Below are 57671 nucleotides of genomic sequence, written 5' to 3' on the forward strand. Positions count from 1 at the left end.
CGAGTTCGCGCCGGTAGCCGATCGCGCCGGCCGCGGTACCGGGTGACAGGCCGACTGTGTTGCTGACGTTCGCCACCACCGGCGGGATGCCGACAGCAAGCAACGCGGGGAAGGTCAGCAAAGTGCCGGAACCCACCACCGCGTTGATTGTGCCTGCGCCCATGCCCGCCACGAAGACGAGCAGCGCCTCGAACCATGTCATCGCTGCCAGACTCTACGCACCTGACAGACGTACCTGCTCGTCAGTCCGACCAATGAACGGGAAAGTGCAGTGGACGTCACACGGCCTGGCGCACACCCTGAGGTGTGAGCCAGGCCGCGATCAGTACGTCGTACCGGGGCTGGTCAGCGCTCGACCGGCGGTTCCGCCGACGGCGGGGTGTCCTGCACGGCCGGCTCCGGGCTGGCCGTCACCGCCGGGGTCACGCTCTGCTGCTGGCTGCGCGAGCTGACGGCCGCGTTCTGTGCGGCGGCGATCGCTTCCTGGACCGCGTGGTCGGCCTCGGCCACGGCGGCATCCGGAGCCGCCGCCGAGCCCATCCCGCTCTCGACCTGGATCGCGTGCGAGTCGCCCAGGTCGGGCTCCGGGAACGGGCCTTCGGCCTTCTGGGTGATGCCGGCGATCTGGCCGACGGCACTGCCGAGACCCTCCATCGCCTTGCCGATCTCGCTGGGGATGATCCACAGCTTGTTCGAGTCGCCTTGAGCGATCGACGGCAGCATCTGCAGGTACTGGTAGGCGAGCAGACCCTGGTCCGGCTTGCCGGCGTGGATCGCGTTGAAGACGGTGGTGATGGCCTGCGCCTCACCCTGGGCCTTCAGGATCCGGGCCTCCCGCTCGGCCTGCGCCCGCAGGATGCGGGACTCCCGGTCACCTTGCGCGGTGAGGATCGCGGACTGCTTCTGACCCTCGGCCGACAGCACGGCCGACTGCCGCATACCTTCGGCGGTGAGGATCGCGGCGCGCTTGTCGCGGTCGGCGCGCATCTGCTTCTCCATCGAGTCCTGGATCGACGGCGGCGGGTCGATCGAGCGGAGCTCCACCCGGTTCACCCGGATGCCCCACTTGCCGGTCGCCTCGTCCAGGACGTAGCGCAGCTTCTCGTTGATCTCCTCGCGGCTGGTCAGCGTCTGCTCGAGATCCATGCCACCGATGATGTTTCGCAGCGTCGTCATGGTGAGCTGCTCGATCGCCTGGATGTAGTTGGAGATCTCGTACGTCGCCCGCACCGGGTCGTTCACCTGGAAGTAGATGACGGAGTCGATCGACACCATCAGGTTGTCCTCGGTGATGACACCCTGGGGCGGGAACGCGACCACCTGCTCGCGCATGTCGATCGTGTAGCGCACCTTGTCGACGAACGGGGTCAGCAGGTTCAGGCCCGGCTGCAGGCCGACCTTGAACTTCCCGAACCGTTCCACGATGCCGACGGTCTGCTGCTGCACGACCCGGACGGACTTGACAAGTGTGACGACCACCAATAAGGCGACCAATGCCAGCACTATGAGGAACGCGGTCACGTGACCCTCCAACTCGAAGAACCCTAAGGACGGACAGTCTTTCCTATCGACGGGCCACTCCAGGCAACGGTTCCCTCACGATCCGGATGCCTGATCGAGCAGGTTCTCGGACGCCGTACCGTCGCCGGAAGTGGCGCCGATAGCAACGACGTCCTCACTTCGAACAGTACTTCGCTCGCACCGCCGCTCAAGCAGGGGCGGCGGCGCGGCGCACGATGTCATCAGACAGTAAGGTCCGCTACTTCGGCGGTTCGGAATCCTTGCCGGTTTCCGGCGACCCACTGCCCTGGCCGAGCTCCGGCTGGTGATGGCTGAACGGGTCGCCGATCGGGTACACGACGGCGGTGGCTCCGTCGATCGACATCACCTCGACCCGGGTGCCCGGCGGAATGGTGGAGACCTCGTCGTACGGGCGGGCGGTCCAGAGCTCACCGTTGAGCTTCACCGAGCCGCCCCCGTCGGGGTGGATCTCCTTGATCACGACACCGGTGCGGCCGATCACGTGCGCCGAGCCGGTCTTCAGCTCGCCGCCATGGTGGAGCTTGCGGACCAGCAGCGGGCGGATGGCGGCGAGCATCGCACCCGCGGTCAGCAGGCCGACGACTATCTGCAGCCACAGCAGTCCGGGGAACACCGCACTGACGGCGCCGGCGGTGACTGCTCCCGCGGCCAGCATCAGCAGAGTGAAGTCGAGCGAAGCAAGCTCCGCCAGACCGAGCACGGCGGCCAGCGTGAGCCAAGCCGCCCAGACGTTGTCCCGCAGCCAATCCATCATCTGCCAACTCTATCCGCGATCAGGACCTCCGGCAGGCCCACCAACCGTCCGACGCACCCGGACGGTTCAAGGATTCCCTCTTCACCTACCAGCCAACACCCCGCCCACAAACCCCACCCGCCGGCGACGGGTCAGAGGGCTCGGGCGGTGTAGCGGCCGTCGATGTGGTCGAGGGCCAGGGGGATGTCGAAGGTTTCGCTCAGAGTCTGGGCGGTCAGGGCCTCGGTCATGGGGCCGGCGCTGACGATACGACCCTGCTTCAGGAGCAGGGCGTGGGTGAAGCCCGGCGGGATCTCCTCGACGTGGTGAGTGACGAGGACCATCGCGGGAGAGCCCTCGGCGGTCGCGATCTGGCTGAGGGAGCGGACCAACTGTTCGCGACCCGTAAGGTCCAGGCCGGCGGCCGGCTCGTCGAGGAGCATCAGCTCGGGGTCCGTCATCAGGGCCCGGGCGATCTGGACGCGCTTGCGCTCCCCTTCGGACAAGGTGCCGAAGGTGCGGTCGCTGAGGTGGCCGATGCCCAGTTCGGTGAGCAGTTCCTTGGCCCGCTGGTGGTCGAGCTCGTCGTACTCCTCGCGCCAGCGGCCCAGTACGGCGTACGAGGCGGAGACGACCACGTCGGCGACCCGTTCGGAGCGCGGGAGGCGGTCCGCGAGGGCGGCGCTGGTCAGCCCGATCCGCGGCCGGAGCTCGAACACGTCGACCGCGCCGAGGACCTCGCCGAGCAGCCCGACGACACCGGTGGTCGGGTGCATCTGCGCGGCCAGGATCTGCAGCATCGTCGTCTTGCCCGCGCCGTTGGGCCCGATCACCACCCACCGGTCGGCCTCGTCGACGGACCAGTCGATGTCGTCGAGCAGACGAGAATCACCGCGGACGATCGAGACACCGGCGAGCTCCACCACTGCAGTCATGGACCAAAACCTACGGGGTCGGCCGCGGCGAGGTGCGCCGACCCTGGTGGTGTCGGGCCGGCCGCCGCCGGATGGGACAATGTCAGGTGTGCTGACCACTGCCGCCTCGGTGCGTTTCACCGTCTGGACCAACGCGATGCTGACCGGCGCCTGCGACCCGGACACGGCGGCGCACAAGATCCTCGGCGACGACGTCGGCCACCACGTGTCCGGCCTCGCCGGCCACCCGGCGCCCGCGACGTTGCCGGTGGCACTCAACCTGCTCCGCGCGGCCGGCGCCACCCAGGCCCATCTCGCGCTGCCGATCCCCGGCGACCCGATCGGGCTGGCGGGACCACCTCCGTTCAACGAGGCCGCGCTCGAGACGGGCGAGGCCGTAGTACTGACCGGGACAGAACTCGGGCTGGTGCCGGCGTACGTCGGCCCGGCGGTGCAGTGGATGGTTTTGCCGGCGACCAGTCCCCCACCGGCCGACCTCGGGGAAGCCGACCGAGGGCTACGGGCCGCGTTGATCGAGGCGGCCGAGTCGCTCGCCGCCCTGGACGTGGCCAGGTGGAAGCCCGAGGTCGCCGACGCGCTGATCGACATCCGCAGGATCGGCTCCGGCAAGGGCGACGATCTCGCTCCCGGCTACGAGGCCCGCGCTGTGAAGACCGCCGCGACCGCACGGCGCCTGCTCGCGATCGCGGACGCGGCGCTCGAGGACGACGGGGCGGCTGTCACCGGCGCCGAAGCCGATGCCAGGCGTCGCACGCTGCTGGATCTGGCCGCGGCCGCGCGCCGTGCACTCGTCGCCGCCTGTGGACCGCCCACTCCCCGTTAACCATTCTTGGGTAGCGTCATCCTCGTCATGACTGGACAGGCTGAGTACGAAGCGCATCCCATCGATCGCCCGACCCTGCTGGTCACGCTGACCGGCACGGACCGCCCGGGCCTCACTTCCGCCGTGTTGTCGACGCTGGCCGGCCGCGGCCTGGACGTGATCGACGCCGAACAGGTCGTACTCCGGGGCCGGCTCGTGCTCGGGGTGCTGCTGACCGCACCGCGGGACCACAAAGAGCTGAAGAAGGACCTCAAGGCGCTCGCCGAGAACCTCGAGGTTGAGATCGACATCTCCAAGGGTGTCGGCGACAACGAACCGCGCCGCAAGGGCCGCAGCCAGGTGACCGTGATCGGGAATCCCCTCTCGGCCGCGGGGCTCGCCGCGATCGCCGGCCGGATCGCCGACATCGGCGCGAACATCGACCGGATCAGCCGGATGGCGCGCTACCCGGTCACCGCGATGGAGATCGCCGTGTCCGGTGCCGACCCGGACGCCCTGCGCGCGGTGCTCGCGCTCGAAGGTGTCGCCCAGCGCCTGGACGTCGCAGTACAGGCGGGTGGTCTGTATCGGCGGGCCAAGCGGCTGATCGTGATGGACGTCGACTCGACGCTGATCCAGGGCGAGGTGATCGAGATGCTCGCCGAGCACGCCGGCCGGCTGGCCGAGGTCGCCGCGGTCACCGAGCAGGCGATGCGTGGCGAGCTCGACTTCGCCGAATCGCTGCGGCACCGGGTGGCGACCCTCGAAGGGCTGCCCACTTCCGCGCTCGACGAGGTGTACGACGCGATCGAGCTGGCGCCCGGGGCGCGCACGCTGGTGCGGACGCTGAAGCGGCTCGGGTACCAGTTCGCGATCGTCAGCGGCGGGTTCAGCCAGATCACCGACAAGCTCGCGGCCGAGCTCGGCATCGACTTCGCGGCGGCGAACGTGCTGGAGATCGTCGACGGCAGGCTGACCGGCAAGGTGGTCGGCGAGATCGTCGACCGGGCCGGCAAGGCGACTGCGCTGCGGCGGTTCGCGGCGGCCTCGGACACCCCGCTGTCCCAGACGGTCGCCATCGGCGACGGCGCGAACGACCTCGACATGCTGGCCGCGGCCGGCCTCGGCATCGCCTTCAACGCCAAGCCGGTCGTCCGCGAAGCCGCCGACACTCACTTGAGCGTCCCCTACCTCGACACGATCCTCTACCTGCTCGGCATCTCCCGCGAAGAAGTAGAAGCCGCCGACGCCGACGGCGCCCTCAACTGAGGTCGAGCTCGCCCGCCGCGAGCGCAGTACTGGTGGACTGCAACAACGTGCAATCCTGGACTTACTTGCCAACAGCAACCGGGCGGATCAGGATCTTGGGCATGTCAGTTCTTCCCAGGATTCCGGCCGGGTTCAGCGGCCGGGCGGCGAGCACTGCCGATGTCGAGGCGATCCATCGGCTGGTGGTAGCGGTCGAGAAGGAGCAGCTCGGGTACGCCGAAACGTCGGCGGACGGGATCATGGCGTCCATCACGCGGCCCGGGCTCGAGCTCGCCGACGACACGCTGGTCATCCACGACGAGGGCGGTCGGCTCGCGGGATGGGCGTGGCTGAACCGCGGGCGGCGAGCGCAGATCGATGTCGATCCCGCCTTCAGGGGCCGGGGCGTGGGGTCCGCTCTGCTCGACTGGGCCGAGGCCCGAGCTACCGAGCTGGGCAGCGACTGGATGGCCCAGACGGTCGACGACGCCGATGAAGCCGGGACCGAGCTGCTGCGCTCGCGCGGGTACGAAGTACTGGCGACGAACTGGCAGCTCGAGATGCCGATGCCGGTCGAGCCCGTCGTACCGGCACTGCCTGCGGGGATCACCGTGCGGCCGTTCGAGGATCGCGACGCGACGGCGGCTCACCAGGTGGTGGAGGACGCCTTCGACGAGTGGCAGCCGCGGCGGAAGTCGTACGAGGAGTGGGCTCGGCTGACCATCGAGCGCGAGACCTTCGCGCCGGCGCTCTCGCCGCTCGCGTTCGCGGGTGACGAGCTGGTCGGGGTGGTGTTGAGCCTCGAGCTGCCCGACTCCGACGAGGGGTACGTCGAGCAGCTCGCCGTACGGCGTGATCACCGCGGCCGGGGAATCGCTCGAGGGTTGCTGGCGGTCGCGAGGCACGGGTTCTACCAGCAGGGTCGGCGGAACCTGATCCTCTGGACGCATTCGGGGACCGGCGCTCTGGCGATGTACGAGCGCCTCGGGATGAGCGTGCGGCGCAGTACAACGGTCTACCGCGGCAGCCTTCCCGGCGGGAATTCCGCGACCGGGAACGTTCCCTCGCGGTCTTGACGCGATCCAGCGTGACGAGCCGTTGACACACGGCGATGAGAGCGCTCCCATAGGGCGTACTTCGTACCTTTCGGCGCCGCGCTGGTGATGGCGCCGGTCCAGACCGTGGAGGTCGCCATGCGTTCCCGCCCGAACCATCCATCCACACGTCGCCGAACCATCCTCAGCGCTCTGCTCGCCCCCGTCCTGGTCGCCGTCCCGCTGACCATCGCGGCCCAGGCGAGCGTGCCCCCACCCGCCGTCGGCTGGACGACGGTCTGGAGCGACGACTTCGACGGTGCCGGAGGCTCGCTGCCCTCCAGCGCCAACTGGATCATCGACACCGGCCACGGCTACCCCGGCGGCCCCGGCAACTGGGGCACCGGCGAGATCCAGAACTACACGAACAGCACCAGCAACCTCGCTCTGGACGGCGCCGGGAACCTCCGGATCACGCCACGCCGGGACGGCGCCGGCAACTGGACGTCGGCCCGGATCGAGACCCAGCGGAGCAACTTCAAGCCACCCTCCGGCGGCGTTCTCGCGATCGAGGGCAGGATCCAGATGCCGAACGTGACGGGCAACGCGGCACTCGGGTACTGGCCCGCGTTCTGGGCGCTCGGCCAGCCGTACCGGGGGAACTACTGGAACTGGCCGGGCATCGGCGAGTTCGACATCATGGAGAACGTCAACGGGATCAACTCCGTCTGGGGCGTGCTGCACTGCGGCGTGAACCCCGGCGGCCCGTGCAACGAGACCAGCGGGATCGCCAGCAACAGGGCCTGTCCCGGCTCGTCGTGCCAGTCCGCGTTCCACACCTACCGGTTCGAGTGGGACCAGAGCAACTCGCCGAACCAGTTCCGCTGGTACGTCGACGGCCAGCAGTTCCACTCGGTCAGCCAAGGGCAGTTGCCCGCGGACACCTGGGCCAACATGACGAACCACGCGGGGTACTTCATCCTGCTGAACCTCGCGATCGGCGGCGCCTTCCCCGACGCGCTGAACGGCCCCACACCGCGGGCCGAGACCGTGCCGGATCGCCCGATGATCGTGGACTACGTCGCGGTGTCGACGAAGGGCGGCGGCACCCCGCCCACCACGCCACCCACTACCCCGCCGACCACTCCCCCGCCAGGTGGCGGAGGCAGTGCCTACAGCACCATCCAGGCCGAGTCCTACACGCAGCAAGGCGGTACCGGCGTGGAGACCACCACTGACTCAGGCGGCGGGCAGAACCTCATGCAGCTGGGCAACGGCGACTGGGCCATGTACCGCGGCGTCGACTTCAGCAGTTCGGCGGCACATCAGTTCAGCGGCCGGGTGGCATCAGGTGCCTCGGGTGGTGTCAGCGGCCTCGTCGAGGTGCGCCTGGACAACAGGTCGAACGCACCGATCGGCAGCTTCGCCATCGCCAACACCGGCGGCTGGCAGAGCTGGCGAACAGTCCCAGCCAACATCAGCGCCGTCACCGGCGTCCACGACGTCTACCTAACCTTCACCAGCGGCCAACCAGCCGACTTCGTAAACCTCAACTGGTTCACCTTCGGCCACTGACGTGGTGCCGGGTTGTCCCGGCCCGGCGCCACGTACGGTCGGGAGCATGCTGGCTCTTACGAAGGCAGGGTCGTCGGTTGCGCTGACGCCCGTGCCCGACCCCATGCCTCTACCGCATGAGGCGCTTGTCAAGGTGAATGCCTTCTCCTTGAATCGGGGTGAGGTTGAAGATCTCCAGAAGCTGCCCGAGGGGGCCGCGGTCGGGTGGGATTTCGCGGGGACGCTCGAAGCGGGGCCGGCCGACGTCAGCAAGCTTCAGGACGGCATGGCCGTCGGTGGGCGAGTGGTCGGCCTGGCGCGGAGCCGGGGTGCATGGGCGGAGTACGTCGCCGTCCCCGCCAACTGGTTGACCATGCTGCCTGGCAACGTGGCTGACGCGCAGGCCTGTGCGCTGCCGACTGCTGGGCTCACTGCGTTGCGCTCGCTTGAGGTCGGCGGGTTCCTGCTCCGTAAGCGAGTGTTGGTGACCGGAGCCAGGGGTGGGGTCGGCCGGTTCGCTACTCAACTGGCGAAGGCGGCTGGGGCGCACGTGACAGCCTTGGTCCGTACGGCGGTAGAGGTGCCCGGGGCTGACCTCGTCACGACGGAGGTCCGGGGTAGCTACGACCTCATCGTGGATTGTGTTGGTGGGGAGGTCTTCGGGCGTGCGATCGAGTGCCTGCGGCCGCGTGGGGTGCTGGTCAATCTTGCGACGCCTGATCCGGATGAGCGGATCAGCTTCCGGGCCGGTGGGTTCGATCGGTCGGCGGGGGCGCGGATCTACACCTTGAACAACTTCGACGAGTTGACGGCGCATGACAGCGTCCAGGACGACCTGACCCGGCTGCTCGAACTGGTGGCTGGGTTCAAGCTCGATGTCGGTGTCGAGGTCGAGGCGCCCTGGGAGGAAACACCGGCGGTGATCGAGGCGTTCCTTTCTCGCCGGATCACCGGGAAGGCGGTCTTGCGGGTCCACTGAGGGCTGTTCGGGGCTGGAGCACTTATTGTTCGGCTATGTCTGAACAGCAGGGTGGGGTGACGACGGGCGGGCCGGGGGCTCTGTTCGCCATTGGTGGGGCCGAGGACAAGCTGAAGAAGCGGATGGTCCTGCAGGAGTTCGTCGAGGCGGCGGGTGGCTCGAAGGCCCGGATCGTGGTGGTTCCGACCGCCTCCGCGCTGGGGCCGGACGTGGTCGACGTGTACTCGGCGTTGTTCGCCGCGCTCGGGGCCGCCAGCGTGGTCGGCGTACGGCCGGAGAACCGTGAGGACGCCGACGACCCTGCCTTCATCGAGCCGCTGTACGAGGCGACCGGTATTTTCATGACCGGCGGCAACCAGCTCAAGCTGAGCGGCGTGGTCACCGGTACCGCGTTCGGCCGGGCCGTGACCGCGGCTCATGCCCGGGGCGCAGCCGTCGGCGGTACGTCGGCCGGCGCGAGCATCCTGGCCGAGCACATGATCGCGTTCGGGCGCTCCGGGGCGACCCCGCGGCAGCGGATGAGCCAGCTGGCCGGTGGGCTCGGCCTGGTCCAGGGTGCGATCGTGGACCAGCACTTCGCCCAGCGCAACCGGTACGGCCGCCTGCTGTCCCTGGTGGCGCAGTCCCCCGGGCTGCTCGGGATCGGCGTCGACGAGGACACCGCGGCCGTCGTACGGGGGACTCATCTGGAGGTCGTCGGGCGCGGTGCGGTGACGATCTTCGACGGCAGCCGGATCACCTCGAACGCGCACTACGCGAGCCGTTCCGAGGCGATCCTCGCGTCCGGCGTCGTCCTCCACGTGCTCCCCGCGACCGCGACCTTCGACCTCAAGGCGCGTGTGCTGCTCTCGTACGGCGCGCAGCCGCCGGCCGAGGAGGTCGCCTCGATCGAGGCCGCCGAGGCGGATCTGCGCAACCTCGCCAAGGAGATCGCCGCCGAGGGCGTCTCCCCGGCGTACTACGCCGAGCGCAAGCGCCGAGCCGGCCGCCGTACGGCGAAGGCGGCGGCGCCGGCCAAGAAGGCGGCCACGGCGAAGAAGTCCAGATCGTCGGCCGCCGGGCAATCCAGACCGGAGGCGACCGAGCCTCTGAGCGCGGGCGCCGAACTCAGCCGACCAGACACCGAGCCAGGGCCGACTCCAGGGCCGCAACCAGACAGTGGGACCGCATGACCGATACCGCCGCCGACCAGACCCAGGGCACCCCCAGCCCGGACCTGAAGATCATCGAGACCCGGGTCTACCGGGGCCCGAACGTGTGGAGCTACGACCCCGCCATCCATCTGGTGGTCGACCTGGGGTCGCTGGAACACTTCCCCTCCAACACGATCGACGGCTTCACCGAGCGGCTGCTCGAGCACCTCCCCCGGCTGGACCAGCACCACTGCTCGCGCGGCCGGCGCGGTGGCTTCATCGAGCGGCTGCAGGAGGGCACCTGGCTCGGCCACATCGCCGAGCACGTCTCACTGCAACTGCAGCAGGAGGCCGGCCACGACATGCGGCGCGGCAAGACCCGCCAGGTCAAGGGCGTGCCCGGCCGGTACAACATCGTCTACGCGTACGCCGACGAGGCGGTCGGCCTGGCCGCGGGTGAACTCGCCGTCCGGTTCGTGAACCACCTGGTGCAGCCGGACCCCGGGTTCGACTACACCACCGAGCTCGAGCGGTTCATCAAGCAGGCCGAGCGGACCGCGTTCGGGCCGTCCACCCAGGCGATCGTCGACGAGGCGGTGTCCCGCGACATCCCGTGGATCCGGCTGAACAAGTTCAGTCTGGTCCAGCTCGGGCAGGGCGTGCACGCGAAGCGGATCCGGGCCACGATGACCTCGGAGACCGGCTCGATCGCGGTGGACGTCGCCAGCGACAAGGACCTGACCACCCGGTTGCTCGCCTCGGCGGGACTGCCGGTGCCGCGGTCGGGTTCGGTCCGCGACGTCGAGGACGCGGTACAGCTGGCGAACAAGATCGGTTATCCGGTCGTGTGCAAGCCGCTGGACGGCAACCACGGTCGCGGTGTCTGCCTGAACCTGAAGGACGCGAACGAGTTGCGCGAGGCCTTCCCGATCGCCGCGGAGCAGTCGCGCCGCGGCTCGGTGATCGTGGAGAACTTCGTCACCGGCAAGGACTACCGCTGCCTGATCATCAACGGCCGGATGGAGGCCATCGCCGAGCGGGTGCCCGCGCACGTCGTCGGCGACGGCGTGCATACGGTGGCCGAGTTGGTCGACATCACCAACGCCGACCCGCGCCGGGGCGTCGGCCACGAGAAGATCCTGACCCGGATCACGGTGAACGCGGCCGCGCGCGAACTGGTCCGCAGCCAGGGCTTCGAGCTGGACGACGTGCCGCCCGAGGACACGATGGTGAAGCTCACGCTCACGGGGAACATGTCGACCGGCGGGATCTCGATCGACCGTACCTTCGAGGCGCACCCGGAGAACGTCGAGATCGCGGAGGAGGCGGCCCGGATGATCGGGCTGGACATCGCCGGTATCGACTTCATCTGCCCGGACATCACCCAGCCGGTCCGCGAGACCGGCGGCGCGATCTGCGAGGTGAACGCGGCTCCCGGGTTCCGGATGCACACGAACCCGACGATCGGCGACCCGCAGTACATCGCCAAGCCGGTGGTGGACATGCTGTTCCCGCCGGGCGCGACCAGCCGGATCCCGATCGTCGCGGTGACCGGCACGAACGGCAAGACGACCACCTCCCGGATGATCAGCCACGTCTTCAAGGGGATGGGCCGCAAGGTCGGGATGACCTCGACCGACGGCATCGTGATCGACGAGCGGCTGGTGATCCGGTCCGATGCGTCCGGGCCGAAGTCCGCCCGGATGGTGCTGCAGAACCCGCGCGTCGACTTCGCGGTCTTCGAGGTGGCTCGCGGTGGGATCCTGCGCGAGGGCCTCGGCTACCAGCGCAACGACGTCGCCGTGGTGCTGAACATCCAGCCGGACCACCTGGGCATGCGCGGGGTGGACACCCTCGAGCAACTGGCCGACGTGAAGGCCGTGCTGGTGGAGGCGGTGCCGCGCAACGGGTTCGCGGTACTGAACGCCGACGATCCGCTGGTGCGCAAGATGCGGCGGAAGTGCTCGGGTGAGGTGGTGTGGTTCAGCGTCGCCGAGACTGGCAGCGAGGTGCGCGACTACATCGAGGGCCACTGCCGGCGCGGTGGTCGCGCGGTCGTGCTGGACCGCTCCGACCTGGGCGACATGATCATCATGAAGCACGGCCGGCGGTCGATGCAGCTGGCCTGGACCCACTTGCTGCCGGCAACGTTCGGCGGGCGGGCGATGATGAACGTGCAGAACGCGATGGCTGCCGCCGCGGCAGCCTTCGCGGCCGGGGCTCCGCTGCACGACATCCGCCAGGGGCTGCGGACGTTCAACACGTCGTACTATCTCTCCCCCGGCCGCTTGAACGAGATCGACGTCGACGGCCGGACCGTCATCGTCGACTACTGCCACAACGCGCCGGCGATGCGGATGCTCGGCGACTTCGTCGACAAGCTCGGCGAGAGCCTGAACGCGTCGTCCGAGCTCGGCCGGCCGTCGCGGATCGGCGTGATCGCGACCGCGGGCGACCGCCGGGACGACGACATGCGCGAACTGGGCGATGTCGCGGCGCAGCACTTCGACGTCGTGATCGTCCGCGAGGACGCGCGGTTGCGCGGCCGCAAGCGGGGCGAGTCGGCAGAGCTGATCAGCGAAGGCGTCCGTACGGCGATGGAGAACGGCGCACGCTGTCGCCAGGTCGAGACCGTGATCGACGAGTTGACCGCGATCCGGCATGCGCTGAGCAGGTCCAACCCTGGCGATCTCGTGGTGCTCTGCGTCGACCAGCACCAGACCGTACTGGCGGAGCTCGAGTCGGTGTCCCACCTCGCCCAGGCCGGTGCCCGGTCCGGCGACGAGGGTGGCGACCCGGACTTCGTCCGAGCTGACGAGGAAGCTTCCCCGTCAGAGGAGTAGACGGACCGTGAGCGGGCACACACTGTGTGTTCCCGCTCAGGGGAACTCGGGTAGCGGAAGCCTCGTTGGCCTGTCCGTGAAGACCAAGTTGCTGACGGCCTGTCTGGCCGTCGCCCTCCCTCTGTTGCTGTCCTCCTGCGGATCGTCGGACAACAAGGCCGCGGCTCCGCCCACCCAGGCCGCCGCCACCACGCCGGGTGTTCTGGTCGAGGATGCGTGGGTCCGTGCGACCGTCGGCGCCAAGGACACCACGATGACCGCCGCCTTCATGTCCCTGACCAACCCGGGCAGCACGGACATCAAGTTGACCTCGGCAACCTCTCCGGCAGCCGGCGTGGTGCAGTTGCACGAGATGGCGATGGAGGACGGCAAGATGGTGATGCAGGAGAAGGCCGGCGGCATCAACGTCCCGGCCGAGTCCCACGCGCATCTCGCGCCGAGCGGCGACCACGTGATGCTGATGGGTCTGAAGCAGGCTCACAAGCCCGGCGACGAAGTACCGCTGACGCTCAAGTTCTCCGATGGTTCCTCGCACGATCTGACCGTGCCGGTGAAGGCATTCACCGAAGAGGAAGAGCACTACCACCCGTCCGCCACACCCACCAGCACGCCTTGACCGCGCGGCCGTCCCGTCGTCAGCTCTTCGGGTACGCCGGCGCTGCCGCGGCTGGTGCCGCCGTCTCCGGCGGAGCTGTTGTCCTCGGCAAAGACGAGCCCACCGGTACTGCGGCCGCCGTACCGGCCCGGGACATCCAGCCTTACGGCGACCACCAGCCGGCCATTGCCGCGGCGTCACCCAAGCACGCCGAACTGGTCGCGCTCAACCTGCTGACCGGGACCGATCGGGCCGCCCTTGGCCGGTTGATGCGGCTCTGGACGGAGGACATCGTTGCCCTGAGCGCCGGCCGCCCGGCCCCGGGTGACACCGCCCCGGAGCTCGCCGTCGCCGGTGCCGCGTTGACGGCAACAGTCGGCTTGGGGCCGCGGGTGTTTACCTTGGCAGGCCTTGCTGCGTTGAAGCCTGGCGGTTTCGACGACCTGCCGGTGATGTCGCACGATCGCCTGCAGCCGGCATGGTCCGGTGGGGATCTCCTCCTGCTCGTCGGCGCGGACGACCCGGTCTCGGTCGTCCACGCAGTACGGCGTCTGGTGGCTGACGCGGCTCCATTCGCGCGGCCGGTGTGGCGGCAGACGGGATTCTGGAACGGCACCGGCGCCGACGGGAGACCTGTCACCGGGCGGAACCTCTTCGGCCAGGTAGACGGCACCGGCAACCCCACGCCCGGTACTCCGGAGTTCGACAGCACGGTGTGGTCGACGGACGGGCCGGAGTGGTTCCGCGGTGGAACGACGCTAGTGGTCCGGCGGATCAGGATGAACCTGGACACGTGGGACGAACTCACCCGCTCAGAGCAGGAACGCGCGATCGGCCGAAAGCTCTCCACGGGCGCGCCGCTCACCGGATCGGTCGAGCACGACGAACTGGATCTCGAGAAGCGGGACGCCGACGGCCGCCTGGTGATCGCCGAGAACGCACACGCGCGACTCTCCCACCACTCGACGAACGACGGCCGCCGGATCTTCCGCAAGGGCCTCAACTACGTCCAGGACACCGGCGCCACCCGCGAGTCCGGCCTGATCTTCCTCAGCTACCAGGCCGACGTGGCGAGCCAGTTCCTCCCGCTGCTCGCTCGCCTGGATGCGGCGGACGCCCTCAACGAGTGGACCACCACCACCGGCTCAGCCGCCTTCGCCATCCCACGGGGCTTCCACCCAGGCGAATGGCTCGCCCAGCACCTACTGGGCTAACCCCAAGGCCGGTTAGTTAGGGGACTTGGTGTGTCGTCGAGGGCGTGTTGAACATGGAGCAGCGGAGCTCCGCGGGTAGACAGGTTTGTCCTCGCGAGACAACCAGCTACCGGAGGGGCTCCGCTGTCTGCCCAGTCTGTCATTACTCGCACGATCAGGGTGGCCGAGGGTGCGTTCGCGCCGGGTCATCTGGGCGAGTTGACCCAGTTCATCCCGTTCGAGATGGTCGATGAGGTGCTGGCCGAGACCCGCAAGACCCAGGCCAGGGTGCGTGATCTGCCGGCCCGGGTCGTGGTCTATCTGGTCCTGGCCGGGTGCCTGTTCACCGATCGCGGCTATGGCCAGGTGTGGCACCGGCTGGTCGCCGGGCTGCACGGCCTGGCCGTGGCCGCGCCGACCGCGGCCGCGTTGACCCATGCCCGCAGGCGACTCGGTACCGCGCCGCTGCGGGCGTTGTTCGACCTGCTCCGCGGCCCGGCCGCGACCAGGGCCACGGGTGGGGTGCGGTGGCGGGGGCTGCTGGTCACCGCGATCGATGGCACCACGATGGCCGTGGCCGACACCGCCGCCAATCTCGGCGCATTCACCAAACAGGCCGGCGGCAACGGCGGATCGGGCTATCCCCTGCTGCGGCTGCTGGCCGTGGTCTGCTGCGGCACCCGCACCATCATCGACGCCACCTTCGGCACGGCCCTGACCGGCGAAACCAGCTACGCCCCGCCGCTGCTGGCCCGCAGCCTGCGCCCCGGCATGATCGTGCTGGCCGACCGGGGCTTCGCCGCCCAGGACATCATCACCGCGATCACCAGCACCGGCGCCCACCTGCTGATCCGCTGCAAAGCCAACCGCAAACTCCCCGCACTGCACCGCCACCGCGACGGGTCCTACCAGTCGATGTGGAACCAGACACCGGTCCGCGTCATCGAGGCCCAGATCACCATCGCCACCTCGAATGGCGGCACCCGCACCGGCGCCTACCGGCTCATCACCACCCTGCTCGACCCGCACGAATACCCCGCGTTCGACCTGGTCAAGCTCTACCACCAACGCTGGGAAATCGAGTCGGCCTACCTGGCGATCAAGTCCACCATCCTCGGCGGACACGTCCTGCGCGCCCGCACCCCCGACGGCATCACCCAAGAGATCTACGCGCTCCTGATCACCTACCAGATCCTGCGCCAAGCCATGACCGATGCCACCGACACCCGCCCCGGCACCGACCCCGACCGGGCCAGCTTCACCATCGCCCTCAACGCCGCCCGCGACCAACTCATCCAAGCCACCGGCATCATCGCCGACACCGTCATCGACCTCGTCGGCCACATCGGCCGACTCGTCCTGGCCAACCTCCTCCCCCCACGCCGAGTCCGCCTCAGCCCCCGCGCCGTGAAACGAGCCATGTCCAAATACCCCGCCAAAGGACCCAACATCAACCGCACCACCTACCAAGCCACCATCAGCATCAACATCCACAAACCACCGCCATGACAAACCCACCACAGCCCCTAACTAACCGGCCTTGGGGCTAACCCCACACTTCCGGCCCCCTCACCATTCCCCACCACCCCCGGCACTGCCGGCACTTTCACCCCTCCCCGCCTCACCACCCCCCGCACTTCCGGCGCTTTCACCCCTTCTCGCCTCACCCCCGCTCCACCCACGCCACCTCTCCTCGCAGGCCCTCAACGCGCTTCCCCGCACGCCCCACCCCACGCGTTTGATCCTCCGTCAGCCCCTTTCCGACCACCCGCTTCTCCACCCGACAGCCACCTTGTGCACCGGCTGAGCCTTTCCACCGGCCCCTGGGACTCAGCCGAAGCACAAAGTCCCACCCCTCACCTCGATCCCGCCGACCTTGTGCACGACCTGAGCATGGGTCCACGAGGAACACGCTCAACCCGCGCACAAAGTCGCATCGCAGTACCAGCGCAGCGGGCCCGGCGCAGCCACCGCGCGACCGGGCGGCGCCCGGCGCGAACGGGTGGGCGTAGCCCAGCGGGTGGGGCGCGGAGCCCGGCGTCGGGCGAGCGAGCGCGCGACCCGGGCGGGGGCCGCGGGACCGGGGCCGTCCCGGCCAGGGACGCGGGCGGGGGCCGCGGGACCGGCGCCGTCCCGGCGCGGGGCCGGTCGGACGCCCCGCGCTCCTCGAGCATCTGCTGGTACGCCTGGGCGGGGCGGGTGCGACCTTGTGCACCGGCTGAGCGTTTCCGTTGGTCCAGGGCACTCAGCTCAAGCACAAAGTTCACCACCCGCCGCCGATCCCGCCGACCTTGTGCACGACCTGAGCATGGCTCCGCGAAGGACACGCTCACCCCGCGCACAAAGTGGTATCAGCGAAGCCACCGCGGCGCGCGAGCCCCGTATCGCGCGGGGCGCGGTGCGGACCCCGGTGGCGCGACACCGGCGTCGCGCGGGGGGTGGCGCGACACTGGCGTCCGGCGGGATGGCGTGGAGTCTGCGGGGAACCGGCCTGGAGCGGCGTTGGGTGTCTTAAGGAGCGGCGTGGGGAGGGTTAGGAGGCTTGGAAGCTGGGGAAGGTGCGGGCTGGGTAGCTGTGGAAGTTGTTGGCCGGCTCTAGCGACGCTGTACCGGTGCAGTTCGAGGTCGTGTAGAGGTAGATGTCTTTGTCGCCCCAGTTGAACAGCGAGCCCGGGGCGAATGGCAACAACGTGCAGCCGGGGCTCGGGTCCGAGTACTGGACGGAGTTGCCGCTGAAGGCGGTGGTTTCGTAGAAGCACGCGATGCCAGGCCGGCACTCGAACGCGGCAGAAGTCTTGGCAGGTGTTTGAGCGGATGCCGAGGCGACCAAGCCGAGCGACACGATTGCGGTCGCTGCGGCGGCTGGGGCAAGGCGAGATTTCATCGAGGCCTCCGGGAAGATGGGCGGTTCCTTGACACCGGAGAGTTTATGGATGACGCGTCACTAAAGCGGTTCGGTCCGGCGCGCCGTCAGCCGACGGGTTCGCGGCGCGGCAGTAGGCGGCGCTTGGGCTCTTCGCGGTCCACCCAGTCCAGGTCGTCGGACAGCACCGCGTCATTGCCGCGGTCGTCGTACGGCGAGGGCGGCGGAGGGGGTGGCGGCAGGGCGCGGATCTTCAGCGCGACCATCGGGATCGCCAGCAGCACCGCCAGCACGAACCACGGCCAGTACTCCCGGAGCAGCGGCTCGAAGGTCTGGAAGAACGCGTCCGTTCCCGCGTCGGCGACCTCGTCCGTACTACGGCCTCTCGCCTGGGTGATCGCCTGCGCGCCATCCACCACGGCAAACGACGCCACGTAGACCGCTGCCAGGGGCACCCAGTAGTACGCCGAACGCCACCCGCGCCGCCAGCATGCGACGTACAGGAGCAGGGCGAGGCCTACGGCGACCAGCAGGCCGTTCAGCTGCCAGAGCCAGCGCCAGGTCTCCAGCTCGGAGGCAGGGCGCAGCGCGTACCACGCGACCGGCACGGCGAGCGCGAAGGCGGCGATCACCGAGCTACGGGTGCCCAGCGCACCGAAGAGCGCGCCGATAACGCTTGCCACCAGCAACGTGACCAGCAGACCCTTGGCAGACAGGCTGTTCCCGCCGAGCCACCAGGCGCAGAAGGCAACGACTGCCACCAGCGGCACCACGATCCGGATCCGTCGGACCAGCAGCCCGGCCACCACTCCCCCGGCGAATCCGCCGAGCACGAGCAGATCGATCCGGGCCGGCACGAACGTGGTCGAGCCGTCGGGCAGCCCGTTCAGGTAGGTCGGCGCGAAGCCGACCACGAACCAGGCGATCACCGCCGCCGGCACCGACCACAAGTAGCGCATGACATCCCGTTCCGCCCCCGGGCGGAGGGGCCCGGGGTCAGTGCTGTGCTCGCTCGACCTTGCTCTTCAAGGTCTCCGGGTTATCGACGGTAGCCCCCTCGGACCGCAACCAGGCGTCAAGACTCGCGCGATCCTGCAGAGACATCACAGCGACTACGTCACCGGGTTGTGCCTCGCCGACCAGCGCCTTGGCCGCATCGAGCTCGCTCGGGAACGCCGGTACGTCGTCGACGCCGACCGAACTGGTGCCTTCGCGGAACACCGCTTCGAGCTCCTCCGGCGGCCGGCCGCGCAGGTAGTCGCCCTTGTGCCCTATCACCACCCGGTCCGCGCCGCGGGCACCGATCGCGCCCATCGCGGTCACCATGTCGTCGGCCCGGTCACCCGGCGAGCCGAGCGCGAGCAACAGCCGGGCACCCGGTTCACGGACGCCGTTCATGATCTCCAGCAGCGCCTCGAGCCCGGCCTCGTTGTGGGCCAGGTCGATCACCACGGTGAAGTCGCGGATGGAGTACATGTTCATCCGGCCCGGGTTGTTCTCGCCCGGGGTGAACGAGGTGAGTCCCTCGATCACCGCGCTGCGGGACAGGCCGAGCCCGAGAGCGGCCGAAGTCGCCGCGAGCGCGTTCTCCACGTTGTAGTGGGACAGGCCGGACAGCGTCATCGGGACGTCCACGACCTTCAGCAGCGGTTCCGCGTCGCTGGAGTTGTCGAGCACGGTGATGAACCCATCCAGCACCGTGGTCGCGCGGCCGCCCTCGTCGAGTACGGTGCGGATCGACGGCGAGTCGGGGTCGCGGGAGAACACCCAGCACTTCGCGGGCGACCCGAGCCGCATTCCGAACGTGCGCGGGTCGTCGCCGTTCACGACGCACCAGCCGCGCGGGCGGGTGATCTTCGTGACAACCGCCTTCACCTCGGCGAGCTGGTCGACGGTGTCGATGCCCCCGAGGCCCAGGTGGTCGGCCGTGACGTTGGTGACCACCGAGACGTCGTTGTAGGCGACGCCGATCCCGCGCCGCAGGATACCGCCGCGGGCCGTCTCGGTGACCGCCAGCTGGACGCCCGGCTGGGAGAGCACCTGACCGGCGCCACTCGGGCCGGAGAAGTCGCCGTACATGACGAGCTCGCCGTCGAAGTACACGCCGTCGGTGCTGGACCAGCCGACGTGCAGCCCGGCGGCCCGGCCGATGTGCGCGATCATCCGGGAGGTCGTGGTCTTGCCGTTCGTGCCGGTCACCGCGACCACGGGGACCTTCGGCCGCAGGGTCGGCGGCGGGTCGCCGGCCGGCTCGTTGCGGACCCGGTCACCGACGGAGGCGACCAGTTCGGGCAGTTCGTCGGCGCCGAACGCGTCGACGACGTCGACGATCGCCTGGCCGAGCGCGCGGGCGCGGCGTTCGTGCGCCCACGGGAACGCGACGACCAGCCGGTGCACGTCCGACTCCGAGCGGACCCGGACGCCGATCCTGCCGATCCCCGCCTCGCGGGCGATCCGGCGGACGATGTGGCCGACCACCCGGACGGCGAACCGCTGCCGGAAGCCCGACCCGATCCGGCCCGGCCGGGTGGTCCCCAGGCCGAGCGCCGAGGCGTACGCCTTCGCGGCCGGCGCCGGGGCGTCGATCAGCGCGGTCAGGTCGAGGGTGAGCTTGACCGCCGCGCGGCTGAAGTAGAGGTTGGCTCCGTCCAGGACGCGGAGCTCCACCAGGGACGTGGACAATTCAGGCACCCATCGCGTGGTAACCGCCGTCGACGTGGATGATCTCGCCGGTGGTGGAGGGGAAGAAGTCGCTGAGCAGACCGACGATCGTCTTGCCGGTCGGTTCGAGGTCGGACGGGTCCCAGCCCAGCGGGGCGCGGTCCAGCCAGGGCTCCTCGAACTTCTCGAAGCCCGGGATCGCCTTCGCCGCGAGCGTCTTCAGCGGCCCGGCCGAGACCAGGTTGCAGCGGATCCCCTGCGCGCCGAGGTCCCGCGCGAGGTACCGGGAGGTCGACTCCAGCGCGGCCTTCGCCACGCCCATCCAGTCGTACCCCGGCCAGGCGACGGTGGCGTCGAAGGTCAGCCCGACGATGCTGCCACCCCGGCTCATCAGCGGGGCGCACGTCACCGCCAGAGACTTCAGCGAGTACGCCGAGACGTGCACCGCCTGGGACACGTCGTCCCACGGGCCGTCCAGGAACTTGCCGCCGAGGATCGTCTCGGGGTTGCCATAGGCAATCGAGTGCACGACGCCGTCCAGGCCGTCCACGTGCTCGCGGATCGCGTCCGGCAGACCGGCCAGGTGCTCGGCATCGGTGACGTCCAGCTCCAGCACGGGCGGTTCGACCGGCAGCCGCTTGGCGATCCGCTTGGTGATGTTCAGCGCGCGGCCGAAGTTCGAGATCAGCACGGTGGCGCCTTGTTCCTGCGCCACCTTGGCCGTGGCGAACCCGATCGAGGAGTCGAGCGTGACGCCCGCGACCAGGATGCGCTTGCCGTCGAGGATGCCCACGGGCACTGCCCTTTCTGGAAAATGTCGAGCTGGGAGGGGTGGTACGGAGGAGCCGGACTAGTGGCCCATGCCGATGCCGCCGTCGACCGGGATGACCGCGCCGGTGATGTAGGCGGCCTCATCCGAGGACACCCAGCGCACCACCTTGGCGATCTCGTCGGTCAGGCCGAACCGGCCGAGCGGGATCTGGCTCAGGTACTGCTTCTGGGTCTCCTCTGGCAGCACCGCGGTCATGTCGGTCTCGACGAAACCCGGAGCGACCACGTTGGTGGTGATACCGCGGCTGCCGAGCTCACGGGCCATCGACCGGGCCATCCCGACCAGGCCGGCCTTGCTCGCGGCGTAGTTCACCTGACCCGGCGAGCCGAGCAGGCCAACGACTGAGGAGATGAAGACGATCCGGCCCCGGCGCAGCCGCAGCATGCCCTTGGCGGCGCGCTTGGCGACGCGGAACGAGCCGGTCAGGTTGGTCGCGATGACCGCGTCCCAGTCCTCGTCGGTCATCCGCAGCAGCAACGTGTCGCGGGTGATGCCGGCGTTGGCGATCAGCACCTCCACCGGGCCGTGCTCGGCCTGGATGGTGTCGAACGCGGCCTCCACCTGCTCGGCGTTCGTGACATCACACTTCAGCGCGAGGAAGCCCTCCGGCGGTGGACTGCTGTTGTAGGTGACGGCGACCTGGTCGCCCGCCTCCTTGAACGCCGTCGCAATGGCCAGGCCGATGCCCCTGCTGCCGCCGGTGACGAGTACCGATCGAGCCACGATTCCCTCTCCTCACTGAACTGAACTGCGCCGTCGAGCGCGCTGCCGCACGAACGGTATCGCCCGCACCCGCCCGTACCGCGAACCGGGCGGGCCCGGGCGGTTCGCGCAACCCCCGGGCGTGGTTCGCAGTACGGCGTGGTCAGCGGTACGGCGCGGTTCGGCGGACTCCGGCGATCAGGAGTCCTCGAGGCGGAAGCCGACCTTGAGACCCACCTGGTAGTGGTCGATCGCGTTGTCGACGATGTGGCCGCGGACCTGGGTCACCTCGAACCAGTCCAGGTGCCGCAGGGTCTCGCCGGCCCGGGTGATCGCGTTCGTGATCGCCTGGTCGACGCCTTCTTTGGACGTGCCGACGATCTCGGTCACGCGGTAGGTGCGATCTGTCATCGGAGTTCCCTTCGCCTGGGTGCGCCGCCGCTTCCGCGGCGGCGTACCGTTGGTGTTGGTGAGGAGGATAGATGCCGCGACGCCGTGACAAGGCCGACGAGACCGTCATCTCGGTGACGAGCGCTCAGCCCGGCCGGTCCGAGGATCTGGACAGCAGGATCGTCCGGTACGCGTGGATGATGTCGTTGCGCATCGTCTGCTTCGTGCTCGCGGTGCTGACCCCTTCGCCGTGGCGCTGGATGTTCATCGTCGCCGCGGTTTTCCTGCCGTCGGTGGCCGTCGTGCTGGCCAACGCGCGACGCACCTCGAAAGTCTCCGGAGCGGCCGTGTACGTGCCGCCGGCCCGGGGCGAACTGGGTCCCGATCTCGACACCGAAAAGTGATCCGCGCCGGGACTGGATTCTCAAGACTGATCCGTGTCAGAATCTCCCGCGTGCTCTGAAGTCACTGATGGAATTCAGAGACTTGATGCGGCGTCGGACGGCTCCCCCCGTGGCTGTCCGACGTCGCTTCATTTTGTCCAGGCTATTGATAATTGAGTGGTCAGTAACAATTGCCTGCACTGACAGGAATGCCCCCAGGAGACCCTGCTGATGAGTGAAGAAGCACTGCCGTCCGTCTGCTCTGCAAAGGGATGCGGCAAGCCGGCGACCTGGGCCCTGCGGTGGAACAACCCGAAGATCCACACCCCGGACCGGCGCAAGACCTGGCTGGCTTGTGACGAGCACAAGGAGAGCCTGTCGGACTTCCTGGCACGGCGTTCATTCCTGCGCGAGGTAGAGCCTTTCGCGGCCTGAAAGTCGGCTTCGGCGCGGTCGGCTGTGTGTTAGCGACGCAGGTTACAGCTGAAAAAGTAAATTTCCGGTTCAGAAAAGGGCCGGTGGCCGATGGTCCGGACGCCGACGGGTCAGCCGCCGATGGCCGACATCGGCCGGGCCGGCTGCAGGAAGCTCGGGTCGGCGATGCCGTGGCCGGGCAGTTTGCCCCGCATCGCCTTGCGCCAGCGCTCCGCCAGGTCCTCGTCGTCGGCCCCGGCGCGTAGCGCGGCCCGCAGGTCCGACTCGGTCCGCGCGAACAGGCAATCGCGGACCTGACCGTCGGCCGTCAGCCGCACCCGGTCACAGTCACCGCAGAACGGACGGGTGACGGATGCGATGATGCCGACGGTCGCCGGACCGCCCTGGACGGTGAAGGACTCGGCCGGCGCGCTGCCCCGGGTCGCCGCGTCGACCGGTTCCAGGCCGAAGCGCTCGCCGAGGATCTCGAGGATCTCGTCGGCGGTGATCATCGTGTCCCGGCTCCAGCCGTGCTGGGCGTCCAGCGGCATCTGCTCGATGAACCGCAGCTCGTAGCTGTGGTCGAGGCAGAACTGCAGCAATTCCGGTGCCTCGAGGTCGTTCACGCCGCGCATGAGGACCGCGTTGACCTTGACCGGGGCGAGGCCGGCTTTGTGTGCCGCCTCCAGGCCGTTCAGGACATCCTTCAGTCGGTCCCGGCGGGCCAACTGCTGGAAGGTGTCCGGCCGGATCGTGTCGAGGCTCACATTCACCCGGTCCAGGCCGGCCTCCTTGAGCGCCTCCGCCTGCCGGGCCAGCCCGATCCCGTTGGTTGTCAAGGACACCTCGGGCCGGGGGTGCAGTTGCGTAGTACGGGCGACGATGCCGACCAGGCCGCGGCGGAGCAGCGGTTCACCGCCGGTGAAGCGGATCTCGTCCACGCCGAGGCGGGTGACGGCCACCGAGACCAGGCGGACCACCTCGTCGTCGGTCAGCAGCTCGGGTTTGGCGAGCCAGTCGAGCCCTTCCTCGGGCATGCAGTACGTGCAGCGCAGGTTGCACCGGTCGGTCAGGGAGACCCTCAGATCGGTGGCAACCCGGCCGTAGTTGTCGGCGAGGCCGAGTGTCGTACTGGGCGCTGTCACAGGCCCCAGACTACGTTGCCCGGGCAGCCGAGCGTGGGGCGTTCCGGTGGATGGCTTAAGTTCGAAGGGTGCCGAGAACGCCGCGACGTCTGTTGAATCCCCGGTGGATCGCCGCCGCGTTGGTGATCCTGGTCCTTGCCGGGGTCTGTGTGCAGCTCGGCCGCTGGCAGCTGCACCGGCTCGACGAGCGCAAAGCCCGCAACGAGGTCACCCGCAGCAACCTGGCCGCTCCCCCGGCCCCGCTGGCCGAGGTCCTCGGACCGCAGCGGGTGGTCGGTGACCAGCACGACTGGCGGACCGCTGTCGTCACCGGGCGCTACGACGCCTCCAAACAGGTCGTGATGCGGTACCGCAACGTGGACGACCGCCCGGGCTTCGAGATCGTCACTCCGTTGGTGCTGGCCGACGGCAGCGCAGTACTGGTCGACCGCGGGTTCCTGCCCCGGCAGGGCGCAGAGCTGGCCCCGGGCAACGTGCCCGCCGTACCGTCCGGCGAAGTGACTGTGACAGGCCGGCTGCGGCGCAGCGAGCGCGGCGGGCACACCAGCGGCGGTACGCCGGTCGACGGCACCGCGCGGCTGATCAACGGGCCGGAGTTCGCGTCCGCTCTGGGGCTCACCCTGTACGACGGGTACCTGACCGTGGATCGCCAGGTACCGGCGGCCGATTCTGCCTTCGGCGGGTTCCCCGGTCCGGAGATCGACGACGGGCCACACTTCTTCTACGCGCTGCAGTGGTTCTTCTTCGCCCTGATGGCCGTCGGCGGATTGGTCTACTTCTCCAGACAGGACGTCAATGGTGACAAGTCAGAAGACGGCAGCCAGTCAGACGGCACGTCCGGCGGAACCGGCGGGGAAGGCGGCGGCGGAGAAGGCGGGAGCGGCGCGGGTGGGGCCGGTGGGGTCGGCGGAGAAGGTGGATCCGAGCCGGAGACGGTCCCTGCCGGACCGGCGGATCGAGGACTACGCGCTGATCGGGGACCTGCAGACGGCGGCCCTGGTCTCGACTGACGGCTCGATCGACTGGCTCTGTTTCCCGCGCTTCGACTCCCCCGCGTGCTTCGCCGCGCTGGTCGGCACCGACGACAACGGGCACTGGCGGCTGCGCCCTCGCGATGCCGACGCCAAGAGCGGCCGGCACTACCGCGGTGACACCCTCGTCCTGGAGACCGAGTGGTCCACCCCGACCGGCTCGGTCCGGGTGCTCGACTTCATGCCGCTCCGCGATGAGGCGCCCGACGTGGTCCGGATCGTCGAGGGCATCACCGGCACCGTGTCGATGCGCTCGGAGCTGCGGCTGCGGTTCGACTACGGCAGCGTGACCCCGTGGGTGCGGCGGGTCGACGACCAGATCGTGGCGGTCGCCGGTCCCGACGCGGTCGCCCTGCGCAGCGACGTGCACCAGTACGGCCGGGACTTCGCGACGTACGCCGATTTCACCGTCGGCGCGGGTGATCGCGCGTGGTTCGTGCTCACCTGGCACGAGTCGCACCGGCCCGCTCCAGAACCGACCGACGCACTCGGCTCGCTCGAGCCCACCGAGAGCTTCTGGAGCGAGTGGATCGGCCGCAGTACGGACGCGGGCGAGATGGCCGAGGAGGTGACGCGGTCACTGCTGACGCTGAAGGCGCTCACGTACATGCCGTCCGGCGGCATCGTCGCGGCGCCGACCACGTCGCTGCCCGAGGCGCTCGGCGGCGGGCGCAACTGGGACTACCGGTTCTGCTGGCTGCGCGACGCGACCATGACGCTGGCGGCGATGCTCCGCTCGGGCTACACCGAAGAGGCCCAGGCTTGGCGCGACTGGCTGCTCCGGGCCATCGCCGGAGCACCAGCCGACCTGCAGATCATGTACGGCGTCACGGGCGAGCGAAGGTTGACCGAACTCGAGGCCGGGTGGTTGCCCGGTTTCGGCGGTTCCCAGCCGGTCCGGATCGGGAACGCGGCGGCCGACCAACTGCAGATCGACGTGTTCGGCGAGGTGATGGACATGCTCGCCCTCGCCCGGGAGACCCAGATCGGGCCGAGCGACGACGCCTGGTCGGTTCAGCGCGGGTTGATGCGGCACCTGAGCGACGTCTGGCCGATGGCGGACGAGGGCATCTGGGAGGTGCGCGGCGGGCGGCAGCAGTTCACGTACTCGAAGGTGATGGCGTGGGTGGCGTTCGACCGAGCGGCCCGGGCCGTGGAGCGGTACGGGATGGGCGGGCCGGCCAAGCAGTGGCGCGCCACGGCCGACGAGATCCACCGCCAGGTGTGCGCCGAGGCGTACGACGCCGAGCGGAACACCTTCACGCAGGCGTACGGCAGCAAGGCCCTCGACGCGTCGACGCTGCTGATCCCCCAGGTGGGTTTCCTCCCGCCGGACGACCCGCGGGTGATCGGCACGGTCGACGCGGTCCGCAAGGAACTCGCCGTCGACGGCTTCGTCCGCCGCTACCTCACCGAACACGTCGACGACGGACTCCCCGACGACGAAGGCGCCTTCCTGATCTGCTCCTTCTGGCTGGCCGACTCCCTCGCGCTGATCGGCCGGACCGGCGAAGCCCGCAACCTCTACGAGAAGTTGGTTGCCCTCCGCAACGATGTGGGTCTCCTCGCCGAGGAGTACGACCCGGTCTCCAAGTGCATGCTCGGCAACTTCCCCCAAGCCTTCTCCCACCTGGGCCTGGTCAACACCGCCTGGCACCTGACCACCTCAAACCACACCCCACTCCGCCCCTCCGCCTACTAACCCCAGCCACACCGCCTCTCACCCGTCAACCACCGAGAGCCGGCCGGCGAACCCACCCGGCCAGGCAGCCGATTGAGCGGGACCCTGGCAACAGCTGCGAGCTTGGTCGCGTCCCCGGCCCGGCACTCCGTGGTACCGGAATGCCAACCCCGGCAGCGACTGTGAGCAGGAGGTCCTGGGGCTGCTTGCCTTCGGCTACCAGTGAGCGACGGCGTGTCGGGTGAGCGAACGAGGTGAGGGACTGGGTGACGGTGGGAGTGGCGTGTGGTGGTTGAGACTGCTGTCCGAGTGGTGAGATCGATGCCACACGGGGCGGTGCGGCCGGGAGCGGGAGTGGGGCGGGTGAGGCAGGATGGGGGCGTGGACCTTGGACTGCGTGATCGCACCTATATCGTCACGGGCGCCAGCGGCGGCCTCGGATTCGCTACGGCCAAGGCTCTTGCCGACGAGGGCGCCCGGCTGGTGATCTCCAGCCGCAACGAGGAGTCGATCTCACGAGCCGCCGCGGAACTGGGCGAGAACGTCGTGGGCATCTCCGTGGACAACGCCGATCCGGAGAGCGCTGAGCGACTTGCCGCTACCGCCATCGCCAAGTGGGGCGAATTGCATGGCGCGCTGATCAGCGTGGGTGGGCCTCGGCCCGGTACTGCGCTGGAGTCGGATGAGGAGGACTGGCGGGCGGCGTTCGACAGCGTGTTCCTTGGTGGGCTGCGGATCGCGCGGTCAGTGGCTCGCGCGGGATCGGAAGGTACTTCGATCGCGTTCGTGCTGTCGTCGTCAGTGAAGTCGCCGATTCCGGGGCTGGCGATCTCCAACGGGCTGCGGCCGGGGTTGGCGATGGTGGCGAAGACGCTCGCCGACGAGCTCGGGCCGAACGGGATCCGGGTCAACGGGCTGATGCCGGGGCGGATCGCCACGGATCGGTTGAAGGAGCTGGACGGGAGGAGCGGGGATCCGGACGCCGCGCGGCGGGCTTCGGAGAAGACGATTCCCCTGCGGCGGTACGGGAATCCGGAGGAGTTCGGACGGGTGGCCGCGTTCGTGTTGTCGCCGGTCGCTTCGTATATAACCGGTGCGATCATCCCGATCGACGGCGGGGCTTTGCGGACGTTTTAGTTGTGGTTGCGGTTAACTCGCAACGCGACTGATCGCAGTCGGAGCTCTCCCAGTCTTCCCCTGTGGTTGCTGCCGTCTCCCCGCCTCCCCCTGTGGCTGCGGTTGCGTCCACCTCCCTGCCGTACATGCCTCCGACCGCCACTTCGCGTGGCTCGCGGACGCGCACCCCATCACAATCGCCCCGCCGCCGCTGAGCTGAGCCGCGCCATCGCCCAGCGTGGCTGGCATTGATGGCGTGGAGGTCCGCCCGAGCTACTGCCCAGCCCGCGCCGCCGTACCCGCGCGACACCGCTCCCGCCGTACGACCGGACGCCCGTGGGCTCGGTCGTCGCGCGTCGTGCCGGCGCAACCCGCGTCGCGTGCATCCGGTGCGGCGGTGGGGAGGGTGGTTGGATCAGTCCTTGGGACGGTCTCGGTCTTTGGAGGGTTGGACTCGTTTGGGTTCGCCGGGCATCTTGGGGTATTCGGGTGGATAGGGGAGGTCGGCTTCGCCCAGGTCTCGTTCGTGTTTGGCGGAGAGGTCCAGGAGGGAGTCGAGGGAGAAGGCCTTCTCGGCGACTGCGGCGTGGAGGTCGCCTACTTCGGCGAAGCGGGCGGGCATGGTGAGGACGTCGAAGTCGTCGGGGACCACGTCGTCGAGTTCTTCCCAGCGGAGCGGAGCGGAGACGCGGGCTCGGGCGTTGGGGCGGACCGAGTACGCGGAGGCGATGGTGCGGTCGCGGGCCATCTGGTTGTAATCGATGAAGACTCGTTCGCCGCGTTCCTCCTTCCACCAGTTGACGGTGACCTGCTCGGGCAGGCGGTGCGAGAGCTCCCGGCCCAGGGCGATCACCGCGCGGCGGGCTTCGACGAAGGTCCACCGAGGTTCGATGGGCACGTAGACGTGGAGCCCGCGGCCACCGGAGGTCTTGGGGAAGCCTTCGAGGCCGTGCTCGGCCAGGAGTTCGCGGAGGGCCGGAGCGACGGCTGCCGCGCTCTTGAAGTCCGTACCAGGTTGCGGGTCGAGGTCGATCCTCAACTGGTCGGGTGAGTCGAGCTCAGGGCGTCGCACCGGCCAGGGGTGGAAAGTCAGAGTGCCGAGGTTCACCGCCCAGGCGACGACGGCCAGTTCGGTCGGGCAGACCTCGTCCGCCGGCCGGCCGCTGGGGAACTTGATGGTCGCCGTCTCCACCCAGTCGGGAGCTCCCTTGGCGACCCGCTTCTGGTAGAACGCGTCGCCCCTGTTGTCCATCCGGGTGGACAGCTTCGCGCCCTCGAACCAGCCGCCCGGCCAGCGCTCCAGCGTGGTTGGGCGGTCCCGGAGGGCGCCGAGAATGCCGTCGCCGACCGCGACGAAGTAATTCACGATGTCCAGCTTGGTCAGTCCACGGTCCGCGAAGTACGGCTTGTCCGGGTTGCTGACCCGGACCGTCCGCCCCGCGATCTCCAGCTCGATTGCCTTGGTCGCCGCCATGGCGCGACCGTACCGCCCGGCTCGGACCAAAAGTCCGCGAGCGCGCGGGAAAGGCAACTTTTCCCAACCTCTGGCCACCCTAGGTGACCGGGCGGTAACGTTCCAGCACTTCGTTCCTGGGGCGTGAGGCCCCCGGGACACTCTTGAAGGAGCACGAGGATGAACAAATCCGCCCTGCTCGCACCTGCCACCGCAGTGGCGACCGCGACCGCCCTGGGGTTCACCGCAGCCTCCACGGCCACCGGCGCGCCCAAGGCAGAGCCCGGCCCGACCCTCGCCGCAGCGGTCGTCCGGGCCACGGCCGCGATCTCCGCGAACCTAGGCACGCTGCGCGCCACCGGAGCCGACAAGTTCGCAGTACGGGACGTCATCGTCGACGCGGACGGCTCCAGCCACGTCCGGATGGACCGCAGCATCGGCGGCCTGCCGGTACTGGGCGGCGACGTGGTGGTCCACCAGGCCAAGGACGGAGCCTGGAAGGGCGCCAGCCTGACCCTGAGCCGCTCTGCCGACGTCAGCCGTACTCCGAAGGTCTCCGTGGCTCAGGCCACCGCCAAGGCGCTCACCGGCGGCCTCAAGGCCGAGGGGAAGCCGTCCCTGGTGATCGAGGCCCGCAAGGGCGCTCCGCGACTCGCCTACCTGGTCACCAGCGGCGGGACGCGGGCCGACGGCACCCCGAGCCACGTCACCACAACTGTGGACGCGCTGACGGGCGCCAAGTTGGTGAGCGAGCAGCACATCCACACGGCGACTGGCGACGGCAAGAGCCTCTACTCCGGGACGGTGCCCATCGACACCTCCACGGCGACGGGCGGCTTCACGCTGACGGACGCGGTTCGTGGCGGGGGAACGACCCTCGACGCCCAGAACAAGACCGACTCGATCCTGTGCCAACTGTTCGGCATCGGATGCCCGGTGGCGGTCAAGTTCACCGACGCCGACAACCACTGGGGCAACGGCCTGAACACCGACCGGGCCTCGGCCGCGGTGGACGCGCACTACGGCGCCGCCACCACGTTCGACTACTACAAGAACATCCACGGCCGGAACGGAATCTTCAACAACGGCAAGGGTGTCCCGAGCCGCGTCCACTACGGCACCAACTACGTGAACGCCTTCTGGGACGGCAAGAAGATGACGTACGGCGACGGGGACGGCGTGGTCGCCGGACCGCTCGTGTCGATCGACGTGGCCGGCCACGAGATGTCCCACGGCGTCACCTCGGCCACCGCGAACCTCACGTACTCCGGCGAGTCCGGCGGCCTGAACGAGGCCACCAGCGACATCTTCGGCACCATGGTCGAGTTCTACTCCAACAACGCCAACGACCCGGGTGACTACTACATCGGCGAGGAGATCATGAAGGACCGCCCGGCGCTGCGGTACATGGACACGCCGAGCAAGGACGGCAACTCCGTCGACTGCTACTCCGCCGGCGTCGGCAACCTGGACGTGCACTACTCCTCCGGCGTGGCGAACCACTTCGTCTACCTCGCCTCCGAGGGCAGCGGCGCCAAGACCATCGGCGGCCTGCCGCACAACTCGACGACCTGCAACGGCACCACTGTGACCGGCATCGGCCACGACAAGGTCGCCAAGATCTGGTACCGCGCGCTGACCACCTACATGACCACCGGCACCACCTACGCGCAGGCCCGGACCGCGACCCTGAACGCGGCCACCGACCTGTACGGCGCGGCCGGCGCCGAGCGCGCGGGTGTCGCGGCGGCCTGGTCCGCGGTCAGCGTGAACTAGCCCGGCAGACACTCCGCGGTGGATCCGGCTACACGCCACGGGGCGAACCTCGGCACGCGACGAGCGGACCGGTAGCAAGCGTCGCCGGTCCTGTCCCACTGGGGCGGACAGGACCGGCGATCAAACGTATGATCCGTTGCCCAGGCCGACCGCCGGACTTACTGTCACAGCATGGGTGGGGAACCCGGCCGTAAGCCGAGTCTCCGGGCGGCGAGGCCACTGCTGCTGGTGGTCGATGTCGACCCCGAGCGTCTGGATCGGCTCGAGAGCGAGCTCGAGCGAAGTTTCGGAGTCGACTTCCGGGTCCGGGGCGAACTGACCGCGCCCGACGCCCTGCGCGCTCTGGAGCTCGCCCACGAATTCGAGCAACGCGTCGCGGTCGTCCTGGTCGACCACGAACTGCCGGCCGCCGAGCGATCCGCGGTCCTCCATCAGGCCCGGACTCTGCATCCGGACGCGCGCCGAGCGATGCTGATCCCCTGGGGCGCCTGGGCCGACCGCGACACGGCCGCGGCGATCCTGGCCGCGATGGCCGTCGGCGACATCAGCTACTACGTCCTGAAGCCGTGGATCAACCGTGACGAGTTGTTCCACCGCACGGTCGCGGAGTTCGTCCAGGAGTGGTCCCGCAACGAGACCGCGAACTGGCGCGAGGTCGTGGTCGTCGCCGAGGAACACTCGGCCCGGGCGCACGCGATCACGAGTCTGCTGACCCGCAACGGGATCCCGAACGCCTTCCGGCCGAGCGGTTCCCCCGAGGCGAACGATGTCCTGCACGCGATCCACGAGCCGGATCCCGGGGCCGGAGTACTGGTGTGGTTGGCGGCGGTCGGCAGTACGGTCCTGCACGACCCGACCGATGCCGAGGTCGCCGAGGCTTGGGGCGTCCGCACCACGTTGGCCGACGAGCGGCGCGCGTTCGACGTACTGGTGATCGGTGGTGGGCCGGCCGGGCTGGCTGCCGCGGTCTACGCGTCGTCCGAAGGGCTCCGGACGCTCGTGGTCGAGCGGGAGGCGATCGGCGGGCAGGCCGGGACGAGCTCGCTGATCCGCAACTACCTCGGCTTCTCGCGCGGTGTCACCGGGTCGGAACTGGCCCAACGCGGCTACCAGCAGGCGTGGGTGTTCGGCGCGCACTTCCTGCTCATGCGCCAGGTGACGCGGCTCGAGCAGAACGCGGGCGGTTTCCTCGCGGAGATCGGTGACGTCGGCGAGGTCACGGCTCGCGCGGTCGTCCTGGCGACCGGGGTCGCCTACCGCCGCCTCGGCGTACCGGAACTGGAGGCGCTGACCAGCGCCGGCGTGTACTACGGCGCCAGCGTCTCCGAGGCTCATGGGCTCACCGGTCGCGACGCCTGTGTCGTGGGCGGCGGCAACTCGGCCGGGCAGGCTGTGCTGCACCTGGCCCGCTACTGCCGCCAGGTCAGCATCGTGATTCGGGGCGAGACGCTTGCCACGAGCATGTCGCGCTACCTGATCGACGCGATCGACGCAGCGCCGAACGTGGTCGTCCGTACGTCGAGCGAAATCGTCGGCGGAGGTGGCAGCGGCAGGTTGCAGAACATCGTGCTGCGGCATCGGCGGACCGGTGAGGAGGAAACCCTCGACGTCGACGGATTGTTCGTGATGATCGGGGCCGAGCCCAGGACGGGGTGGCTGCCGGAGATCGGGCGGGACGAGCACGGGTACGTCCTCGCCGGTTCGGACGCGGCGGCCGATCCGTTGTGGAAGCAGTCGCGTCCACCGAAGCCCTACGAGTCCACCGTTCCCGGGCTGTTCGTGGTCGGCGACGTGCGCTGCGGCTCGGTCAAGAGGGTCGCCTCCGCCGTCGGCGAGGGCTCGGTGGTGGTGTCGCAGATCCACGAGCACTTCAAGGCCGCGGATGGCTAAACGCCGGTTCATCTACTCCCCGGCGATGCTGGTGGCCACCGCTGTGGCCCTGTTGGTGCCATTGGCGGGGTTGGCGTTGCTCATCCGGCGACCACAGCTCGACGTGCATTGGGAGCACCACCCGTCACACTTCTGGCTCGTGCTGATCACGGCGGCGCTCAGCGCAGTACTGGCTTATTCCACCGGGGCTGCTGCCTTGCAGCGTGGGGATCCGCGAGTGCTGTTCGTTGCGCTGGCGTTCCTGTCGGCCTCGGGGTTTCTGGCGTTGCACGCGCTGGCGACGCCCGGCGTACTGCTCGACACGCCCAATGTCGGGTTCGTGCTGGCCACGCCGGTCGGGATCACGATCGGCTCGATCTTCGCGCTGTTGTCGAGCCCGAACCTGACTGGTCCACGGCTGCCGAGGGCGATGCGGTGGGGGCGGCTTCTGCGCACGGGACTGTTTGTCCTGATGGCGTTGTGGGCGGTTGCCTCGGTGACCCGGCTGCCGCCGCTGCACAGTACGACGGTGCCCGAGAGCGCCGACGGGATCCTGACCGCGCTCGCCGTGCCCTCGGTCTTGTTGTACGCCGTCACGGCCGCCCGCTACCTCAGGCTGTGGTGGTTGCGGCCGTCGCTGATGTTGTTGTCGATGATCGCGGCCTTCGTCCTGCTGGGCGAGGCGATGGTGGCGCTCGTCTTCTCGCGGAACTGGGCGCTGTCGTGGTGGGAGTGGCATGTGCTGCTCCTGCTCGCGTTCATCCTCGTGGTCGCCGGGGTACGGATCCAGTGGCACGAGGAGCGCTTCTCGGACCTGTACCTCGCCGACACGGTGTCCGGCCGGCGCGAACTGAGCGTGCTCTTCGCCGATCTCCAGGGCTTCACCACCTTCTCGGAGAACCACGAGCCGGGCGAGGTCACCGCCATGCTCAACACGTACTTCGAGGTCGCCGTACCGCCGGTGGTCCGCAGGCACGGTGGTGAGGTGGATCGGATCATCGGGGACGCGCTGATGGTCACGTTCAACAAGCGGGGCGACCAGCCGGACCACGCGGCCCGAGCGGCCGCGGCCGGACTGGCGCTGCAGGAGGCAGCGGCGGTCGTCCGGGCGGCGCATCCGGACTGGCCGCAGTTCCGGGTCGGCATCAACAGCGGAGTCGCCTCGGTCAGCCTGCTCGGCACCGAGGGCGGCCGGACCCACACGGTCATCGGCGACACGGTCAACGTCGCCTCCCGGATCGAAGGCCAGGCACCCGGCGGAGGAGTCGCCATCGGCCCTGGCACCAAAGCCCTGCTGCCAGAGGCCGTCACCGAGTCGATCGGCCTCCTGGACCTCAAAGGCAAAGCCGAACCCCTTCAGGTCCACCGCCTCATCTCCCTCCGCCCCACCCCCACCCCGAATCCCCCACCCACCGACACCCTCACCTGACAGCGCCACTTGCGGCTGCTGGCGGAAGCCCGGGCGGCGGTGACCGCTTTCGCGGGCGGGCGGTGTCGATCGGCGGGTGCAGTGGGTTGAGGGCGTGGGGTGTGGAGGGTCGGGGCGAAGGGGAACCCCTGGGTTTGGGGTGGGTTCTCGGTGTTCACCTGTTGGGGGTTGGCGGGGGGTGGTGTGGGTGTGAGAATCCGGCACATGTCTGCCCAGAACCGATCACGGCGCCGCCTGGGCGCCCTCGTGGTCACCTCCAGTCTCGTCGTGTCCGGTGTCGCCGTGATCGCGGCCGCACCGGCACTCGCCGCCTCGTCCACCGTGGTCATCACCGAGGTGTACGGCGGTGGCGGCAACTCCGGCGCTCCGTACACGAACGACTTCATCGAGCTGACGAACAACAGCAGCTCCCCGGTCGACCTGACCGGCTGGTCCGTCCAGTACGGGTCGACCGCCGGTACCACCTGGACGAACAAGATCAACCTGGCCGGCAGCCTGGCTCCGGGCGGCGTCTACCTCGTTCAAGGCGCCGGCGGCACCAACGGACAGCCGTTGCCGACCCCCGACGCGACCGGCAGCATCAACATGTCTGCGTCGGCCGGCAAGGTCGCGCTGGTCCAGTCGACCGACAACCTGACCTGCGGAGCGGACTGCGACACCGCCGCCGGGGTCGTCGACTTCGTCGGCTACGGGAGTGCGACGAACGACTCGGAGACCAGCCCAGCACCGGGCACCTCGAACACCACCTCGGTCACCCGCAAGGACCCGACCAAGGACCTCGACAACAACGCCGCCGAGTTCGAGGCGGTCAACCCGTCGCCCAAGACGCTGACGTCGGCTCCCCCGGACCCCGACCCGGTGGACGCGAAGATCCACGACATCCAGGGCGCCGCGCACCTGTCGCCGCTGGCCGGCAAGCTCGTCGCCAACGTGACCGGCGTGGTCACCGCGAAAAGCGGCAACGGCTTCTGGTTCCAGGACACCCAGCCGGACGCCGACCCGGCGACCAGCGAGGGCCTCTTCGTCTTCACCAGCTCGGCTCCGACCGTGGCGGTCGGCGACGCGGTGACGGTCAAGGGCACGGTCGCCGAGTTCCGCCCCGGCGGCTCGGGCGGCACCGACAACCTGACCACCACCGAGATCACCAACCCGACGATCGGCGTGACCGGCACCGCCGCCGTACCGGCCGCGACCATCGTGGGCCCGGGCGGGCGGGTGCCCCCGTCGACCGTGATCGACGACGACTCCACCGGTGACGTCGAGACCACCGGCACCTTCGAGCCGGCCACTGACGGCCTCGACTTCTGGGAGTCGCTGGAGGGCATGTGGCTCGGCATCAACCAGCCCGAGGTGACCGGCCCGACCAGCTCCTTCCGTGAGCTGTCCGTCGTCCCGGAGGGCTCGGGCCTGCGCACGGTCCGCGGCGGCATCCTGCTGCAGAAGACCGACAGCAACCCGGAGCGGGTCCTGCTGGACGACGTGCTGGCGCCCGTTCCCGACGCCAAGACCGGGGACACGCTGGCCGGCACGGTGACCGGCGTTCTGGACTACGGTTTCGGCAACTTCAAGTTCCTCGTCACGCAGACCCCGACCGTGATCGACGGCAAGGTCCAGCGTGAGAAGACCAAGCCCTCCTCTCCGCTGCAGGTATCGGTCGCGACGTTCAACGTGGAGAACCTGGACCCGTCCGACGGCGACGCCAAGTTCGACGGTCTGGCCCAGGCGGTGGTGAAGAACCTCGCCTCACCCGACATCCTCGGCCTGGAGGAAGTGCAGGACAACGACGGCGCAGTGAACTCGGGGACCACCGGCGCGGACCTCACACTGAACATGCTGGCCGCGGCGATCCTGAAGGCCGGCGGCCCGGAGTACGCGTGGCGGCAGATCGATCCGGTCGACGGCGACGAGGGCGGCGAGCCGGGCGGCAACATCCGGGTCGCGTTCATGTACCGCACGGACAAGCCGGTGAAGTTCGTCGACCGCGCCGGCGGCGGCTCGACCACGGCGACCACGATCACCACCGACCGCTTCGGCCGACCGCACCTGAGCTCCTCGCCGGGCCGCGTCGACCCGGCGAACCCGGCCTGGGCGGCGACTCGGGTACCGCTCGCAGGCGAGTTCACCTGGCACGGTCAGACCCTGTTCGTGGTGGTCAACCACTTCAGCTCCAAGGGCGGCGACGACCCGCTCTGGGGCCGGATCCAGCCGCCCGTGCAGAGCTCGGCGCCGAAGCGGCACGAGCAGGCGCAGTCGGTGCGGACCTTCGTCGACCAGATCCTGGCCAAGGACACCGGCGCGAATGTGATCGTGCTCGGCGACCTGAACGACTTCGACTTCTCGCAGACCACCGACATCCTGGTCGGCTCCGGCAAGACGGCGCTGATCGACCTGCCGAGGACGTTGGAGGCCCCCGAGCGGTACAGCTACGTGTTCGAGGGGAACAGCCAGATCCTGGACCAGATCCTGATGTCGAAGAACCTGCAGCCGGCGTCGCAGTACGACATCGTGCACATGAACGCCGAGTTCCCCGACCAGATCAGCGACCACGACCCGCAGGTCGTCAAGGTGATCCCGCTGCGGTCCTGGGTCCGGTGAGCCGCCGGCCGGCCGTCGGCGCACGATGACGGCTGGCTTACGGCGACCGCCCGGGCGGGATTCCGCTTGAGCGACCGCCGATACTGGAGAGGAGCCGGATTCCCCCCTGGGACCCCGGCTCCTCGACTGAGGAGGGTCAGATGACAGACAGCAGCACCAGGCAGTACGCCGTACAGAAGTCCGATCAGGAGTGGCGGGCTGAGCTGTCGCCGGCGGAGTTCCAGGTGCTCCGCAAGGCGGGCACCGAGCGGCCGTTCACCGGTGAGTACACCGACACCAAGACCGTCGGTGTCTACAAGTGCCGGGCATGTGACGCGGAGTTGTTCCGCAGCGAGACCAAGTTCGACTCGCACTGCGGCTGGCCGTCGTTCTTCGCGCCGCTGGCCGAGGACCGGGTCGAGTACATCGAGGACCACGACCTCGGCATGAAGCGGGTCGAGGTCCGCTGCGCCAACTGCGGCTCCCACCTCGGCCACGTCTTCGAGGGCGAGGGCTACGGCACCCCGACCGACCTCCGCTACTGCATCAACTCGGTCAGCCTGGCGCTGGCCCCGGCGGAGTAATCACCGCACAAGCCCGCTCTGCCCACTGGCAGGGCGGGCTTTCGCGTACTCCGGAACGATTAGGGCCGTCACCCGAGCAAGGCCGGACTAGATCGGGGTCGCGAGGGCGATGGGGTTGTTGTCGGGGTCGGAGACGTAGGCCTGGCGTTCGCCCCAGGGCATGGTGGCCGGTTCCTGGAGTACTGCGTACCCGGCGGTGCGGAAGGTCTCCACCTGGGCTTCGACGTCGTCGACGTACACGAAGAGCTCGAAGCGGGGTGCGGTGCCGACGGTGATGCCGAGCTGCGCCTCCGGCCAACTGAAGTCCGCGATGCCGAGCGACGACTCGCCGCGCTCCAGGCCGACGTAGTGCGGTTCGCCCTCCAGGGGGAACTGGTAGGTCGACTCGTAGCCGAGCAGGCCGAAGAACTCGACGGATCGCCGCACGTCCGTGACGTACAGCACCGGGAAGGCTTTGCGTTCCATCTCTCAGCGCGTCCCCGGTCAGGCCAGGTTCGCGACCAGCTCGCTGAGCTCGGCCCGCTTTCCGGTGTAGAAGGGGACTTCCTCGCGCACGTGCCGGCGGGCCGTGGACGCGCGCAGGTCGCGCATCAGGTCGACCATCCGGTGCAGCTCGTCGGCCTCGAAGGCGAGCATCCACTCGTAGTCGCCGAGCGCGAACGACGCCACCGTGTTGGCCCGGACGTCCGGGTACGTGCGCGCCATCTTGCCGTGCTCGGCGAGCATGAAGCGGCGCTCCTCGTCCGGCAGCAGGTACCACTCGTACGACCGCACGAACGGGTACACGCAGATGTAGGCGCGGGATTCCTCGTCGGCCAGGAACGCCGGGATGTGGCTCTTGTTGAACTCGGCCGGCCGGTGCAGCGCGAACTGCGACCAGATCGGCGCGAGGTGCCGGCCGAGCCGTGACCGGCGCAGCGCGTGGTACGCCTTCTGCAGGGCATCCGAGGTCGGCGCGTGCCACCAGACCATGAAGTCCGCGTCCGCGCGGAAGCCCTCCACGTCGTACCAGCCGCGGATCACCACGTCGTCGGCGGCGGCGAGCTTGCCGACGATGTCCGACAGCTCAGCGGCCAGCTCGTCCCGGTCCGCGTCACCGAGCGGCGTCTCCACCTTGAAGACGGACCACATGGTGTAGCGGATCACGTTGTTCAGCTCGCGCGCCTTAGGCTTCGCGGGCTGCGTGTTCTCGGGCTGTGCGGCGGCTGGAGTCTCGGTCACCTGGCCATTGTCGCCAATGCCTCCAGGTGAGCCTGCACCCGGGTCGCCGCCTTCCCTGCCGAGGCGACGCAGGCGGCGATGCCAACACCCCGGTACGCCGCTCCGCAGACCGCCAGCCCGGGTTGATCCGCCACAGCGGCCGCCACCCGGTCAATGCGGTCCAAGTGACCTACTGCGTACTGCGGGAGCCCCCCGCCCCACCGGGTCACCAGTGAGCCGACCAGAGGTGCATCGAGGCCTACTGCCTGGCGTAGATCCGCAGCAGCGAGCGCCGTGAGCTCCTCGTCCGACCGCTGGAGCACGTACTCCTCGCCGAGCCGCCCGACCGAGCACCGCAGTACTGCGAGGTCTCCCCCGGCGTCGGCGGACCACTGCCACTTGGCGTGCGAGTAGGTCGATGCCTTGATCGTGCGGCCCTCCACAGACGGGACCAGGAAGCCCGAGCCTGTCGCGGACTCCGGCCAGTCCTTCTTGCGCACTGCGAGTGTGACGATCGCCATGCTCGCGTAGTCGATGGTCGCCAGCTCGGTGGAAGCCTGCGGGACGACCTCGGCGAGCATCCGAGCCGCCGGAGTCGCGGGGACCGCCACGATGACGGCGTCGGCCTGCAGCACCGTGGGAGCCGGCACAGCGCCCGCCTCCAGCTCGTAGACGCCACCAGGGCCACGGCTGATTCGCCGTACTGTCGCGTTGCGGTGGATCTGCACGCCGCGTGCCTGCAGGTCCTGCTCGAGAGCGGTGATCAGGCGGTGGACGCCCCCGCGAATGCCGGCGAATACTGGGGCGCCGTCGGCGTTGCGGCGCTGGCCGGTCTCGCGCAGCTCGGCTGTCGCCGCCAGCAGGCTCGGCGCGGTACGGAGTTTGGCGAACAGCTCGGGGACGGCCGCGGCGAGCGAGATCTCCTCGGCCCTGCCCGCGTAGACCCCGCCGAGCAGCGGATCGACCAGCCGGTCGGTCACCGCCGACCCCATCCGGTCGGCGACGAAACGCCCGATGGCGACGTCCTCGGTGAGCGCGGGCTCGGCCAGCTCGGGCTCGTGCGCGACCTGCTCCGCGGCTTCCTCGCCGAGCACATCGACCGTGCTCGCCGGGTCGGTCGGTACGCCCATCACCGTCGGCGGGATGGAACGGATCCGATCGCCGATCCAGAGCCCGGCCGAACTCGTTGCCGGATGCACCAGGTCGTCGGCGAGCCCGACCGCACGGATCAGGTCCACCGCTTCAGGTCGTCGGGCCAGGACGGACTCGGCGCCCAGGTCCACCGGGATGCCTTCGAGCTCGGCGCCGGCCAGCTTGCCGCCCAGCCGCGGCGACGACTCGAGAACGGTGATCCGCGGTGGATTCGGTCCGCTCGCCAGCGCATGCGCCGCAGCCAGTCCGCTGATCCCGCCCCCGACAACCACCACAGATCTTGGTTCCACGCCCCCATCTTCACCCGCCACCGCAACGCCAACTGAGGCAGGGACCCCGTCAGGTACGGGCGGACTTGGCGTGCACCGCCTGGACGACCTGGTGCAGTACTTCGGGGTCCGCGTTCGGCGGTACCCCGTGGCCCAGGTTGAAGATGTGGCCCGGGGCGGCGCGACCCTCGCGCAGGATCCGGTCGATCTCCGGCTCGATCGCGTCCCAGCCGGCGAAGAGAAGAGCCGGGTCGAGGTTGCCCTGCACCGGCTTCGGCGGAGTCCCGTCGGCGGCGATCCGGCGTACGGCCTCGTCCAGCGGCACGCGCCAGTCGACGCCGACGACGTCCGCGCCGGCCGAGCTCATCAGTCCGAGCAACTCGCCCGTGTTCACCCCGAAGTGCAACCGCGGCACGCCGTACTGCGCGAGCGCGGCGAACACCTTCGCCGAGTGCGGCTGGACGAACTCGGCGTAGTCGCGCGGCGACAGCGCGCCCGCCCACGAGTCGAAGAGCTGGATCGCGGAGGCACCCGCCTCGATCTGGACGGACAGGTACGCGATCGCCACGTCCGCCAGCCGGTCGGCGAGCGCGTGCCACAGCTTGGGATCGCCGTGCATCAGCGCCTTCGTCTTGGCGTGGTCCTTGCTCGGCCCACCCTCGACCAGGTACGACGCGACGGTGAACGGCGCCCCGGCGAATCCGATCAGCGGGGTCCCACCCAGCTGCGACACCAACTGCTGCACCGACTCCGTCACGTACGACACGTCCGCCGGCGTCACCGGGCGCACCGCGTCGAGATCACCCAGTGACCGGACCGGCGAGGCGACCACCGGACCCACCCCGGGCTTGATCTCCAGGTCCACCCCGACCGCCTTGAGCGGGAGCACGATGTCGGAGAAGAAGATCGCCGCATCCACGCCGTAACGGCGTACGGGCTGCAGCGTTATCTCCACGACGAGGTCGGGTCGCATGCAGGACTCGAGCATCGTGGTGCCTTCGCGGATCGCCCGGTACTCCGGGAGCGAGCGACCCGCCTGGCGCATGAACCAGACAGGCGTGTGCGGGACCGGTTCACCTCGGGCCGCGAGCAGGAAGGCGGACTCGGCGAGAGCATCGATAGCGGTGGGTGATTGAGCGGGCTGGGTTACGGGCACAGGTCCGATAATCCCATGCCCGGAAGCGGTTACCGGCGCGTCGCCGTCGGCGTCGGTGAGTAATCAGTCGTAGGCTGCGGTGCATGGGTGCCCGCAAGCAGGTCGACGCGCCACCCGCGGAGTTCGCCGAAGCACTGACGCAATTGCGTGGTGCCCGGTTCCGGCCCGAGGTATTCGTCGAGGAGATGCCCGCACCGCAGCGGATCGCACCGCACGCGGCCGCGGTCAGCGCCGACGTGACGGTCGACGGTGACGATATCGCCACCGGCCGTCTGGTCATCCTCTACGACCCGGACGGGAACGACGCCTGGCAGTCGACCTTCCGCTGTGTCGCGTATGTGCGTGCCGCCGTCGAACCGGAGATGGTGACGGACGCACTGCTCGGTGGCGTTGGCTGGACCTGGCTGATGGAGGCGTTGACGGACCGGGGGGCGGAGTTCTTGGCCCCGAGCGGTACCGTCACTCGGGTGGTGTCCGAGAGTTTCGGCGGGATGGCCGATGACGAAGCGACGGCGGAGATCGAGATCCGTGCGTCCTGGAGCCCTGTGCCGGGCCCGGGCGGGATGATCGACGTGACCCGTCATGCCGAGGCGTGGGGCGAGGTGCTCTGCACCGCGGCCGGACTGCCGCCGGTTCCGCCGGGGGTGGTCGCGATGCCGACCCGGCGCGGTCAGCGGGGCCGATGAGCCCGGCCGAGACCCAGCAGCAGCCGCCCGTCCCGGACGACCCGACCGAGAACCTGCCACTGCTCGAACTGCGCGACGGACTCTCCGACGTCGTGGACACCGACCCTGCCCTCGCCGAGGTGGTCGAGGCCTTCCGGGCCGGTACCGGTCCGGTCGCGGTCGACGCCGAGCGTGCCTCGGGGTACCGCTACTCCCACCGCGCGTACCTCGTGCAGTTGCGCCGTGAGGGGTCCGGCTCCGCCCTGGTCGACCCGATCCCGTTCGGCGACCTGTCCTCGCTCGGCGACGCGATCGTCGACGCGGAATGGATCATCCACGCGGCGAACCAGGACCTGGCCTGCCTGGCCGAGGTCGGCATGGTCCCGCGCAGCGTCTTCGACACCGAACTGGCCGGCCGGCTGCTCGGCTACCCGAAGGTCGGACTGGCGTCGCTGGTCAGCGAGGTCCTCGGCTACAAGATGCGCAAGGAACACTCGGCCGCCGACTGGTCGACCCGTCCGCTGCCCGGCCCCTGGCTGATCTACGCGGCGCTCGACGTCGAGATGCTGATCGAACTCCGCAACGCGATCGAGGCCGAACTCCGCAGCGAGGGCAAGTGGGAATGGGCCCAGCAGGAGTTCACCGCGATCCTGAACGCCCCGCCGCGCGAGCCGAAGCCGGACCCGTGGCGCCGTACCTCCGGCATGCACCGGGTCCGCAACCGCCGCAGCCTGGCCGTCGTCCGCGCGCTCTGGGAGGCCCGCGACCAGATCGCCGAGTCCGCCGACATCTCCCCCGGCCGGATCCTCCCCGACGCCGCGATCGTCGAAGCCGCCGCCGCGATGCCGGTCGACCGCGACACCCTGCAGCGCCTCACCGCGTTCAAGGGCCGCGGCGCACACCGCCACATGCGCACCTGGTGGGAGGCGATCGACCACGCCCGCCGCCTGCCGGACTCCGAACTCCCCAAACAAGGCCCCCGGTACGACGGCCCGCCCCCGGCCCGCGCCTGGGCCGACCGCGACCCCGACGCGGCAGCCCGCCTCTCCGCGGCCCGCTCCGCCGTCAGCGAGATCGCCGAGGCCCACCGCCTCCCCACGGAGAACCTCCTCTCCCCCGACACCATCCGCCGCCTAGCCTGGACACCCCCAGCCGACGCGGACCAGCCCGCCGTCAACACCTTCCTCCGCGACCACGGCGCCCGCGAATGGCAAATCGCCCTAACCGCCGAGGCCCTAACCGACGCCCTAGCAACCGAAGCACCCCCAGCCGAACAACTCGACGAGCAGTAGCGCGTTCCCCCTGGCGGCTGGTGGTTGGGAACGCCTGGGCGAGTTCGGGTGGTTTCCGTCGGCATGAGCCCGGGTGGTTCCGCCGGGCATGGGTGCGGGTTGTTCAGCCGGGCATAGGCGGGGGTGGTTCGCGGGCTCCGCTGCGTGATGGTGCTAGTCGTGCTGGTGTGCGTCAAGAGCGCTTCGCGTCCCTTCGGGATCGGAACAAGTTCCGACTCTTGACCCACCCCACCCCGACCAGGGAAGGAACGCAGCTACGCGGATCCCGCGGAGGGGTCTGAGCCGGGTCGGGGTGGTGTTTTCGGGGGTGGGGTGTACCGAGTGACAGGTAGTGCTGGGCGGATCGCGGAGGCTCCAGGCGTGGGGTGCCCGCCGGGGTGGCGTGTGCGGCAACTACTACCTGTCGGTCAGTACGCCAGCCGCCCCGAGGGAGGGATTTCACCCCGGTGGGTGGTGATTTCGTCTGGGTGGGCGGTGATTGTGCCGATTCGGGGACTGGTGCTGGCGGGTTGTTCGACCGTTGCCGGGTTGTTCGTCCACTGCCGGGTTGTTCGTCCACTGGCGGGTTGTTGGCCGGTTGGGGTGGGTTGGTCGGCGGCGTGTGGCTCGCTTCGGGGTCCGCTGGATGGTTGTTCGGCCACTGGCGGCCTATTAGGCGCTAGCGGCCGAACACCCCGTCAGCGGGAGGCCGATCGTCGGCCCGCGGGCCGACGGGGTGCGGTTGTGGGGACCTCGGACACCTTCGGGGGCCCCGACAGCCCGTGGCGGTGGGATTTCGGGGACCGCGGACACCTTGTGGTGGGTGTGACGGCTGGTGGCGATGCGGTTGTCGGGACCTGGAACACCGGGTGGGGACGTGGGACAGGCTATTTCGTGTCCGAGGTCCCGCCTTGGTGTCCCAGGACCCACTTTGTGCGCCGGTTGAGTGCCCCGGGGCGCCGAGATCGGCTCAGGTGGTGCACAAGGTGCCGGTTTCGGGAGTCTCCCGGCCCCGGCCCTCGGCCACCGGGCACCGGAACACCCAGACCTTCCGGGCAAGGCGGCTCGCCGACCTTCTGGTCGAGGCAACCCCCGAACGTTTGGCGGAGGGGTTCCCTGGGCTTTGTCGCCACACCTCTCAGCGGCTCCGGGATAGCTGCGTCTTTCCCTGGTCGGGGTGGTGTGTGTCAAGAGTCGGAACTTGTTCCGATCCCGAAGGGACGCGCAGCGCTCTTGACGCACACCGGCCCGACTAGCACCATCACGCAGCCCGGGGACGCAACCACCCGAACCTGCCAGGCAGAACCACCCATCCGTTGCTGGTGGAACCACCCGACCCTGTACGACGAAGCCGCCGGACTCCGAGTGGAGTCGGCGGCTTCGACGGTACGGCGTACGGGAGGGTCAGACAGGCAGGGTGGTCTCGATCAGGGACGTGATCTCGTCTGATTCCGGGAGGGTTTGGGGGCGGAAGCGGGCGGCGACTGTGCCCTCGGGGGTGAGGAGGAACTTTTCGAAGTTCCACTGGACGTCGCCGGAGTTGCCTTCGGCGTCGGGGGTCTGGGTGAGCTCGGAGTAGAGGGGGTGGCGGTTGTCGCCGTTGACCTCGAGCTTGTCGAGCATCGGGAAGGTGACGCCGTAGGTGGTCGAGCAGAAGGTCTCGATCTCCTCGGCGGTGCCGGGCTCCTGGCCGCCGAACTGGTTGCAGGGCACGCCGAGCACGGTGAAGCCGCGGGACTCGTAGCGCTTCTGCAGGTTCTCGAGGCCCTCGTACTGCGGGGTCAGGCCGCACTTGGAGGCGACGTTGACCACCAGGACGGCCTTGCCCTTGTAGTCGGACAGGGAGGTCTCCGCGCCGGACAGGGTGCGCAGCGGGATGTCGTACAGGCTCATGCAGATCCTTAGGAAGTAGGCAGACGGCGGGACAGGAAGGACTCGGTACGGCTCCACGCCAGGGCCGCCGCCTCTGGGTGGTGGAATGCGGGCATCGGGTTGTCGAAGGCGTGGCCGGCATCGGGGTACCGGTAGATCTCGTTGTCGGGGCCGTCGACGGCCGCGACGATCTGGTCGACCGTTGCAGGGCTCAGGTAGTCATCGGCGTCGCCGAAGTGGTGCAGGCTGACCGCGTCCACTTTCGGCGCGAGGCCCAGCAGGTTGGGCAGGGCGGAGCCGTAGTAGCTCACCAGGACGTCAGGCGAGGACACAGCGGCAACGTTGAACCCCAGTCCTCCGCCGAAGCAGAACCCGACCACGCCGACAGCGGTCTCACGGCTGCGCAGGTAATCCAGCGCCGCCACCGAGTCCGAGACGGCCGTGGACCAGTCGACCCGACCCATCGCTTCGAGGGCCCGGTCCAACAGATCCGGGGCGTCCTCGTCCAGCGAGACGTCGTCCAGCCGCCAGTAGATCTCCGGCGCGACGACGTAGTAGCCGAGTGAGGCCAGGTCCTCGGCCCGCTGCTTGATGTACTCCGAGACCCCGAAGATCTCCTGGAGCAGCAGCAGGCCCGGACCAGAGCCGCCGGCGGGTTCCCACACCTGTGCCGGCATCAACCCCGTGCCGGTATCGATCTCCAAAGCCACACAGCGGAGCCTACGTCGAACCGGCAAAGGGTGTTACCTGGCGTCGACCGACTCCTTCCGGACCGTGTCGGTGTCGGCCACAGCAGCAGGCGAGGCTTCGACAACGGGCGCCGGCATCCAGGCCTCGCACTCGGCGATAGCCGCGGTCAGCAAGTCGAACAGCCGCTCGTCCGGGTTCGACACGCAGGCCTGGGAGATGCCCTCCACCGCGCACGACACGGCTCGCGGCGCCGTCCGCCGGGCGAAGTCCGGCGTACCGCGGTGTGGTCGTGCGGTGAAGGCCCGGGCCCACTTGGTGGCCGCGGGGACCGAGCCCAGCGCTTCCTTGGACGCGGGCTGGAGGCTGTCGAAGGGACGACCGTCCAACGCGGCCAGGTGCCGCTCCCCTACCAGCAGAGCCACAGCGAGGATGTACTGCCGCTCCTGTGACACCACTGGCAGCGCGTGCTGGATGCAGACCGCCGTGACCCGCGGTACGACGTGCGGGTCGTCCGGGGTCAGGCCGATCACCGAGGGGATCAGTGGAGCCAGCCGAGACCGGCCGGCATCCGTCGTACAGTCGTTGACGTCGCGGGCCACGCCGGCCAGCAACGGGTGGGTGCAGGCCGGGTGATCCGACCATGGCTCGCCTGCGAGGTACGACGCGAACTCCATGAAGCAGGCGCCCTTGCGGGGACTCCGGTGTTTGCCCCGGGACAGGACCGGGACAGCAAGATCGAAATTGTTCATTGCGGCTCCAGAGACGACTCTCGTCCACTCAGCATGCGCCGGATCGCGCCGCGACGCCACGGGTTACCGGAAGTCGGGCCCACCGCACCGGACCTGGCAATCAGCGGGTCTGGTCTGTCGGCCGGATCAGGATCTCGTTGACGGCGACGTGCTCGGGCTGGGTAAGCGCGTACAGGACGGCACCGGCGATGTCCTCGGGCTGGAGGGTCCGCATGGACTCGGCCATGGTCTTGGCCATCGCCTGGATGCCCGGGTCGGTGATGTGGCTGGCCAGCTCGGTCGAGACGAATCCGGGCTCTACGACGATGACGCGAACACCCTGCGCGGTGACCTCCTGACGCAGCGCCTCCGAGAAAGCGGTGATGCCGAACTTGGTGGCCGCGTACACGCCACTCGCGGCCGAGGCTGTACGTCCTGAGGTCGAGGAGATCTGCACCACCGCGCCCTTGGACTCGAGCAGGTGCGGCAGGGCGGCATGGACGGCGTACATCGATCCGAGCAGGTTGGTCTCGACCATGCGCGTCCACTCAGTGGTGTCCGCGCCGAGGATCATGCCGCTGAGCATGATGCCCGCGTTGTTCACCAAGGCGTCGATCGCGCCGAAACGCTCGATGGTCGCCTCGACCGCGTCCTGCACCGACTGGCGGTCGGTGACGTCCAGTTCGAGGACCAGTACTTCGCCGGGAGCGTCCTCCGCCAGGGTCTTCAGCCGGTCGGCCCGGCGAGCCCCGACGGCCACTCGGGCCCCGGCCTTCGACAGGGCGAGGGCCGTGGCCTGGCCGATGCCCGAGGACGCGCCGGTGACGAGAACGACCTTGCCTTCAAGGGTGTTGCTCACGTTGTTCCTTCCAGGAGTTCGATGGTTCACAAAGTGACCGCTGGGTCATGTTCAGCGTAGCAGCTAACCTGACCGACCGGTCATGTTAAGTGGTAGGCTTCACATCAGAAGGAAGGACAAGATGAGCGAAAGGACAGTGACACCAGGCCCGAGAGCGGACATGGTGCGCAACCGGCGCCTGCTGATCGGGGCCGCGACCGAGGCGTTCGCCGAGTGCGGGGTGGACGTGTCGATGGGCGAGATCGCCCAGCGCGCCGGCGTCGCCAAGGGCACGGTGTTCCGGCACTTCGCCTCGAAGGACGACCTGCTCGCGGCGATCACCCTGCAGTTGCTCGACGGGCTCATCGGCTCAGCGAATCGCCTACTGGAGGCCGACGACGCAACTGAGGCACTTCGGGAGTTCATGACCGCCGGCGTCGAGGTGCTGGCCGCCGACCGCGCGTTCTGCGAGGTGGTCGGACGGCCGTCGCTGCAGAGTTCCGAGGTACGGCAGGCGATCGCGCGCCTCTGCGACGTGGTCGAGGTACTCACCGCTCGGGCTCGCCAACAAGGCGCTATCCGCAGCGACATCACGGGAACGGACATCGTGCTGCTGCTCGGCGGCATCCACCAGACAGCGGCACCCGTGCTGGACACCCAGCCGCAGATCTGGCGCCGGTACCTCGAACTGGCCTTCGACGGGCTCACCACCACCACCGCCCGCGAGCTGCCACATCGGCCGCCCGACCGCCTGCAACTCACCGATCCTCTGGGCTGACCTGATCCTCTCGGATCTTGTGAGCAGTCGCACAGGCGTGCCGTCTTGGGGCGATGTGTTACCGACGGGTAGCATCGTCGTGCTCCCAAGTCCTGGACCACAAGAGGAGGGCCTCGTGCCCCGTGAGATCCGCGATGTCGTGTTCGTCGACGGCGTTCGCACCCCGTTCGGCAAGGCCAAGGGCCAGTACGCCGAGACGCGCGCCGACGACCTGGTGATCAAGTGCATCCGCGAACTGCTGCGGCGCAACCCGTCCCTGCCCCCGGAGAAGGTGGACGAGGTCGCGATCGCGGCCACCACCCAGATCGGCGACCAGGGCCTGACCATCGGGCGGACCGCCGCCCTGCTGGCTGGTCTGCCGAACACCACCCCCGGCTACGCCATCGACCGGATGTGCGCGGGCGCCATGACCGCCGTCACCACCACCGCCGCCGGCATCGCGTTCGGCGCGTACGACGTGGTCGTGGCGGGCGGGGTCGAGCACATGGGCCGGCACCCGATGGGCGAGGGCGTCGACCCGAACCCGCGGATCATCTCCGAGAAGCTGGTGGACACCTCCGCGCTGGTGATGGGTTCGACCGCGGAGAACCTGCACGACCGGTTCCCCACCATCACCAAGCAGCGCGCGGACGCCTTCGCCGTCGCCTCCCAGGAGCGCGCCGCCAAGGCCTACGCGAACGACCTGATCCAGCCCGACCTGGTCCCGATCGCGACCCGCTCGGCCGAGCTCGGCTGGGGCTACGCGACCACCGACGAGCCGATGCGCCCCGGCACCACGATGGAGGACCTGGCCAAGCTGAAGACCCCGTTCCGCCCGCACGGCCGGGTGACGGCGGGCAACTCGGCCGGCATCAACGAGGGCGCCACCGCGTGTCTGCTCACCTCCGCCGAGACGGCCGAGGAGCTCGGCCTGAAGCCGAAGATGAAGCTCGTCTCCTACAGCTTCGTCGGCGTCGAGCCCGAGGTGATGGGTATCGGCCCGGTCCCGGCGACGGAGAAGGCGCTCAAGCTGGCCGGCCTGACCATCGATGACATCCAGGCCTTCGAGGTGAACGAGGCGTTCGCCGTCCAGGTGCTGGCGTTCCTGGAGCACTACGGCATCGCCGACGACGACCCGCGGGTCAACCCGTACGGCGGCGCCATCGCGTACGGCCACCCGCTCGCCTCGTCCGGCGTACGGCTGATGAACCAGTTGGCCAAGCAGTTCGAGCAGCGCCCCGACGTCCGCTACGGCCTGACCACGATGTGCGTCGGCCTCGGCATGGGCGGCACCGTGATCTGGGAGAACCCGAACTTCGAGGGGACGAAGCCGTGAGCGAGCGCAAGCGAGTGAACCAGAAAGCACAGCAGCCATCCGCTCACTTGGGCGCCGAGCGAAGCGAGGGGACCAAGTGAGCTTGCAGGAACTCATCGACCGGGCGGTGGCGATCGAGACCGACGAGGTTGTCACGCTGGCCCCGAGCCGCGACGTGGCGCTGCCGAACAAGGCCGGCACGATGGCGCTGATCACTCTCGACAACGGGCACGACCACACCAAGCCGAACACCTTCGGGCCGAAGGGTCTGGCCGAGCTGAACAAGGCGATCGACGCGGCGCTGGCCCGCGAGGACGTGGTCGCCTTGGGGGTCACAGGCAAGCCGTTCATCCTGGCCGCCGGCGCGGACCTGACCGGCGTACCGAAGCTGACCGATCGGGAGCAGGCGCTCGACCTGGGCAAGATCGGCCACGGCGTGATGCGCAAGTTGCAGGACGGTGGCAAGCCTTCGTTCGCCTTCGTGAACGGTGTCGCGCTCGGTGGCGGCCTCGAGGTCGCGCTGCACGCGCGGTACCGGACCGTGTCGGTCGCGGCGGGGATGGTCTCCACTCCCGAGGTCTTCCTCGGCCTGATCCCGGGCTGGGGCGGCAACTTCCTGCTGCCGAACCTGATCGGCGCGGACAAAGCCGTCAAGGTCGTGGTGGAGAACGCCCTCAACCAGAACAAGATGCTCAGCGGCCCCGAGGCGGTGAAGTTCGGCATCGGCGACGTGCTGCTCGACTCGGCCGACTTCCTCGAGCAGTCGCTGCTGTGGGCCGGCAAGGTGCTGACAGGTGAGGTCACGGTCGAGCGGGCGGAGATCGACCGAGGCGACGCCTGGGACGCGGCCGTTGCCCGAGGCAAGGGCTTTGCCGACCTCAAGGTGAGCGGCGCGGCGCCCGCGCCGTACCGGGCGCTGGAGCTGATCGCGGCGGCGAAGGACAGTGACAAATGGGACCGCGACTCCGCCTTTGCGGCCGAGGACGAGGCACTCGCCGACCTGATCATGAGCGAGGAACTGCGCAGCGGCCTCTACGCCTTCGACCTGGTGAACAAGCGCGCCAAGCGTCCGGCCGGCGCGCCGGACAAGTCGCTCGCCCGCCCGGTCAGCAAGGTGGGTGTCGTCGGCGCCGGCCTGATGGCGGGCCAGCTCGCGCTGCTGTTCGTACGCCGGCTCGAGGTGCCCGTGGTGCTGACAGACCTCGACCAGGAGCGGGTCGACCGCGGCGTCGGCTACGTGCACGGCGAGATCGACAAGCTGCTCGGCAAGGGCCGGATCCGCCCGGACAAGGCCAACCAGCTGAAGGCGCTCGTCACCGGGTCGGTGGATCGCGCCGTCTTCGCGGACGCGGACTTCGTGATCGAGGCCGTGTTCGAGGAGCTCCAGCTGAAGAAGACGATCTTCGCCGACCTGGAGAAGATCGTCCGCCCGGACGCGATCCTGGCGACCAACACGTCCTCGCTGTCGATCACCGAGATGGCGGCCGACCTGGAGCACCCCGAGCGCGTGGTCGGGTTCCACTTCTTCAACCCGGTCGCGGTACTGCCGCTGCTGGAGGTCATCCGCGCCGACCAGACCGACGACGCGACGCTGGCGACGGCGTTCGCGGTCGGCAAGACGCTGAAGAAGTCCTGTGTGCTGGTCAAGGACGCCCCGGCCTTCGTGGTCAACCGGCTGCTCACCCGCTTCCTCGGCGAGGTCAGCGCCGCGGTCGACGAGGGCACGCCGATCCCCGAGGCGGACAAGGCGCTGTCGGCGCTCGGCCTGCCGATGCCGCCGTTCGTGCTGCTGCAGCTGGTCGGTCTGCCGGTCGCGCTGCACGTCGCGGAGACGATGAACCGCGCCTATCCGGACCGGTTCGCCGTGTCCGAGAACCTCGCCAAGGTGGTTGCCGCCGGCAAGAGCTCGTTCTACGTCTGGAGTGCCGAGGGCAAGCCGTCAGTCGACCCAGAGGTCGAGGCGCTCGTCACCGTCGGCGACCAGCCGTCCACCGCCGACGAGCTCCGCAGCCGGGTGCTCACCGCGCTGGCCGAGGAGATCCTGATCATGCTCGACGAGGGTGTCGTCGCGGAGGCGCAGGACATCGACCTCTGCCTGCTGCTCGGCGCCGGTTGGCCGTTCCACCTGGGCGGCATCACGCCGTACCTGGACCGCAGCGGCCTCGCCGAGAAGGTCAACGGCAAGCGGTTCCTCGCCAAGGGCGTCGCCAGCCTCGCCTGACCAAGAACTGCTGGGGGTCGGTGCGGCGCCGGAAGCCCGCTCCGTCCCCCAGCAACCTTCTCGCTACCCCTTGAACTTCTTCACCGCGGTGGTGAGCTGGGCCGGCGTCTGGCCGGTGTGTTTCTTGATGATTGACGCGTACGCCGTTGGGCTGAGGTCGTGCAAGGCCAGGTCTGTGTAGAGGGCGGCAAGGCCCTTCTTTCCCAGCTTCGAGGCCAGGTATTCCGTGGCCCACCAGGCCTGGCCGTAGGAGCGGTCCCCGTTCTGGTCGAACTCTGCTTCTCCCGGTAACACCTTCATCGAGGGCAGGTACTTCGTCCGGACGGTCCTGCGGTACGGGTCGATGGTCCAGTGCGGGTCGTCCTCGATCGCGTGGCTGCGGACGTACTCCGCGACGCCCTCCACCAGCCAGACCGGTGTGCGGATCCCGATCGGCACCGTCGCCACGTGCGTCATCTCGTGCACCAGCAGGTCTTCCTCGAGATCCTTGCGGACGGCTGGGTTGACCACGATCCGGCTGCCGACCGGGGCCACCGTCTTGAGGCCGAGCGGCTCGCCGTCGTACAGGGTGACTGCCTTCGCGGCAATCGTCCAGCCGGCTCCGGTGCCGGCGGTCCACACCGTCGACAACACTCGCGGCTCGGACATCGCGACCACCATGACGGCGCCGTCCCACGGCCGCGGCCAGTGCCGCCGCACGCCCTGGACCGCGTCCTCGGAGACCTGGGCGATCTTCTTGCCGAGGGCGGCCTCGCGCTTGTCGACCACCACGACCACCTTGTCCTTGCGGACGACGGCGATCTCCTGGTAGTCCCACGGCTGGCGGTGGCCGTCCTCGCTGAGCGTCTCGTCGATCGCGTCGTCCGCGACCAGGATCCACCGGCCGGCCCGCTGGACGAAGGTGTAGCCGAGGTCGGTCTGCACCGGCTTCGGGTCGAGCCCGGTCAGCCGGTACCGCATCATCACCCGGGTCGAGTAGGTGGTCGGACCGAACTTGTCTACCTGTGCCGGAGCCTCGCGCTCGTCGGCGACGAAGTACCGCAGGCTCGCGAACTCGAACTTCCGCAGGTTGGTGAACAGCAGCTTCTGCCGGACCACCAGCTTCGGTTGCTTCGGGTCGACCGCGGCCAGGAAGCTCTTGAGGTCGCCCTTGACGACAGCGGTCGAACGCTGAGCCAGGAACGCGTCGAGCTGACGCTTGCGAACCGCCGGGTCCACTCCTGGTTTCCGGGCCTCGGCCGCGACCGCAGTACCGCCCGGGGCGACGCCGTTGTCGGATCTGGTCGCCACCACGAAGCCCGCGGTACCGACCAGCGCAAGCGCCGCAACTCCCGCCAGCAGCCGCCCCCGCTGGTTCACCATGTCCCGCACCCCTCGCCCGCCCCAGTCCAGCCGCTCGGATCTTACTCCAGCAAACCCTTCGACCGGTGCCGCCCGGCTCTGCCAGGCTCTCCCCCGTGACCTACCAGCCGACCAGCCAGCCGATCAGCGAGCCGACCGACGGGCCCACGCCGTACGACGAACTGAACCGGCTGCTGGTGGAACTCACCGGGACCACCCGGGAGATTCTCGGCGACAACTTCGCCGGGGCCTATCTGCAGGGCTCGTTCGCACTCGGTGATGCCGATCTGCAGAGCGACTGCGACTTCCTGATCCCCGTGCATCGCCCGATCTTGGCGGACCAGGAGGCGGCCTTGCGCGCGCTGCACGACGAGATCCCCACCAGGGAAGGCTTCTGGACGCAGCACCTGGAGGGCTCGTACCCCCTGCTCGGCGAGCTGCGCACACTCGACGGGCTCGGGCGCGACTGGCTCTACATCGACCACGGGTGGCGGCGGATGCAGTGGTCGACTCACTGCAACACCGAGGTCGTCCGCTGGACCCTGCGCGAGTACGGCGTGACGCTTTCCGGCCCGGATCCGCGGGAACTGGTCGAGGTGGTTCCCGCCGAAGCCCTCCGCGAGCGGATGCGTGGAGACATCCCGAGGTTGCTCACAGGCCTCGCGACCTGGATCTCCATCGAGATGGCCTGGGGGCAGCGGTACGCCGTGACCACGCTGTGCCGGATGCTCTACACGCTCGAGACCGGCCGAGTGTGCTCGAAGAAGGAGGCGCTGGTCTGGGCGGCCGATGCCCTCGATCCCCGCTGGTCCGCGTTGTGCCTGCGGACGATGGAAGGCCGCGCCCTCGGGTTCGATCCCGAGGACGCGGCCGAGCCGGGGGCCGTCGCCGAGACGATCGCCCTCGCGGAGTACGCGACGGCGATCGCCCGGCGGTAGGCGGGAGGCCGCTAGGCCCTGGTGCTCTCGCCGGTGCGTTCCGTCTCGCCCACCCGGCTCTTCCGGTAGCCGTAGAGCGCGTAGACGATGAAGCCGAGCACCATCCAGACCGCGAACCGCAGCCAGGTCTCGATCGACAGGTTCAGCATCAGGTAGACGCAGATCACCGCGGACAGGATCGGGATCACCGGGTTGCCCGGCACCGTGAACGACCGCTCGATGTCCGGCCGGCGCTTGCGCAGCAGCGGCACCGCGATCGACACCAGGGTGAACGCCGCCAGCGTGCCGATGTTCACCATCTCCTCGAGCTTGCCGATCGGGGTCAGCCCGGCGACGAGCGCCACCACGATCCCGATACCGAGGGTCAGCCGGTACGGCGTGCCGAACTTCTGGTGGGTCTTGCCGAGCTTGGACGGCATCAGGTGGTCGCGGCTCATCGCGAAGACGACGCGCGCGGCACCGATCATCAAGGTGAGCACGACCGTGGTCAGACCCGCGACGGCACCCGCCGAGATCAGCGTCGCGAATCCCGGCCTGCCGACCGAGCGGAACGCCTCCGCCAGCGCGGCCTCAGTGCTGATGTCCTTGTAGTTGACCATGCCCGTGATGACGATGCAGACCAGTACGTACAGCACGGTGCAGATCGCCAGCGAGCCGAGGATGCCGCGAGGCAGGTCGCGCTGCGGGTTCTTGGCCTCCTCGGCCGTGGTCGCGACCACGTCGAAGCCGATGAACGCGAAGAACACCAGCGACGCACCGGAGACCAGCCCCATCACGCCGAAGGTCGACGGGGTGAACCCGAGCATCGCCTGGAACAGCGGCGTCGTAATCGTGACGTCGCCGCTCTCGGCCGGCACGCTCGGCGGGATGAACGGGGTGAGGTTCTCGCCCTTGACGTAGAACAGGCCGGCGACGATCACGAAGAGGACCACGAACAACTTGACCGCGACCAGCGCCAGGTTGACCCGCAGCGACTCCTTGATGCCGATGGTGGCCAGGATCGTCAGCACGATGATCAGCAGCATCGCCAGCACGTTGACGTTGCTGTCGGGGCCGATCGAGTCCGGCCAGCCGAGACCGATCTCCTCCAGGAACAACGCCGCGTAGGTGGACCAGCCCTGCGCCACCACGCTTGCCCCGAGCATCAGCTCGAGCAGCAGGTCCCAGCCGATGATCCAGGCGAAGATCTCACCGAGGGAGAAGTAGGAGAACGTGTACGCCGAGCCGGAGACCGGCACGGTCGAGGAGAACTCCGCGTAGCAGAGCGCGGCCAGCCCGCAGCAGATAGCGGCGAGCACGAACGACAGCGCGATGCTGGGACCGGCGTAGGCCTGCGCGGCCCGGCCGGTGAGGGTGAAGATGCCGGCGCCGATGATGACGCCGATGCCGAAGACCGTCAGGTCGAGGGCGGTGAGGCGTTTCTTGAGCTGGTACTCCGGTTCGTCGGTGTCCGCGATCGACTGCTCGATCGTCTTCTTCCGCAACAGACTCATCTGCACGCCTCCTCAAGCTCGGACGGAACAAACCGAGCCTGCCCCTCTGACAGGGCGAGGTCAATCCGCTACTCAGCGTTGCGGTTCGTATTCCTTGAGATACACCCACAGCGACGCCTCGTTGAAGCCGGTCCGGGTGAGCAGGATGCGGTCCCGGGACGCCTGGTCGGTGCCGTTCCGCGCGAGGTCCTCGTACAGCTCCTCGACCGCCGGCAGTCCCAGCCGGCTGACCAGGAAGCGAACGGCCAGCCAGCTCACGCCGTACACGTCGGCGGTGTTCTGGTAGAAGCCCGCGTCCGACGGCAGCGCCAGCAACGCCGGCAGCGCGTCGTCGATGATCTCCTGCTCCCACTTGCCGACCTCGCCGGGCCCGCTGATCGCCTCGATCCCCCGCCAGGACACGTACTCCGCGGCGCCTTCGGCCAGCCAGAGCGGCTCGTACCCACCGAGGTCGGCCGTGGCCACGTGGGTGATCTCGTGCGACAGCAGGATCTCGTCGACCCGGTCGCGCTCCTTGGGGTTGATCACGATGTACGCGCCGGCCACGGTGCCGTCGGCGGTGTCCTGGCCCGGCAGCGAGGAGAAGGTCGATCCCGCGCTCGCGGCCGACTCCACGTCCTCGTCGCTGAACCGCGCGTCGCGCACCTCGGTCTCGTCGAGCGCGGCTATCAGGACGGTGCCACGCCAGCGCCGCGGCCAGTACGCCGTGACCTGGGTGAGCCCCTCAGCGGCCTCGGCAACGATCGTCCGGCCGCGCTGGGTGTCACCCTTCTCGACCAGCACGAGTACCCGCGGGCCGCGGTGCACCTCGATCCGGCCGAGATCCCAGGCCTCCTGGTGGGCGCCGGGGCCGAGGTCCTTGTCGAGGTCGTCGTCATCGGCCATGATCCAGCGCCCGCCGCGGTTGACGTAGGTATAGCCGAGCTCGGTGGTCACCGGGGTCAGGTCGACGTTGGTGATCTGGTAGCGCATCAGCACCCGGACCAGGTACGTCGAGGGGCCGTGCTCGCGGGCCGCGGCGGCGTCGAACCGCTCCTCGGCCTGGCTGTAGCCGATCTCCTGGAAGCCGATCTCGACCAGGTTCGCGAACAGCACCTTCTGGGCCTGCCGCAGTTTCGCGTTCGCCGGGTCGACGTCCTGCAGGAACAACCGCTCGTCGACGGTCCGGACCGCCTTCGCGCGGCGCAGCAGGATGGTGTCGATGGCCACCCGCCGGGCAGCGATCGCGGCGGCGGTCTTCGAGGGCGGTTTGGTGCCCTGGTTCGGCCGGATGGTCGGCGGCGTGACGGTTGCCGAGGGCCTGCTGCGGGCGTCCTCCTGGCGCTGCTCGACCGCGTAGGCGACGCCACCGGACACCAGGGCCACGGCCACAACCAGGCCCAGCCAGCGGCGGGGCCCGCGGGGCGGGGCATGGGCGCCTGACGGGGCGGCGCTGGGTGGTGTCACACTCACGTCGGGTCGATTCCCTCCGGTCGCCCGTCTGTCACAGCGCGGCTACCCTACTCGCTCCTGTGAGATCCACCACCGACACGCCGGGTATACAAACTGCCCCGATCAGGCCGCGGCTGCCCTCAGGGCTTGGAATAGGTTTGCTTCGGTGATGCCGACATGTTCCACCATGATCCTGTTCCGCTCCGCTTGGGTAGACCCCAGCGCCGCCATCTCCTGGTAGAGGGTGCCGACCTCCGTCGCGCCGAACTTCGTGAACAGGTAGTCCACGGCGAGCCAGGACAACGGGTACGAGCTGGTCGAGTTCTGGAAGAAGAGGTTGTCGACGGGCAGCGACTTCGCCTTCGCCAGGTACTTCGTCCGGACCTCCCGGCGGTACTTGTCCAGCGCCAGGTTCGTCGCGCCGTCCATCGGCAGGAACTCGACGTACGTCGCCGCCCCCTCCACCAGCCACCGCGGCGCATAGGGCCCGTACGACGCGGTCGCGACGTGGGTGAACTCGTGCGCCAGGGTGCGGGCGTCCACCTTGGACCGGTTGCGCGGGTTGATCACCACGTAGGAGTCGGCCCGCTCCCCCATCTCGCTGACCTCGCCCGGCAAGGTCCGGTAGACCCAGGTGGCCATCGCCAGCGCGTCCTCGGCGTTCTTCGGCAGGGTGTAGTCGGCACCGCGGACCACCTTGTCGTCGAGCGCGATCACCACACCCGAGCCGGTCCAGCCGCCCGGCCAGCTCTTGCTGACCGCCTTCACCGCGCTGCCGGCCTTCGCGAGCAGGCTGTTCGCGAGCTCGGTCTGGTCGCGTTCGACCACGACGAGCACCCT

Annotated in this window: 50 protein-coding genes (2 of these 50 running past the window's edge); 26 read left to right on the forward strand and 24 right to left on the reverse strand. The window is 69.2% G+C overall.

Annotated elements, in window-relative coordinates; genetic code table 11:
- The 4 genes from ACFPJ1_RS37400 to ACFPJ1_RS37415 all read right to left on the reverse strand — a co-directional run.
- Positions 1-202, reverse strand: partial view of a sulfite exporter TauE/SafE family protein gene (locus ACFPJ1_RS37400; RefSeq protein WP_380111041.1) — the start only. 545 nt of this gene lie to the left of the window's left edge; only the first 202 of its 747 coding nucleotides appear in the window; it begins with the start codon at positions 200-202; its stop codon lies off the left edge, out of view.
- A 143-nt stretch (positions 203-345) separates the two neighbouring features.
- On the reverse strand, positions 346-1521 hold the full coding sequence (locus ACFPJ1_RS37405) for an SPFH domain-containing protein (RefSeq protein WP_380111042.1): 1176 nt from the start codon (positions 1519-1521) through the stop codon (positions 346-348).
- 238 nt (positions 1522-1759) lie between these two features.
- Positions 1760-2296, reverse strand: coding sequence for an NfeD family protein (locus ACFPJ1_RS37410; protein WP_380111043.1), 537 nt, complete (start codon positions 2294-2296; stop codon positions 1760-1762).
- Positions 2297-2427: 131 nt separating this feature from the next.
- Positions 2428-3210 carry an ABC transporter ATP-binding protein gene (locus ACFPJ1_RS37415; protein WP_380111044.1) on the reverse strand — a complete coding sequence of 261 codons (783 nt, stop codon included), beginning with the start codon at positions 3208-3210 and terminating at the stop codon, positions 2428-2430.
- A 79-nt stretch (positions 3211-3289) separates the two neighbouring features.
- On the opposite strand from ACFPJ1_RS37415, the gene ACFPJ1_RS37420 reads away from it, so the two are divergent.
- The 10 genes from ACFPJ1_RS37420 to ACFPJ1_RS37465 all read left to right on the forward strand — a co-directional run bounded on the left by ACFPJ1_RS37420 (position 3290) and on the right by ACFPJ1_RS37465 (position 16100).
- Positions 3290-4033 (forward strand): hypothetical protein, encoded by a 744-nt coding sequence (locus ACFPJ1_RS37420; protein ID WP_380111045.1) that lies wholly within the window; start codon positions 3290-3292, stop codon positions 4031-4033.
- A gap of 27 nt (positions 4034-4060) precedes the next feature.
- Positions 4061-5281, forward strand: coding sequence for a phosphoserine phosphatase SerB (gene serB / locus ACFPJ1_RS37425; protein WP_380111046.1), 1221 nt, complete (start codon positions 4061-4063; stop codon positions 5279-5281).
- A 101-nt stretch (positions 5282-5382) separates the two neighbouring features.
- Positions 5383-6336: a GNAT family N-acetyltransferase gene (locus ACFPJ1_RS37430; RefSeq protein WP_380111047.1), complete on the forward strand. Its 954-nt coding sequence runs from the start codon at positions 5383-5385 to the stop codon at positions 6334-6336.
- 117 nt (positions 6337-6453) lie between these two features.
- A complete protein-coding gene (locus ACFPJ1_RS37435) occupies positions 6454-7869 on the forward strand; it encodes a glycoside hydrolase family 16 protein (protein WP_380111048.1) in 1416 nt (471 codons plus the stop codon).
- Between the two features lie 46 nt (positions 7870-7915).
- Complete coding sequence (locus ACFPJ1_RS37440) at positions 7916-8827, forward strand: zinc-binding dehydrogenase (protein WP_380111049.1); 912 nt, start codon at positions 7916-7918, stop codon at positions 8825-8827.
- A gap of 35 nt (positions 8828-8862) precedes the next feature.
- On the forward strand, positions 8863-9999 hold the full coding sequence (locus ACFPJ1_RS37445; RefSeq protein ID WP_380111050.1) for a cyanophycinase: 1137 nt from the start codon (positions 8863-8865) through the stop codon (positions 9997-9999).
- Positions 9996-12803 carry a cyanophycin synthetase gene (gene cphA / locus ACFPJ1_RS37450; protein ID WP_380111051.1) on the forward strand — a complete coding sequence of 936 codons (2808 nt, stop codon included), beginning with the start codon at positions 9996-9998 and terminating at the stop codon, positions 12801-12803. The genes ACFPJ1_RS37445 and cphA overlap by 4 nt, the downstream gene beginning before the upstream one ends.
- 76 nt (positions 12804-12879) lie before the next feature.
- Positions 12880-13419 carry a copper chaperone PCu(A)C gene (locus tag ACFPJ1_RS37455; RefSeq protein WP_380111052.1) on the forward strand — a complete coding sequence of 180 codons (540 nt, stop codon included), beginning with the start codon at positions 12880-12882 and terminating at the stop codon, positions 13417-13419.
- Positions 13416-14612 carry a Dyp-type peroxidase gene (locus ACFPJ1_RS37460; RefSeq protein ID WP_380111053.1) on the forward strand — a complete coding sequence of 399 codons (1197 nt, stop codon included), beginning with the start codon at positions 13416-13418 and terminating at the stop codon, positions 14610-14612. The genes ACFPJ1_RS37455 and ACFPJ1_RS37460 overlap by 4 nt, the downstream gene beginning before the upstream one ends.
- Before the next feature lie 159 nt (positions 14613-14771).
- A complete protein-coding gene (locus ACFPJ1_RS37465) occupies positions 14772-16100 on the forward strand; it encodes an IS4 family transposase (RefSeq protein WP_380111054.1) in 1329 nt (442 codons plus the stop codon).
- Positions 16101-17124: 1024 nt separating this feature from the next.
- Here ACFPJ1_RS37465 and ACFPJ1_RS37470 read toward each other — a convergent pair.
- The 6 genes from ACFPJ1_RS37470 to ACFPJ1_RS37495 form a co-directional block, all read right to left on the reverse strand.
- Complete coding sequence (locus ACFPJ1_RS37470; protein ID WP_380111055.1) at positions 17125-17475, reverse strand: peptidase inhibitor family I36 protein; 351 nt, start codon at positions 17473-17475, stop codon at positions 17125-17127.
- Between the two features lie 86 nt (positions 17476-17561).
- Positions 17562-18413 carry a hypothetical protein gene (locus ACFPJ1_RS37475; RefSeq protein ID WP_380111056.1) on the reverse strand — a complete coding sequence of 284 codons (852 nt, stop codon included), beginning with the start codon at positions 18411-18413 and terminating at the stop codon, positions 17562-17564.
- Positions 18414-18450: 37 nt separating this feature from the next.
- Positions 18451-20145 (reverse strand): Mur ligase family protein, encoded by a 1695-nt coding sequence (locus tag ACFPJ1_RS37480; RefSeq protein ID WP_380111057.1) that lies wholly within the window; start codon positions 20143-20145, stop codon positions 18451-18453.
- Positions 20138-20908, reverse strand: coding sequence for an enoyl-ACP reductase FabI (gene fabI / locus ACFPJ1_RS37485; RefSeq protein WP_380111058.1), 771 nt, complete (start codon positions 20906-20908; stop codon positions 20138-20140). The genes ACFPJ1_RS37480 and fabI overlap by 8 nt, the downstream gene beginning before the upstream one ends.
- 57 nt (positions 20909-20965) lie before the next feature.
- Positions 20966-21670, reverse strand: coding sequence for a 3-oxoacyl-[acyl-carrier-protein] reductase (gene fabG / locus ACFPJ1_RS37490; RefSeq protein ID WP_380111059.1), 705 nt, complete (start codon positions 21668-21670; stop codon positions 20966-20968).
- Positions 21671-21847: 177 nt separating this feature from the next.
- Entirely contained in the window at positions 21848-22060 is a 213-nt protein-coding gene (locus ACFPJ1_RS37495; RefSeq protein ID WP_132300368.1) for a dodecin, read from the reverse strand.
- 71 nt (positions 22061-22131) lie between these two features.
- Here ACFPJ1_RS37495 and ACFPJ1_RS37500 point away from each other — a divergent pair, with 71 nt between their 5' ends.
- Both ACFPJ1_RS37500 and ACFPJ1_RS37505 read left to right on the forward strand, forming a co-directional pair.
- Positions 22132-22443, forward strand: a complete 312-nt coding sequence (locus ACFPJ1_RS37500; RefSeq protein ID WP_380111060.1) for a DUF3099 domain-containing protein — start codon at positions 22132-22134, stop codon at positions 22441-22443.
- A gap of 210 nt (positions 22444-22653) precedes the next feature.
- Positions 22654-22857, forward strand: coding sequence for a hypothetical protein (locus ACFPJ1_RS37505; RefSeq protein ID WP_380111061.1), 204 nt, complete (start codon positions 22654-22656; stop codon positions 22855-22857).
- A 110-nt stretch (positions 22858-22967) separates the two neighbouring features.
- Here the strand turns inward: ACFPJ1_RS37505 and moaA are convergent, their stop codons facing one another.
- The gene (gene moaA, locus ACFPJ1_RS37510) at positions 22968-23981 is read right to left on the reverse strand and encodes a GTP 3',8-cyclase MoaA (RefSeq protein ID WP_380111062.1); all 1014 of its coding nucleotides are present in this window, start codon (positions 23979-23981) and stop codon (positions 22968-22970) included.
- Between the two features lie 68 nt (positions 23982-24049).
- Here moaA and ACFPJ1_RS37515 point away from each other — a divergent pair, with 68 nt between their 5' ends.
- From ACFPJ1_RS37515 to ACFPJ1_RS37525, 3 genes are all read left to right on the forward strand, one after another.
- Positions 24050-24991, forward strand: a complete 942-nt coding sequence (locus tag ACFPJ1_RS37515; protein WP_380111063.1) for an SURF1 family cytochrome oxidase biogenesis protein — start codon at positions 24050-24052, stop codon at positions 24989-24991.
- The gene (locus tag ACFPJ1_RS37520; protein ID WP_380111064.1) at positions 24879-26714 is read left to right on the forward strand and encodes a glycoside hydrolase family 15 protein; all 1836 of its coding nucleotides are present in this window, start codon (positions 24879-24881) and stop codon (positions 26712-26714) included. Before ACFPJ1_RS37515 ends, ACFPJ1_RS37520 begins: the two co-directional genes overlap by 113 nt.
- Before the next feature lie 360 nt (positions 26715-27074).
- Complete coding sequence (locus ACFPJ1_RS37525; protein ID WP_380111065.1) at positions 27075-27830, forward strand: SDR family oxidoreductase; 756 nt, start codon at positions 27075-27077, stop codon at positions 27828-27830.
- A 394-nt stretch (positions 27831-28224) separates the two neighbouring features.
- Here ACFPJ1_RS37525 and ligD read toward each other — a convergent pair whose 3' ends face one another.
- On the reverse strand, positions 28225-29283 hold the full coding sequence (gene ligD / locus ACFPJ1_RS37530; RefSeq protein WP_380111066.1) for a non-homologous end-joining DNA ligase: 1059 nt from the start codon (positions 29281-29283) through the stop codon (positions 28225-28227).
- 159 nt (positions 29284-29442) lie between these two features.
- On the opposite strand from ligD, the gene ACFPJ1_RS37535 reads away from it, so the two are divergent.
- The 5 genes from ACFPJ1_RS37535 (at position 29443) to msrB (ending at position 37494) form a co-directional block, all read left to right on the forward strand.
- A complete protein-coding gene (locus ACFPJ1_RS37535; RefSeq protein ID WP_380111067.1) occupies positions 29443-31038 on the forward strand; it encodes a M4 family metallopeptidase in 1596 nt (531 codons plus the stop codon).
- A gap of 171 nt (positions 31039-31209) precedes the next feature.
- Positions 31210-32928, forward strand: coding sequence for an NAD(P)/FAD-dependent oxidoreductase (locus ACFPJ1_RS37540; protein WP_380111069.1), 1719 nt, complete (start codon positions 31210-31212; stop codon positions 32926-32928).
- On the forward strand, positions 32921-34336 hold the full coding sequence (locus ACFPJ1_RS37545; RefSeq protein ID WP_380111071.1) for an adenylate/guanylate cyclase domain-containing protein: 1416 nt from the start codon (positions 32921-32923) through the stop codon (positions 34334-34336). Before ACFPJ1_RS37540 ends, ACFPJ1_RS37545 begins: the two co-directional genes overlap by 8 nt.
- Before the next feature lie 204 nt (positions 34337-34540).
- Complete coding sequence (locus ACFPJ1_RS37550) at positions 34541-36931, forward strand: lamin tail domain-containing protein (RefSeq protein WP_380111073.1); 2391 nt, start codon at positions 34541-34543, stop codon at positions 36929-36931.
- 140 nt (positions 36932-37071) lie between these two features.
- On the forward strand, positions 37072-37494 hold the full coding sequence (msrB, locus tag ACFPJ1_RS37555) for a peptide-methionine (R)-S-oxide reductase MsrB (RefSeq protein ID WP_380111074.1): 423 nt from the start codon (positions 37072-37074) through the stop codon (positions 37492-37494).
- A gap of 87 nt (positions 37495-37581) precedes the next feature.
- Here the strand turns inward: msrB and ACFPJ1_RS37560 are convergent, their stop codons facing one another.
- Genes ACFPJ1_RS37560 through hemE form a run of 4 tightly spaced genes read right to left on the reverse strand, consistent with a single transcriptional unit; the run spans position 37582 to position 41271 of the window.
- Positions 37582-37959 (reverse strand): VOC family protein, encoded by a 378-nt coding sequence (locus ACFPJ1_RS37560; RefSeq protein ID WP_380111075.1) that lies wholly within the window; start codon positions 37957-37959, stop codon positions 37582-37584.
- An 18-nt stretch (positions 37960-37977) separates the two neighbouring features.
- The gene (gene hemQ / locus ACFPJ1_RS37565; RefSeq protein WP_380111076.1) at positions 37978-38715 is read right to left on the reverse strand and encodes a hydrogen peroxide-dependent heme synthase; all 738 of its coding nucleotides are present in this window, start codon (positions 38713-38715) and stop codon (positions 37978-37980) included.
- Entirely contained in the window at positions 38712-40136 is a 1425-nt protein-coding gene (hemG, locus tag ACFPJ1_RS37570; RefSeq protein WP_380111077.1) for a protoporphyrinogen oxidase, read from the reverse strand. The genes hemQ and hemG overlap by 4 nt, the downstream gene beginning before the upstream one ends.
- Before the next feature lie 49 nt (positions 40137-40185).
- Positions 40186-41271 (reverse strand): uroporphyrinogen decarboxylase, encoded by a 1086-nt coding sequence (hemE, locus tag ACFPJ1_RS37575; RefSeq protein WP_380111078.1) that lies wholly within the window; start codon positions 41269-41271, stop codon positions 40186-40188.
- An 83-nt stretch (positions 41272-41354) separates the two neighbouring features.
- Between hemE and ACFPJ1_RS37580 the strand changes: the two genes are divergently transcribed.
- Both ACFPJ1_RS37580 and ACFPJ1_RS37585 read left to right on the forward strand, forming a co-directional pair.
- On the forward strand, positions 41355-41957 hold the full coding sequence (locus tag ACFPJ1_RS37580) for a DUF3000 domain-containing protein (RefSeq protein ID WP_380111079.1): 603 nt from the start codon (positions 41355-41357) through the stop codon (positions 41955-41957).
- Positions 41954-43228 (forward strand): HRDC domain-containing protein, encoded by a 1275-nt coding sequence (locus tag ACFPJ1_RS37585; RefSeq protein WP_380111080.1) that lies wholly within the window; start codon positions 41954-41956, stop codon positions 43226-43228. Before ACFPJ1_RS37580 ends, ACFPJ1_RS37585 begins: the two co-directional genes overlap by 4 nt.
- 1383 nt (positions 43229-44611) lie before the next feature.
- On the opposite strand, the gene ACFPJ1_RS37590 is transcribed toward ACFPJ1_RS37585, so the two are convergent.
- The 4 genes from ACFPJ1_RS37590 to ACFPJ1_RS37605 form a co-directional block, all read right to left on the reverse strand.
- Entirely contained in the window at positions 44612-45100 is a 489-nt protein-coding gene (locus ACFPJ1_RS37590) for a glutathione peroxidase (RefSeq protein ID WP_380111081.1), read from the reverse strand.
- Between the two features lie 8 nt (positions 45101-45108).
- Positions 45109-45789 carry a dienelactone hydrolase family protein gene (locus tag ACFPJ1_RS37595; protein WP_380111082.1) on the reverse strand — a complete coding sequence of 227 codons (681 nt, stop codon included), beginning with the start codon at positions 45787-45789 and terminating at the stop codon, positions 45109-45111.
- A gap of 33 nt (positions 45790-45822) precedes the next feature.
- Entirely contained in the window at positions 45823-46518 is a 696-nt protein-coding gene (locus tag ACFPJ1_RS37600) for a hypothetical protein (RefSeq protein ID WP_380111083.1), read from the reverse strand.
- Between the two features lie 100 nt (positions 46519-46618).
- The gene (locus tag ACFPJ1_RS37605) at positions 46619-47356 is read right to left on the reverse strand and encodes an SDR family NAD(P)-dependent oxidoreductase (RefSeq protein ID WP_380111084.1); all 738 of its coding nucleotides are present in this window, start codon (positions 47354-47356) and stop codon (positions 46619-46621) included.
- A 121-nt stretch (positions 47357-47477) separates the two neighbouring features.
- Between ACFPJ1_RS37605 and ACFPJ1_RS37610 the strand changes: the two genes are divergently transcribed.
- From ACFPJ1_RS37610 to ACFPJ1_RS37620, 3 genes are all read left to right on the forward strand, one after another.
- Positions 47478-48113, forward strand: coding sequence for a TetR/AcrR family transcriptional regulator (locus tag ACFPJ1_RS37610; protein ID WP_380111085.1), 636 nt, complete (start codon positions 47478-47480; stop codon positions 48111-48113).
- A 115-nt stretch (positions 48114-48228) separates the two neighbouring features.
- A complete protein-coding gene (locus tag ACFPJ1_RS37615; RefSeq protein WP_380111086.1) occupies positions 48229-49428 on the forward strand; it encodes a thiolase family protein in 1200 nt (399 codons plus the stop codon).
- A gap of 76 nt (positions 49429-49504) precedes the next feature.
- Positions 49505-51628 (forward strand): 3-hydroxyacyl-CoA dehydrogenase NAD-binding domain-containing protein, encoded by a 2124-nt coding sequence (locus ACFPJ1_RS37620; protein WP_380111088.1) that lies wholly within the window; start codon positions 49505-49507, stop codon positions 51626-51628.
- A 63-nt stretch (positions 51629-51691) separates the two neighbouring features.
- Here ACFPJ1_RS37620 and ACFPJ1_RS37625 read toward each other — a convergent pair whose 3' ends face one another.
- Entirely contained in the window at positions 51692-52990 is a 1299-nt protein-coding gene (locus ACFPJ1_RS37625; RefSeq protein ID WP_380111089.1) for a hypothetical protein, read from the reverse strand.
- Between the two features lie 95 nt (positions 52991-53085).
- On the opposite strand from ACFPJ1_RS37625, the gene ACFPJ1_RS37630 reads away from it, so the two are divergent.
- Positions 53086-53907 carry an aminoglycoside adenylyltransferase domain-containing protein gene (locus ACFPJ1_RS37630; RefSeq protein ID WP_380111090.1) on the forward strand — a complete coding sequence of 274 codons (822 nt, stop codon included), beginning with the start codon at positions 53086-53088 and terminating at the stop codon, positions 53905-53907.
- A gap of 11 nt (positions 53908-53918) precedes the next feature.
- Here the strand turns inward: ACFPJ1_RS37630 and ACFPJ1_RS37635 are convergent, their stop codons facing one another.
- The 3 genes from ACFPJ1_RS37635 to ACFPJ1_RS37645 form a co-directional block, all read right to left on the reverse strand.
- A complete protein-coding gene (locus tag ACFPJ1_RS37635) occupies positions 53919-55400 on the reverse strand; it encodes an APC family permease (protein WP_380111091.1) in 1482 nt (493 codons plus the stop codon).
- Positions 55401-55472: 72 nt separating this feature from the next.
- The gene (locus ACFPJ1_RS37640; protein WP_380111092.1) at positions 55473-56852 is read right to left on the reverse strand and encodes a gluzincin family metallopeptidase; all 1380 of its coding nucleotides are present in this window, start codon (positions 56850-56852) and stop codon (positions 55473-55475) included.
- 102 nt (positions 56853-56954) lie between these two features.
- Positions 56955-57671, reverse strand: the 3' portion of a protein-coding gene (locus tag ACFPJ1_RS37645; protein WP_380111093.1) for a gluzincin family metallopeptidase. The gene runs 537 nt beyond the window's last position; only the last 717 of its 1254 coding nucleotides appear in the window; its start codon lies off the right edge, out of view; its stop codon occupies positions 56955-56957.

This window comes from Kribbella qitaiheensis, assembly GCF_042657745.1.
GTDB lineage: Bacteria > Actinomycetota > Actinomycetes > Propionibacteriales > Kribbellaceae > Kribbella > Kribbella qitaiheensis.

Excerpts from the sequence above, each read along its gene's own strand:
- ACFPJ1_RS37410 (WP_380111043.1), bottom strand. The coding sequence starts at position 2,296 with ATGATGGATTGGCTGCGGGACAACGTCTGGGCGGCTTGGCTCACGCTG.
- ACFPJ1_RS37415 (WP_380111044.1), bottom strand. The coding sequence starts at position 3,210 with ATGACTGCAGTGGTGGAGCTCGCCGGTGTCTCGATCGTCCGCGGTGAT.
- ACFPJ1_RS37420 (WP_380111045.1), top strand. The coding sequence starts at position 3,290 with ATGTCAGGTGTGCTGACCACTGCCGCCTCGGTGCGTTTCACCGTCTGG.
- serB (WP_380111046.1), top strand. The coding sequence starts at position 4,061 with ATGACTGGACAGGCTGAGTACGAAGCGCATCCCATCGATCGCCCGACC.
- ACFPJ1_RS37430 (WP_380111047.1), top strand. The coding sequence starts at position 5,383 with ATGTCAGTTCTTCCCAGGATTCCGGCCGGGTTCAGCGGCCGGGCGGCG.
- ACFPJ1_RS37435 (WP_380111048.1), top strand. The coding sequence starts at position 6,454 with ATGCGTTCCCGCCCGAACCATCCATCCACACGTCGCCGAACCATCCTC.
- ACFPJ1_RS37440 (WP_380111049.1), top strand. The coding sequence starts at position 7,916 with ATGCTGGCTCTTACGAAGGCAGGGTCGTCGGTTGCGCTGACGCCCGTG.
- ACFPJ1_RS37445 (WP_380111050.1), top strand. The coding sequence starts at position 8,863 with ATGTCTGAACAGCAGGGTGGGGTGACGACGGGCGGGCCGGGGGCTCTG.
- cphA (WP_380111051.1), top strand. The coding sequence starts at position 9,996 with ATGACCGATACCGCCGCCGACCAGACCCAGGGCACCCCCAGCCCGGAC.
- ACFPJ1_RS37470 (WP_380111055.1), bottom strand. The coding sequence starts at position 17,475 with ATGAAATCTCGCCTTGCCCCAGCCGCCGCAGCGACCGCAATCGTGTCG.
- ACFPJ1_RS37475 (WP_380111056.1), bottom strand. The coding sequence starts at position 18,413 with ATGCGCTACTTGTGGTCGGTGCCGGCGGCGGTGATCGCCTGGTTCGTG.
- ACFPJ1_RS37495 (WP_132300368.1), bottom strand. The coding sequence starts at position 22,060 with ATGACAGATCGCACCTACCGCGTGACCGAGATCGTCGGCACGTCCAAA.
- ACFPJ1_RS37500 (WP_380111060.1), top strand. The coding sequence starts at position 22,132 with ATGCCGCGACGCCGTGACAAGGCCGACGAGACCGTCATCTCGGTGACG.
- ACFPJ1_RS37505 (WP_380111061.1), top strand. The coding sequence starts at position 22,654 with ATGAGTGAAGAAGCACTGCCGTCCGTCTGCTCTGCAAAGGGATGCGGC.
- ligD (WP_380111066.1), bottom strand. The coding sequence starts at position 29,283 with ATGGCGGCGACCAAGGCAATCGAGCTGGAGATCGCGGGGCGGACGGTC.
- ACFPJ1_RS37535 (WP_380111067.1), top strand. The coding sequence starts at position 29,443 with ATGAACAAATCCGCCCTGCTCGCACCTGCCACCGCAGTGGCGACCGCG.
- ACFPJ1_RS37540 (WP_380111069.1), top strand. The coding sequence starts at position 31,210 with ATGGGTGGGGAACCCGGCCGTAAGCCGAGTCTCCGGGCGGCGAGGCCA.
- ACFPJ1_RS37545 (WP_380111071.1), top strand. The coding sequence starts at position 32,921 with ATGGCTAAACGCCGGTTCATCTACTCCCCGGCGATGCTGGTGGCCACC.
- ACFPJ1_RS37550 (WP_380111073.1), top strand. The coding sequence starts at position 34,541 with ATGTCTGCCCAGAACCGATCACGGCGCCGCCTGGGCGCCCTCGTGGTC.
- msrB (WP_380111074.1), top strand. The coding sequence starts at position 37,072 with ATGACAGACAGCAGCACCAGGCAGTACGCCGTACAGAAGTCCGATCAG.
- ACFPJ1_RS37560 (WP_380111075.1), bottom strand. The coding sequence starts at position 37,959 with ATGGAACGCAAAGCCTTCCCGGTGCTGTACGTCACGGACGTGCGGCGA.
- ACFPJ1_RS37580 (WP_380111079.1), top strand. The coding sequence starts at position 41,355 with ATGGGTGCCCGCAAGCAGGTCGACGCGCCACCCGCGGAGTTCGCCGAA.
- ACFPJ1_RS37585 (WP_380111080.1), top strand. The coding sequence starts at position 41,954 with ATGAGCCCGGCCGAGACCCAGCAGCAGCCGCCCGTCCCGGACGACCCG.
- ACFPJ1_RS37590 (WP_380111081.1), bottom strand. The coding sequence starts at position 45,100 with ATGAGCCTGTACGACATCCCGCTGCGCACCCTGTCCGGCGCGGAGACC.
- ACFPJ1_RS37600 (WP_380111083.1), bottom strand. The coding sequence starts at position 46,518 with ATGAACAATTTCGATCTTGCTGTCCCGGTCCTGTCCCGGGGCAAACAC.
- ACFPJ1_RS37610 (WP_380111085.1), top strand. The coding sequence starts at position 47,478 with ATGAGCGAAAGGACAGTGACACCAGGCCCGAGAGCGGACATGGTGCGC.
- ACFPJ1_RS37625 (WP_380111089.1), bottom strand. The coding sequence starts at position 52,990 with ATGGTGAACCAGCGGGGGCGGCTGCTGGCGGGAGTTGCGGCGCTTGCG.
- ACFPJ1_RS37635 (WP_380111091.1), bottom strand. The coding sequence starts at position 55,400 with ATGAGTCTGTTGCGGAAGAAGACGATCGAGCAGTCGATCGCGGACACC.